The 57,671-nt window shown below is 34.8% G+C and carries 43 protein-coding genes and 1 tRNA gene (1 of these 44 running past the window's edge); 9 read left to right on the forward strand and 35 right to left on the reverse strand.

Annotated features, from left to right (window positions below; all coding sequences use genetic code 11):
• Positions 1-465 precede the first annotated feature (465 nt).
• The 6 genes from CBP76_RS01625 to CBP76_RS01650 form a co-directional block, all read right to left on the reverse strand.
• A complete protein-coding gene (locus CBP76_RS01625; protein WP_102195187.1) occupies positions 466-2,532 on the reverse strand; it encodes an LTA synthase family protein in 2,067 nt (688 codons plus the stop codon).
• Positions 2,532-3,575: a lysylphosphatidylglycerol synthase transmembrane domain-containing protein gene (locus tag CBP76_RS01630; protein ID WP_102195188.1), complete on the reverse strand. Its 1,044-nt coding sequence runs from the start codon at positions 3,573-3,575 to the stop codon at positions 2,532-2,534. The genes CBP76_RS01625 and CBP76_RS01630 overlap by 1 nt, the downstream gene beginning before the upstream one ends.
• On the reverse strand, positions 3,575-4,609 hold the full coding sequence (locus tag CBP76_RS01635) for a glycosyltransferase family 4 protein (protein ID WP_102195189.1): 1,035 nt from the start codon (positions 4,607-4,609) through the stop codon (positions 3,575-3,577). Before CBP76_RS01635 ends, CBP76_RS01630 begins: the two co-directional genes overlap by 1 nt.
• Positions 4,602-5,801, reverse strand: a complete 1,200-nt coding sequence (locus CBP76_RS01640; protein WP_102195190.1) for a glycosyltransferase family 4 protein — start codon at positions 5,799-5,801, stop codon at positions 4,602-4,604. The genes CBP76_RS01635 and CBP76_RS01640 overlap by 8 nt, the downstream gene beginning before the upstream one ends.
• A 77-nt stretch (positions 5,802-5,878) precedes the next feature.
• On the reverse strand, positions 5,879-6,373 hold the full coding sequence (locus CBP76_RS01645; protein ID WP_102195191.1) for a QueT transporter family protein: 495 nt from the start codon (positions 6,371-6,373) through the stop codon (positions 5,879-5,881).
• A 153-nt stretch (positions 6,374-6,526) separates the two neighbouring features.
• Positions 6,527-7,171, reverse strand: coding sequence for a deoxynucleoside kinase (locus tag CBP76_RS01650; RefSeq protein ID WP_102195291.1), 645 nt, complete (start codon positions 7,169-7,171; stop codon positions 6,527-6,529).
• Positions 7,172-7,427: 256 nt separating this feature from the next.
• Here CBP76_RS01650 and CBP76_RS01655 point away from each other — a divergent pair, with 256 nt between their 5' ends.
• Entirely contained in the window at positions 7,428-9,683 is a 2,256-nt protein-coding gene (locus CBP76_RS01655) for a SpaA isopeptide-forming pilin-related protein (protein WP_102195192.1), read from the forward strand.
• Positions 9,684-9,739: 56 nt separating this feature from the next.
• Here CBP76_RS01655 and CBP76_RS01660 read toward each other — a convergent pair whose 3' ends face one another.
• The 13 genes from CBP76_RS01660 to CBP76_RS01720 form a co-directional block, all read right to left on the reverse strand.
• The gene (locus CBP76_RS01660; protein ID WP_166667143.1) at positions 9,740-11,539 is read right to left on the reverse strand and encodes a DUF2207 domain-containing protein; all 1,800 of its coding nucleotides are present in this window, start codon (positions 11,537-11,539) and stop codon (positions 9,740-9,742) included.
• A 128-nt stretch (positions 11,540-11,667) separates the two neighbouring features.
• Positions 11,668-13,461 (reverse strand): DUF2207 domain-containing protein, encoded by a 1,794-nt coding sequence (locus CBP76_RS01665; protein WP_102195194.1) that lies wholly within the window; start codon positions 13,459-13,461, stop codon positions 11,668-11,670.
• A gap of 99 nt (positions 13,462-13,560) precedes the next feature.
• Positions 13,561-14,037 (reverse strand): SsrA-binding protein SmpB, encoded by a 477-nt coding sequence (gene smpB, locus CBP76_RS01670; protein WP_166667151.1) that lies wholly within the window; start codon positions 14,035-14,037, stop codon positions 13,561-13,563.
• Complete coding sequence (gene rnr / locus CBP76_RS01675; RefSeq protein WP_102195196.1) at positions 14,037-16,358, reverse strand: ribonuclease R; 2,322 nt, start codon at positions 16,356-16,358, stop codon at positions 14,037-14,039. The genes smpB and rnr overlap by 1 nt, the downstream gene beginning before the upstream one ends.
• An 8-nt stretch (positions 16,359-16,366) precedes the next feature.
• The gene (locus tag CBP76_RS01680; RefSeq protein ID WP_102195197.1) at positions 16,367-17,104 is read right to left on the reverse strand and encodes an alpha/beta hydrolase; all 738 of its coding nucleotides are present in this window, start codon (positions 17,102-17,104) and stop codon (positions 16,367-16,369) included.
• A 55-nt stretch (positions 17,105-17,159) separates the two neighbouring features.
• Entirely contained in the window at positions 17,160-17,396 is a 237-nt protein-coding gene (secG, locus tag CBP76_RS01685) for a preprotein translocase subunit SecG (protein ID WP_102195198.1), read from the reverse strand.
• A 73-nt stretch (positions 17,397-17,469) separates the two neighbouring features.
• The gene (locus CBP76_RS01690) at positions 17,470-19,005 is read right to left on the reverse strand and encodes a ClC family H(+)/Cl(-) exchange transporter (RefSeq protein ID WP_102195199.1); all 1,536 of its coding nucleotides are present in this window, start codon (positions 19,003-19,005) and stop codon (positions 17,470-17,472) included.
• Positions 19,006-19,020: 15 nt separating this feature from the next.
• Positions 19,021-20,079, reverse strand: a complete 1,059-nt coding sequence (locus CBP76_RS01695) for an oxidoreductase (RefSeq protein WP_102195200.1) — start codon at positions 20,077-20,079, stop codon at positions 19,021-19,023.
• An 82-nt stretch (positions 20,080-20,161) separates the two neighbouring features.
• Positions 20,162-21,463 carry a phosphopyruvate hydratase gene (gene eno / locus CBP76_RS01700; protein WP_102195201.1) on the reverse strand — a complete coding sequence of 434 codons (1,302 nt, stop codon included), beginning with the start codon at positions 21,461-21,463 and terminating at the stop codon, positions 20,162-20,164.
• Between the two features lie 84 nt (positions 21,464-21,547).
• Positions 21,548-22,300, reverse strand: coding sequence for a triose-phosphate isomerase (tpiA, locus tag CBP76_RS01705; protein WP_102195202.1), 753 nt, complete (start codon positions 22,298-22,300; stop codon positions 21,548-21,550).
• A 26-nt stretch (positions 22,301-22,326) separates the two neighbouring features.
• Positions 22,327-23,541 (reverse strand): phosphoglycerate kinase, encoded by a 1,215-nt coding sequence (locus tag CBP76_RS01710; protein WP_102195203.1) that lies wholly within the window; start codon positions 23,539-23,541, stop codon positions 22,327-22,329.
• Positions 23,542-23,661: 120 nt separating this feature from the next.
• On the reverse strand, positions 23,662-24,690 hold the full coding sequence (gap, locus tag CBP76_RS01715; RefSeq protein ID WP_102195204.1) for a type I glyceraldehyde-3-phosphate dehydrogenase: 1,029 nt from the start codon (positions 24,688-24,690) through the stop codon (positions 23,662-23,664).
• Between the two features lie 34 nt (positions 24,691-24,724).
• Positions 24,725-25,771, reverse strand: coding sequence for a sugar-binding transcriptional regulator (locus tag CBP76_RS01720; protein WP_102195205.1), 1,047 nt, complete (start codon positions 25,769-25,771; stop codon positions 24,725-24,727).
• A 223-nt stretch (positions 25,772-25,994) separates the two neighbouring features.
• Between CBP76_RS01720 and CBP76_RS01725 the strand changes: the two genes are divergently transcribed.
• Positions 25,995-26,066: transfer RNA gene (locus tag CBP76_RS01725), tRNA-Arg, on the forward strand.
• Between the two features lie 135 nt (positions 26,067-26,201).
• Here CBP76_RS01725 and CBP76_RS01730 read toward each other — a convergent pair.
• The 7 genes from CBP76_RS01730 to CBP76_RS01760 are packed head-to-tail and all read right to left on the reverse strand — an operon-like array spanning position 26,202 to position 32,966.
• A complete protein-coding gene (locus CBP76_RS01730) occupies positions 26,202-26,990 on the reverse strand; it encodes an alpha/beta fold hydrolase (protein ID WP_102195206.1) in 789 nt (262 codons plus the stop codon).
• Positions 26,991-27,021: 31 nt separating this feature from the next.
• Complete coding sequence (locus tag CBP76_RS01735) at positions 27,022-27,657, reverse strand: malonate decarboxylase holo-ACP synthase (RefSeq protein WP_102195207.1); 636 nt, start codon at positions 27,655-27,657, stop codon at positions 27,022-27,024.
• Positions 27,651-29,312, reverse strand: coding sequence for a biotin-independent malonate decarboxylase subunit beta (mdcD, locus tag CBP76_RS01740; protein ID WP_102195208.1), 1,662 nt, complete (start codon positions 29,310-29,312; stop codon positions 27,651-27,653). Before mdcD ends, CBP76_RS01735 begins: the two co-directional genes overlap by 7 nt.
• Entirely contained in the window at positions 29,302-29,598 is a 297-nt protein-coding gene (locus CBP76_RS01745) for a malonate decarboxylase subunit delta (RefSeq protein ID WP_102195209.1), read from the reverse strand. Before CBP76_RS01745 ends, mdcD begins: the two co-directional genes overlap by 11 nt.
• A 14-nt stretch (positions 29,599-29,612) precedes the next feature.
• Positions 29,613-30,407: a triphosphoribosyl-dephospho-CoA synthase gene (locus CBP76_RS01750; protein WP_102195210.1), complete on the reverse strand. Its 795-nt coding sequence runs from the start codon at positions 30,405-30,407 to the stop codon at positions 29,613-29,615.
• 3 nt (positions 30,408-30,410) lie between these two features.
• Entirely contained in the window at positions 30,411-32,051 is a 1,641-nt protein-coding gene (gene mdcA / locus CBP76_RS01755) for a malonate decarboxylase subunit alpha (RefSeq protein ID WP_102195211.1), read from the reverse strand.
• 3 nt (positions 32,052-32,054) lie between these two features.
• Positions 32,055-32,966: an ACP S-malonyltransferase gene (locus CBP76_RS01760; RefSeq protein WP_281258458.1), complete on the reverse strand. Its 912-nt coding sequence runs from the start codon at positions 32,964-32,966 to the stop codon at positions 32,055-32,057.
• 124 nt (positions 32,967-33,090) lie between these two features.
• Here CBP76_RS01760 and CBP76_RS01765 point away from each other — a divergent pair, with 124 nt between their 5' ends.
• From CBP76_RS01765 to CBP76_RS01785, 5 genes are all read left to right on the forward strand, one after another.
• The gene (locus CBP76_RS01765) at positions 33,091-33,966 is read left to right on the forward strand and encodes a LysR family transcriptional regulator (RefSeq protein WP_102195213.1); all 876 of its coding nucleotides are present in this window, start codon (positions 33,091-33,093) and stop codon (positions 33,964-33,966) included.
• 84 nt (positions 33,967-34,050) lie between these two features.
• A complete protein-coding gene (locus CBP76_RS01770; RefSeq protein WP_102195214.1) occupies positions 34,051-35,175 on the forward strand; it encodes an acyltransferase family protein in 1,125 nt (374 codons plus the stop codon).
• A 101-nt stretch (positions 35,176-35,276) separates the two neighbouring features.
• Positions 35,277-35,864, forward strand: a complete 588-nt coding sequence (locus tag CBP76_RS01775) for an ATP-dependent Clp protease proteolytic subunit (RefSeq protein WP_102195215.1) — start codon at positions 35,277-35,279, stop codon at positions 35,862-35,864.
• 231 nt (positions 35,865-36,095) lie between these two features.
• Complete coding sequence (locus tag CBP76_RS01780) at positions 36,096-37,490, forward strand: DHA2 family efflux MFS transporter permease subunit (RefSeq protein WP_102195216.1); 1,395 nt, start codon at positions 36,096-36,098, stop codon at positions 37,488-37,490.
• Positions 37,491-37,587: 97 nt separating this feature from the next.
• Positions 37,588-39,303, forward strand: a complete 1,716-nt coding sequence (locus CBP76_RS01785; RefSeq protein ID WP_102195217.1) for a 6-pyruvoyl-tetrahydropterin synthase-related protein — start codon at positions 37,588-37,590, stop codon at positions 39,301-39,303.
• 68 nt (positions 39,304-39,371) lie between these two features.
• Here the strand turns inward: CBP76_RS01785 and CBP76_RS01790 are convergent, their stop codons facing one another.
• The 4 genes from CBP76_RS01790 to rapZ all read right to left on the reverse strand — a co-directional run bounded on the left by CBP76_RS01790 (position 39,372) and on the right by rapZ (position 43,752).
• Entirely contained in the window at positions 39,372-40,616 is a 1,245-nt protein-coding gene (locus CBP76_RS01790; protein WP_102195218.1) for a PTS sugar transporter subunit IIC, read from the reverse strand.
• A gap of 274 nt (positions 40,617-40,890) precedes the next feature.
• Positions 40,891-41,817 (reverse strand): DNA-binding protein WhiA, encoded by a 927-nt coding sequence (gene whiA, locus CBP76_RS01795; protein ID WP_102195219.1) that lies wholly within the window; start codon positions 41,815-41,817, stop codon positions 40,891-40,893.
• Complete coding sequence (locus CBP76_RS01800; RefSeq protein WP_102195220.1) at positions 41,817-42,851, reverse strand: gluconeogenesis factor YvcK family protein; 1,035 nt, start codon at positions 42,849-42,851, stop codon at positions 41,817-41,819. Before CBP76_RS01800 ends, whiA begins: the two co-directional genes overlap by 1 nt.
• Positions 42,838-43,752, reverse strand: coding sequence for an RNase adapter RapZ (gene rapZ, locus CBP76_RS01805; RefSeq protein WP_102195221.1), 915 nt, complete (start codon positions 43,750-43,752; stop codon positions 42,838-42,840). Before rapZ ends, CBP76_RS01800 begins: the two co-directional genes overlap by 14 nt.
• A gap of 129 nt (positions 43,753-43,881) precedes the next feature.
• On the opposite strand from rapZ, the gene CBP76_RS01810 reads away from it, so the two are divergent.
• Both CBP76_RS01810 and CBP76_RS01815 read left to right on the forward strand, forming a co-directional pair.
• Entirely contained in the window at positions 43,882-45,903 is a 2,022-nt protein-coding gene (locus CBP76_RS01810) for a Na+/H+ antiporter (RefSeq protein WP_102195222.1), read from the forward strand.
• Positions 45,904-46,158: 255 nt separating this feature from the next.
• Entirely contained in the window at positions 46,159-48,513 is a 2,355-nt protein-coding gene (locus CBP76_RS01815) for a MucBP domain-containing protein (RefSeq protein ID WP_166667144.1), read from the forward strand.
• Positions 48,514-48,582: 69 nt separating this feature from the next.
• Here the strand turns inward: CBP76_RS01815 and uvrA are convergent, their stop codons facing one another.
• The 5 genes from uvrA to CBP76_RS01840 form a co-directional block, all read right to left on the reverse strand.
• Positions 48,583-51,447, reverse strand: a complete 2,865-nt coding sequence (gene uvrA, locus CBP76_RS01820; RefSeq protein WP_102195224.1) for an excinuclease ABC subunit UvrA — start codon at positions 51,445-51,447, stop codon at positions 48,583-48,585.
• A 2-nt stretch (positions 51,448-51,449) separates the two neighbouring features.
• Positions 51,450-53,459, reverse strand: a complete 2,010-nt coding sequence (gene uvrB / locus CBP76_RS01825; RefSeq protein ID WP_102195225.1) for an excinuclease ABC subunit UvrB — start codon at positions 53,457-53,459, stop codon at positions 51,450-51,452.
• A gap of 125 nt (positions 53,460-53,584) precedes the next feature.
• Positions 53,585-54,829: an MFS transporter gene (locus CBP76_RS01830; RefSeq protein ID WP_102195226.1), complete on the reverse strand. Its 1,245-nt coding sequence runs from the start codon at positions 54,827-54,829 to the stop codon at positions 53,585-53,587.
• 9 nt (positions 54,830-54,838) lie between these two features.
• Positions 54,839-56,128, reverse strand: a complete 1,290-nt coding sequence (locus tag CBP76_RS01835) for an alkaline phosphatase family protein (protein WP_102195227.1) — start codon at positions 56,126-56,128, stop codon at positions 54,839-54,841.
• Positions 56,129-56,392: 264 nt separating this feature from the next.
• Positions 56,393-57,671 carry the 3' portion of a phospho-sugar mutase gene (locus CBP76_RS01840; protein ID WP_102195228.1) on the reverse strand. The gene runs 440 nt beyond the window's last position, so the window shows 1,279 of its 1,719 coding nt (coding positions 441-1,719); its start codon lies beyond the right edge, outside the window; its stop codon occupies positions 56,393-56,395.

Consider the following 57,671-nt stretch of genomic DNA (forward strand, 5'->3'; position numbering starts at 1 on the left):
ATAGTGTTAAAACTTTGTTCAGTTTTCAAAGGTCTACCAGCTGATTAAGCGCTTACGCTCATCAGCGACTTAATTATTTTATCAAGGAGACAAGTTGATGTCAAGAACTTTTTAAAATAATTTTTCTAACAACTTATCAATAAAACAGATAAGTTGTTAGATGTCATCTCAACAGACAACTTAATTATCTTACCGAAGATGCAAGATCAAGTCAAGCATTTCTTTAAAATAATTTGGAATCAACAGCCAAGCGATAAAGCTTGAAAGCGTTGATGCCATTGCTCTGTCGCAACAACAAGATATATATTACCAATTAGCAAAGAGGTGTGCAACCCTTTTTTACAAAAAAGTTCATTTTTTTATAAAAAAGATCAATTAACATTGTCATCCTCCCTTTAAGATACTACTTTCAATGTTTATTCAGACAAAAAAAGTATCAGAAGCAGATTGCCTCTGATACTTTAATTACTTGTTAGAGCTTAATTCTGGGGCATCAGTTTGATATAGATCCACCATTGACTTGTTATCATTCTGAGCCAATAAACTAGTTCCATTCTTCTTCTGTGCTTTCTTAAGTTCTTTTAGAGCCCTTTCTTTCTTATATGAATAGTCTTTTTTATTTACAGTAGTGAAACCAGGTAATTTATGGAATCTCAAAAGATCACCATTGATAACTCGATCAGATAATGATAATTCTGTTGTAACCTTATTGGATAATTTCTCCTTCTCCGCATTTGAGATACTCTTATCCACTTTCCCGGTCTTAGTATTGTAGTATGTACTTCCGACCTTAGTTACCTTAGGTGTTACAAAATTACCGTTTCTAAATGCCACAACTTGCGAGTGTTCACTTGATAGTAAATCACTACCAAACTGAATACTATTTTTGTCACTAATACCGAGTAAGTTCAATAATGTTGGGAGAACATCAATTTCGCCACCATAAGTATGGTTAATGCCTCCCTTTAAACCATCCATATGAATCATGAATGGTACTCGCTGATACTGTGCATCATTGAAATCATTAAAGCCCTTTATTCCAGTTAATTTAGCCATAGCCTTTTTATGGTTATTAGAAATACCATAGTGATCACCATAAAGAACTACCATACTGTTCTTATCCAAACCAGTCTCTTTTAACCATGCCATAAATTCACCAATCGACTGATCCAAATAATGTGCTGTTTGAACATAACCATCAACAGTTTTATCTCCAGTATCAGTTTTTTCAATGGATTGATTCTTTTTATCTAGAGTATATGGATAATGGTTAGTTACGGTAATCAGTTTTGCATAGAATGGTTGTGGTAATTGCTCAATATACTTAGTTGAATCCTTCAAGAAAATCTTATCTTTCATACCATAACCAACGTTATAACTCTTCTTTTGCTTATAATAATTAGAACTAAAGAAGTAATCATAACCCCATGATTTATAAGCATTGTCACGGTTCCAGAAACTTGGTACATCTCCATGGAACGAAGCAGTAGTATATCCAGCCTCTTGACTTAAAATTGCAGGTGCAGCTTGGAAGGTATTAGTTGTACCATCGGTAACCATTGCTGACCCTTCTGGTAAACCAAATAGTGAATTTTCAAGCATCAGCTCGGCATCAGCAGTCTTACCCTGGCCAACTTGATTGAAGAAATTGTCAAAACTGATCGTATCATCTTCATGATAAATCTTGTTCAAGTTAGGTGTAACCTCTTCACCTTGCCACTTATAATCAATCATAAACTGTTGCAAACTTTCCAAATGAATAACAAAGACATTTTTTCCCTTTGCCACTCCAGTATATTCAACATTAGGTTGAACATAATTATTCTTCATGTATTTCTCGATTGAATCAATGTCTGAACTCTTTGCTTGCGATTTAACAGCATTAGTCTTGGTTGTTTTAACAACATCATAAATATTGAAAACATTTAGTCCCAAATATTTAACAATATAATTGTTATCAAAAGTTCTTGTTAACAATTGTGAACGATCGCTTTCTGCCAATGTAAGATTAGCACCAAACAAAAGCACCGCTAAAGAACTGATAAGCACCGGGACCTTCCAATTAAGACGTTTAACATCCATCTTAATAACATGAAATGCTAACAAGAGAATCAAAATAATAACATCGGCAAAAACCAAGAAATCAGTTGGCTTCAAAATTCCCATAATACTTTTACCAAGATTATTTGAAACCGAACCCGAGCCCTTGATCAAAACCATAGTTAAAAAGTCTGAGAACTCACGATAATACAAGATATTTGAGAATAACCAGACAGTGTCCAAGAAATCAATAATCAAAAGGAAGATATAAGACTTTCTTCCTTTCATATATAATGAAATACCAAACAAAAGCAGCATAACTGGTATCGGATTGATAATCATCAAAAAGGTTTGAATTGAACCCTTAACACCTAAATTAAACTTAGTTTCATAAGCATAAACGGTTTTAATGGTATATAAAAATACTGCTAGGAGTACGAATCCTAGCCTAGTATTTAAAAAATTGGAAATACTTTTAGTAATACGCTTCATTATTTTCGCTCCATAGATTTATTAGCAAATTGTTGTTCAATTTTTGGTTTCTTCGAAACAGCAATAATCCCTAAGAACATCCCCAAATAATACGTAATAAATCTCCATAAAAACATACCCAAAATTAGTCCTGAAGGAGAAGGTATAAATCCAGCAAATAAAGTCTTAAAACTGAATTCTGCCCCACCTGATCCACCAGGGATTGGGAAGATCGAGACAATCATTACAATCATAATATGCATGACTAAAACATCAAGAATATTAACATGATCACAATTCAATGCCAGTAATACAAAGTAGACTACGAAATAATATAAAAATAGTTGAACGATTGTTAGTAATGAAGCTTTAATAACTTTCTTCTTCTCTTGCTTCAAAACTAAACTCTCTTTGTAAAAACTATCAATACTGTTCATAGCTGACTGTAAAATTTTATCACGTTTTTCCTCTTTAAGAAAAAATAAAACCGGTTTCAAAACGATTTGTACCATTTTTTTTGTGAAATCATAATAATACATGATCATTAACAAGAAAGAAATAGTAACAACATGAATGACCATTCCAAAGACAATCAAAGTTGCTAGTCCTGAAAAATGCTTAGCAACACTATTAAAACTAACCAACATTGCAATAATGAAGTTAACTAAAACCATTGCCTGATAAATGACAAATTTCATCAATAAGACCGAACTCGCACGTCCACCATCAATCTTAGATTGCATGAGTCCCACCAGTTGAGCAGGTTGACCACCCGATGAGAAAGGAGTTATTGCATTAAACAAAGCCTGAATTAATGGAATTCGATACATTTCCCACCAACCAAACTTTCGATCTTCCTTTTTTTTCAAAAGCGTATGCAAAACCATTGCTTCTACGCCATACGACAACAATATTGACAAAAATGCTACCGCCAGCCAGAAGTAATTCATATTCTTAAAAGTTGAAACTAAAGAATTAAAATCAATATTTCTGGCTTCCCACCAAAAAATACCTATTCCTAATCCCAGCATTACAAAAAGTGCTGTTATTTGTTTTCTACTCATTATTTATCCCGTTTAGCAATTTTATATTGATCCATATAGAACTCATACCAAATCTTACTCAAATTATCTTCTGAATATTGATTGGTTGCTTCTTGCGATTTCTTTTTAAAATTATCCAAAATAGAACGATCTTGATTCGCTTTATTAATAAAAGCATTCATATCAGCAAAACCTTCTGCCCTTTGATAATATCCATCGATAATTGCACGATATAATTCCAAATCCCTTAATAACACCGGTGCACCACAACTAAAGGCTTCTAGAACAGACATTGGAAATAATTCATCATATGAAGGTAATAGGAACAAATTACAAATATTATAGTAATTTACCAAATCATTTCGATCAACAATTCCAGTAAACTTCATATTACTAGGTGCATTATCAATCATGTCCTTGTATCGGTCATATCCATCAGTGATTTTTCCAAAAGAAAATCCACCTGCCCAGATAAATTCGATATCAGGATTAGTTTGAGCCAGTTTATAAAAGTCATCTACGCCCTTACGTTCCTGAACCTGACCATCACCAAAAACAACAAACTTATCTTCAGGGATTCCCAATTTTTTACGGAAATCAGCTTTTTCCTCAGCAGTTTTCTCATAAAAATTGTCAGTCGATACGAAATTAGGAATATATTTAATTTTATTTCGATCTAATCCGTGTTTGACCAACTTATCAATAAAGGTTGGATTAACAACAACGATTTGATCCATTCGTTTATAGAAACTAATCACATATTTATAAAATACGCTCTTTGCCGGTTCAGGTAATTTAATACTACCCTCAAGAGTCTCTGGTAAGAAATGAACATAACCAATCTTACGACCACGCTTCTTGGAAAATGTGGACAAGTAAAATTGAGGATCAATCGTATGATAATGACTCAAATCGCTTTGATGATAATCGTTTATTTTCACATCAAATTCATCACTAAAATGATCCTTCAATAAATTGATCAGTTCTTTATAAGCACTACCAACACCTTGTCCTGCCACTTTATCTGCGGACGAAAACATATTAATTTTAATCATTTGAATACTCCTCTGGATCTATTGATGAATCTGACAGTTTCTCTTTAACAAAGTAATCTTCAGCATGACGATAAAAATCAAGAATCGAATTACCAAATCCATCAGACGAAATACCATATAGAACTTTTTGTCTAGCTTCACGATCATCAAAAGAATTAGGATGATCCAAATAAGTTTTAATTTTTGGTACTAATTGATCATCTTCACTGAATGTTACACCAACCGAAGGATCAGTCAACAAAGCATCCGTATAAGGAGCACTTCTTACAACAATCTTTGTTCCAGAGGCAATTGCCTCTATATAAGTTAATCCTTGAGATTCAGTATCACTTGATGATACAAAAAGATTAGCCATATGGTAATAAGGTGATATTTGATCATGTTCAATTTCACCTGTAAAAATAACATTATTACTGATGCCAAGATCCTTGCTCATTTGAACCAATTCGTCCATATCCGGACCATCACCACAGATAACTAACATGATTTTAGGATTATAATCCAATAACTCCGGCATTGACTTTAACATATGATCAATTTTTTTCTCTAAAGCAATTCGACTAAGCATCAAGATAACTGGAGTATCCTCATCAATACCAAGTTTTTCACGGACAGCCGATGCATTAACCGGTTTCGTATACTCAGATAAATCTACTCCAGTAGGGATAATCGAAATGGGTGTCTTAATTCCATAACGATCCATAGTTTCCTTAACTTGTTTACTTGGAGCAACAACCCCAGAAGCATTTTTCAAAAATAATTTAGTCATCTGTTTAACATGATATGGCTTCAATAAATGACCATTTAAAACGTAATGCAAATAATCTTCATACATTGTGTGATATGTGTGAACAAATGGAATCTTAAGTTGCTTAGCAACAAATTTACCAATCATACCAAGTGAAAACTCGGTCTGTGTATGAATAATATCCAATTTTAATTCCTTAGCTAAATCAACCGCATGAAACATTCCACGAATAGCAATTCTTCTATCAGTAAATGAGATAAAAGGTACACTAGTCAAACGAAAAATGTTTGGTTCAATCGTGTTCTTAGGGACATTAGGATCAGTTGTTGTAAAGATATAAACTGAATGTCCTTTTCTCTCTAAGTCATTTTTCAATGTCTGGATTGATGTAGCTACCCCACTAACTTGAGGGAAGTATGTATCGGTAAAAATTCCGATATTCATATAAACACATCTCCTCACAATACTTTATAAAGTAGATTATAACAAAAAAAAGAAGGAATCACTTCCTTCTTCTCTGTCTAGTTTATTAATTTACGGAAATTTTGATTTTTCATCAAGAAATAAAAAATTACAGCTCCAATAGCAACAACCACTAATTCGCCAAACCCAACCGTTATCAGATTCAACCAGAATGGCAATTTAAGCACAAAGTGTAATTCCGCTCCAACGATAATTCCGTTTACCACCGCACAGATAACTGGTACTGTCCAAAGTAAACTATTTTTTTTAGGAATTTGTGTAATGATCAAACAAGCAATCGCTGTTGCTAGTGTTCCTAACACAATATCATACATTCCAAGTTGAGCACTGAAAAGATTGGAAATAAAACATCCAATAATCAATGACCAGCTATATTTATGATCGAAAAATGGCAATAACATTAAAATCTCAGAAACTCGAAATTGAATTTGACCATAAGAAAATGCTGAAATTCCTGGAGCTATAGTAATTGCAACATAAAGTGCTGCAATTAATGCTAATTTGGTAATATCCCTTACTTTTAAATCATTCAAAATAAATCCTCCACTGTTTTAATTAAGCAGGTTAATCAGTGTAAACTGCCTTTAATAGGTTATCTTATTTTGAGTTTACTATCAAGTGAAGAAAATTTTTCAATTAAAAAATGCTAGATCTGCACCATTGCATCCTAGCATTTATATATATTCTTAGTCTAATGTTCCTCTAACGCGTAATTGTTCATCGATCAAATCCAAAACTTTTTGACGATCTTCTGGATTTTCAACAAAATCATATTTATCACCATCAATTTTCATTTTAGGACTGTAATCGTAATCATCATACCAACCATCATAACGTGCTAATAGTTGTTGATAATATTCTGGTAATGTTGGATCTTGTTCTGGCTGTTCATATGAACGACCACGCTTTTCAATACGATGAAGCATTGTATCATAAGATATATCCAAGTGAACTAGCAAATCTGGGGCCTTCTTGGCGGCAGCATATGGTAATTCTTGCATCATATTGTCTAGTAATTCATCGTAAACCTTAACCTCTTGTGGAGTGGCTCTTCCCATATCTGCATTCATATGGAAAAATAGTGAATCTTCATAGATAGAACGATCCAAAACATTATTATCTTGTACCATAGCTTTCTTGATTGATTCAAAACGTTTGTTCAAGAAGTAGATTTGTAGTAAAAATGCATACTTCTTAGGATCTTTATAAAATAATGGCAAAACGGGATTGTTATCAACCTGTTCATAGAAAGCTTCTGTTCCTAAATGTTCTGATAAAACTGTTGCCAATGAACTCTTTCCGGCACCAATTGCACCGCTCAATACGATCATCATTATTCTCCTCCATACCTCATTTAATTCTCTTAATTTGTAAAAAACAACATTTCTTATAATATCACTTCTATTCTATATATTGTATAGATTTCATTAATTTCACAAGATATAGTATTTAAATTTGATATAAACTTCCTATTAGTAGGCTTTCAAAAAGATAATTAATTTATTGATAAATTTCTCATATCTACTGTTTTAAATATAACATTATTCTATAATTAGATAGTATTCAATTATAGGAAGGGGAAATAATATGGGGAATAAATTACGCAATTTTTTGGTCACTTTTGTAGCTGCCTTCGGATTAGTAGTTTTAATGTTTTCATTTAACACTGATAATGTTAAAGCTGCCGATTATGATAGTAGCGATATGGTAACTAGTGGTGCTATTAATAATCAAGACAAAGATTATAGTTATAGTAGTGATGTCGGTCTTACTTATACGTACGATAGCAGTCACCTAAGTCCTAATAAATTGCAAAGTGGAGATACCTTGACAATTAACTTACCTGATGAGTTAGTTTTCAAGCAAAATGGGACTTTTGATATTACCAATAATGATGGAGTAGTAATTGGTACAGCTGTTGAAAGCCCAGATAAAGAATTAAAGATCACTTTTAATGATGCAGTCAATGACTTAGATCATGTTAGTGGAACCATTAACTTAGACAGTAATGTTAGGGTTGATAAAAATACTTCTGTCGGTTCACATGAGGTTGATTTTCCAACCGTAAATGGTAACCAAACTAGTACGTTGAACGTCAGACCATCTAGTAGCAGTGATATTACTAAAAAAGGTGTTTTAGGTACTGATGCCAATGGTAATGCAATTGTTACTTGGACTATTCTCGTTAACCGTAACGAGCTTAATCTAAATACTCTTACAGTTAATGATATTATGTCTGATCCTAATCTTGATGTTGATTGGGATTCTCTAGTTGTTCGTGAAGCAACCTGGAAAAACAAAGATACTGGTGTTTACAGTAAAGGTAGCGTGGTGAACAACTATACTACTAGTCAAAACTCTGATGGTAGTTTTTCACTAAACTTTGATAGTCCTGTTGGAGCACAAATGTATGCCATCAGTTTTGAGTCTAAACTAAAAGATCAAAGTCAGGCATCTGATGGAACGGTCTTCAAAAACAAAGCTAGTATGAATGCAACATTTACTGGCAATGGTGGATCAGGTGGTGAACTAAATGGCAGCGCCTCGGCTAACGTATCTGGCAACTCAAACTCTGGTAATGGTAGTGGAAATCTTTTAGGATCAGTAATTTTAACTAAAAAGGATGCCAATAATGAAACTACTCTCCTACCAGGAGCCAAATATAGTCTCTATAAAAAAGACTCTGGTTCTGATACATTAGTGGTTTCAGATTTAACAACAGATGCCAATGGTCAAATCAGTTACGATAAACTATCTGCTGGGGACTATTACTTTGTTGAAACAACTCCTCCTGATGGTTATCAAAGCAATACCAACCAAGTTCCATTCACAATAACTGGTCAAACAACTGAGGCTGTTGACGTTACTGCAATGGACGAACCTGTGGAATCAAAAGAAGGTTCAATTCTACTTGAAAAAGTTGATTCAGCAACTGGCTGGCGTTTACCTGGAGCTGTCTTCACAGTTAAAAATACTGACACTAATGAAATACATACTGTAACAACTGATCAATTAGGTTTTGGTTACTTATACAATTTACCTTATGGTAATTACGAACTAGTAGAAACTAAGGCTCCTGATGGTTATATTGCAAACAATCATAAAGTTACCTTTACTATTGGTGACGGTGACACAACTCCAGCTATCATTTCTATTTCAAATGAAAAAATTGATGGAAATGATGGAGGTGAAGAAGACGATGATGACACTTTCAATGCTTTTATGATCAAATACGATGCTGATGAGAAGGAAAAAATCGGTGTACCTGGCGCTGAATATACTTTATATACCGAAGATGGAAAACCACTTTCAGTGTATACAACCAACGAATATGGCGTTATTCAAGCTGATAATCTTAAACCTGGAACATACTATTTCTTAGAAACTAAAGCCCCAGAAGGTTATGAATTGAATCCCGATAAGCTGTACTTTACTATCACTGACAAAGATGTTAGTTTCCATGAGGAAGATGACCTAGTTACATCTGATCCTAAGAAAACAACAGGCGGTGGCTCTGGTGGCGGTACTGAAGAACCTGGTTCTGAAAAACCTGATCCTGAAGAGCCAAATACTGAAGAACCCGGTACTGACGTTGATGGTAATGAAGATAACGGTGGTGGTATTATAGTTGATCCAGAAAACCCTGGCTCAAACAATAATAGCTCTGACGGTGGAATCATCACTAACCCTATAAATCCTGGTAACTCTAACAATGGTTTATCAACTGGTAATAAAAACTCAAGTACACTTCCACAAACAGGTGAAAAATCTGGTATTATTGCAAGTTTACTTGGCTTAATCGTTCTTTTTGGAACACTCTATTTCAAGCGTCGTAACGCTTAATTTACTGTATAAAAATAGACTGAGAAAAATTCTCAGCCTATTTTTTTTATTCACTCTTAAAAGGCTCCACCAGAGCCTCCACCAAAACCGCCAGATGAACCACCAGTAAATCCACCTGAACCACCAGAAATACTAGAACTGCTGCCTGCTCCACTCGTCAATGCACTAGTAAATGATGACTGAAAACTGCTTGCTCCAGAACTAATAAAGCTATTAGCACCAAAATAAAACGGTACTATTAATGATTGATTAATTTCTTCAGTACTAAAGTTGATCTTTAAAGCTTTAATTACTTTATCAGAAACACCAAAAACAACTGCATAAGGCAGAAATTGTTCCCAGAGAATTAAATCTCCAACCTCGGCCATCTTAATATCATCAATATCTTTTAGCATCCTTTTAAAAGCCAAAATTTGATTAACTTCTTCTTCTCCCAAATCAGAATAAGGAGTAATTTTTTTCTTGGCCCCTATCCAAATCAACCAAGAAATAGATATTAATACTGCTAAGACAACTGCCGTCAACAAAACATTTCTATTAAAAATCAAAGAAATAACGAAGATAACCGCTGAAATAATAGAAATTGCGATTGCCATAAATCGAAAATCATCCACAATATCGATATTCTCTTGATCAAAATATTTCTTTCGCCCCTTAGCAGCATTCTTCGACCACTTATCAAACTCTTGATTTAATTTCTTTCGTTTAAAACTTTGTCCAGCACTTTTAATCTGACGTAAATTAACCTTTTTTCCGTCACCAATTTCTTCAATCAGATATTTAAAGAATGAATTGCTAGGTTCTTTTAAAGCAATTATTTCATAGGTAGAACCAAATTTTTCGATTTTCATTCGCCTTTTACCAACTTCAACTAATAAATCGGCTGTTAACCCCAGACTATCTGCTTTATCTGAACGATCCAATAAAATTTTAGTAAAACTAGGTAAAAATCTTGGTTCATTAAAACTATGATACAACGGCGTAGGAATAATATGTTTATTTCCACGATTCTTTAAAAATCCAACTAATCTAACTAAATAAATTATCATTAAAACTAATGCACCAAAAATCATTAACGAACGATAAATCCAAATTCTTCTTTTACGACTAGCATTAGCATTCAATACCAATTGTTTTTCTTGGTTCAAAATCTTAGATTTTTTATCTTTATTAATAACATTCGGATTATCACTAGTTACGTCAGTTGGAAATATCATATGAGTTTCAACATGATCATGAGCAGGAATGATCCCTAAAGTCATAACAACTCGAGCTTTCTTTTGATCGACCTTAGTATAACCAGATAATGGACCATGTGACCATGCTTTTAATTCAGGAATATTTCTTTGGGGTAAATTGATTGCTATTTTTACATTATGCAAGTTTTTATCCCAGCCTTGATTAATAACTAGCCAATTTAATTCAGCGGTGTCTCGATAATTAGTTACCATTCCTAATAACCGATATTTATAAACAAAAGTCAGATTATCATTTGAAGTAGTGTGATAAACTTTTAGTTTCATTAAGTTATTAGTTCTATTCACTTTGAAGGTATTATTTTGCCCTGAATCATTAGGCATCAGCTTAGTAGTCTGTTTACCTTTTTTTATGTAAACCTCTGGATCAGTTGCTCCTTTGCTACCTTTAATACTCTGATTGTAATATACTCCGTGAAAATCTCCATTAAATTGATAATCTATTTTTTGTGTTAATTCAATATCTCCGTTTTTTTGAATATCAGCTTTAATATTATATTTTTCAATCTGGTAGTTCCCACTTGCTTTAACAATTGTTGGAAACTGGAAAAATAAAAATATTCCTAAACAAATGAACATAGTTTCCAATATTTTTCTCATCATATTCTCCCCAAAACATATTAAACATAGTTTATCATACTTAAATTTCCCCTCTTAACAGCAAAACACAAATCCAATTATCATTTCTCAGTGATATTTAGATTTGTGTTTTTATCTAACTAAATTTACTAAAAGGCGCCACCAGAACCGCCACCGAAGCCTCCAGATGAACCGCCTGAAAATCCACCTGATCCTCCTGAGATACTTGATGAACCGCCAGCACCCAAAGCTCCAACAAATGACGATTGGAAACCACTGCTAGTTGAAGCAAAGAAACCACTCATACCAAAATAATATGGCAAAACTGCCGATTGTTTTATTTCATCAGCACTAAAATTAACTTTCAAAGCACGGATAACATTATCAGATATGCCGAATGCCACTGCATATGGAATAAATTGTTCCCAAAGAACTATATCTCCTACTTCGGCTAATTTAATATCATCAATATCTGTTAACATCCGTTTAAAGGCTCGAATCTGATTAACTTCAATTTCACCTTGCTCAGTATATGAGGTTATTTTCTTATTCATAATCCAATATATTACCCAAACGATCATAGCCAAAGAAAATAGTGATAACCCTGTATAAACAGTAAACCTAGCAAATAACATTTCAATAATTATCAAAATGAAAATTATAATATCGGATGCGATGGCAGCCGACCTAAAACTATCCAATATACTTATATTATGACTATCAAGATATTTATCACTGCCCTTGGCAGCATCCTCAGCCCATGTATCAAAATTCTTTTCAAGTTGAGACTCATCATCAGTCTTTTCTCTAGCCGCAGTACGGATCTGCTTTAAAGTAACTTTCTTTCCATTACCAACTTCCTCAATCAAATACTTAAAAAATTTATTAGTTGGTGGTACCAATGCCTCAATTTCGTAATTCTTCCCAACCTTTTCAATTTTCATATGTCGTTTGCCAACCTCATCCATCAGATCGGCGGTTAAAGCCTGACTATCTGCCTTAGTTGCTTTATCTAAAATGACTTTGGTCAAACTAGGCAAGAACTTAGGAACATCAAAACTATGATATAAAGGTGTGGGAATATCATGTTTATCAACTGGATCATTATGTAATTTAATGAACTTGATTAAATAAATAAGTACTATTATTGCTAAACCTAGAACTATTAAAATGCGATAAATCCATATACTCTTTTGACGACTAGCATTAGCCTCTTGCGCGTATGCTCTCTCTTGTTTTTGAATATTATGTTTATTATTCTTATTGATCTTATTAGGATTAGTAGCAACAATTGTAATTGGAAACAATAAATGCGTCTCAACAAACTTATTTGCCTGTAATTCGGAAACAGTCGCAGTAACTCGGCCATCTTTTCGATCAACTTTCGTTGAACCATCAAGTGGGCCATGTACCCAAGCCTGTAATTGAGGAACATTTTCTTGAGGTAAATTAATTGTAATTTTAACATCTTGTAAAGGATTATCCCAATTATCAATCGGACGCCAATTTAATTCAGCAGTATCCAAATAATTAGTAATTAATCCACGCAAACGATACTTATAGATAAAGGTCTCATTACCTGATTCTGTGCTGTGATAAACTTTAATTCCCATATTTTTTTTAGTTTTAGTTAGTTTAAAAGTCTCATTTTTACCAGAGTTGCTCTCTTTTAAATGATTTATTGAATATCCTGTATCAACCATAACCTGAGGTTTCGTAACATCGGCTACCTTATTCAAACTTTGATTATAGTAGACTCCTTGAAAATCTCCATCAAATTGATAATTGAGCCTTTGTGTAACATCGATATCACCGTTCTTTTGAATATTAGCCGTAATATGATAATGTTCAATCTTGAAGCTTCTAGCGGCATTAACAGTTGTCGTTTGAAAAAAAAATATAAGTCCAAAAACTATCCAGATAACTCCCCATAACTTTTTCATTTTTTTACCCCAAATATATGTGTCTTTATGTTCATTTTATCACAACAGAAATCATTTCCTATTTAATTGAGTATACAAAAAAAGCGATCATCAGAAAGATTAATACGCATTCTTTAGAACACGTTGAATCTCTCTTTCTTGATCGCGTTTTTTAATTGTTTCACGTTTATCGTATTGCTTTTTACCTTCAGCTACGCCAATTAATACTTTAGCAAAACCATGTTTCAAATAAACTTTTAAAGGTACAACTGTAATACCCTTCTCTTGAATACTTGAGGTAATCTTGCGAATTTCTTTCTTATGCAAAAGTAATTTTCGATTGCGTAATGGATCGTGATTAAAAATATTTCCTTGATCGTAAATGCTAATATTAACATTTTCCAACCAAAGTTCACCATTCCTGGCCTGTACGAAACCATCTTTGATATTCATTTTACTTGCACGAACCGACTTAATTTCAGTTCCCGTTAAAGAAATACCCGCCTCATAAGTTTCTAAAATATTATAATCATGACGAGCTTTACGATTATTAGCTACTTCATTAGGAGCTTTTGTATGATGTTTCTTCAAAAGAATCACCGTCTTTCGTATTTACCACGTCTCTTATGGTTTTTATCTCCATGATCCTTATCATTGTGGCGACCATGACCACCACGTCCACGGCCATGTTGCATTGAACGTTTCTTCTTAAATTCTGCTTCACGTTTATCGGCTTGTTCTTGTTCATCCGGTGTAAGAACACGCTCAAAATCAATTTGACGATGTTCTACATCAGCTCTGATCAATTTTACCTTAATTGGTTGACCAACTTTAAAGGTCTTACCAGTTCCACGGCCATGCATTGACATACTCTTCTCATCGTATTCATAGAAGTCATCCTTCATATTAGAAATATGAATCAAACCTTCAACCGTATTATCAAGTTGAATAAACATTCCAAAACTTGTTACTGAACTAACTACAGCGTCAAAAGTATTTCCAACTTGATCAGCCATATATTCTGTCTTCTTCAAATCATCAACTGCACGTTCTGCATTGATAGAAATTCTTTCACGACCAGAAGTGTGTTCAGCAATATCTTTTAACTTATTGCCCCACTTAGCTTGTTCATCATCTGTAAAGCCATTTTCAGCATAACTGTGAATCATGCGATGAACAGTTAAATCTGGATAACGTCTAATTGGTGATGTGAAATGGGTATAGTATTTTGCGGCCAAGCCAAAGTGACCCAATGGTTCGTCAGAATATCTAGCTTGTTGCAAACTTCTTAACAACATTATTGTAACAACTTGTTCCTCTGGAGTTCCAACAACACTCTGCAAAACATTTTGGAACATCTTTGGAGTAATTTCTTTCAAGTTACCTTTAACCTGTACACCTAAAGCAGCAGCAAATTCAAAGAAATTCTTTACCTTTTCTTCATCAGGCTTCTCATGAACACGGTACAAGAAAGGTACATGCTTGATATTATAATGTTCAGCCACTGTCTCATTAGCTGCTAACATGAATGATTCAATCATCTTTTCAGATGTTCCACGTTCTCTTAGCTTAATATCAATTGGCTTACCATTCTCATCTACAATAATTTGAGCTTCAGTTTCTTCAAAATCAATTGCACCGCGTTCATGACGCTTATTGAAAAGAATCTCATGAAGTTCTGCCATATCCTTTAGCATTGGTACAACTGGAGCATATTCTTCAGTTAATTCAGCATCATCATTCAAGATCTTATTAACATTATTATATGTCATACGATACTTAGATCTAATTACACTAGGATAAATATCATGTTTAACTACATTACCATTATGATCGATTTCCATCTCACAAGTTAATGCTAAACGGTCCTCACCAGGATTCAATGAACAAATACCATTAGACAATCTAAATGGCAACATTGGAATAACTCGATCTACTAGGTAAGTACTTGTCCCACGAGCATAAGCTTCCTCATCAAGCGGTGAACCTTCCTTAACATAGTGAGTTACATCGGCAATATCAACTTCCAAATGATAATTACCATTAGGTAGAATATCTAATCCAACGGCATCATCAAAGTCCTTTGAATCATCCCCATCAATAGTTATAACCATGTTATCAGTTAAATCTCTTCGACCAACACGATCTGAGTCTAAGACATGATCTGGGACTTTCTCAGCTTCTTTTAAAACCTCACTAGGAAATTCTGGATTAATATCATTATCAACCACGATCGACATAATGTCGACACCAGGATCATTCTTATTACCAATAACCTCTAATGCTGTACCTTCCATACTTTGGGGATGTTTAGCATCAGGATATTCATCAATCGATACTTGGACCATGTCTCCTATTTGGGGGTGTAAGCCCTTATCTGAAATAAAGATCATATAAGAAGCAATCTTTTTTTCATGACTTTGAACGTAACCATAATGTCCTGTTTTTTCAACTTGGGCATCACTATACGCATGAAACTCACCAACAGCCTTGGTCAATGAGCGCTCTTCGATTTGAATGATTTCTCCTTCAGGTCCCTTATCAATCCAAGGGTTTGAAGGCTTAGTAATCTTCACTTCAACTGTATCGCCACTAACAGCAAATAATGTATTACTCTTAGCAATAAAAGCATCAGGATCTACTTCATCATATCTAACAAAACCAAATCCTTTATCATTTCCCTTAAAGGTACCTTCCACAACTGTTTCAGGAGAAGCCATTTTGAACTCATCCTTGTTAGTTAAAGTGATTTTACTTTCACCCTCAAGAACAGCTAGTGCCTTAACAACTCGCTTAAAAGCTGAAGCACCATGCATTCTCAAAATGTCTTCAATTTGTTCAGACTTATAGCGACGATCAGGATTACTTCTGAAAACCTCTAATATATCTGCAATTAATTTATTTTCTTTATCTGGCATTTCTTTCCTCAATTATTTTCTAAAAAATTTAACACGTCACTCTGAACTTGATCATGAGCGCGGTTAATAGTCAAAACATGCCCTGCATCATATAAATGTAGCTGTGATGTTTTAACGTCCTCTGCTACAGCTTTAGCAGCATCAGGATCTACCAATTTATCACTCGTACCTTGACCAATAAAATATGGTCGTTTTATTTCAGCTAAATTTTCAGTAACCATGACGGATGACTTTTGTATCTCTGTCAACTTCCCATCTATTTTAGAATTAATCATTCTAATTTTAGAATCAATCTCAAATTCTGTTAGATCCTGTTGAATAGAATACACCTTTTTTGCATAAGTCAAAAAGGCTTGTTTGATTTGGGAAAAATTATTATTATGCAGCGGTGAACCAAACACGCCCCCTGCGTCAATTCTCGATAAATCTTCCAATGCTTTAGTAGCAAAAATTGCACCCAAAGATAATCCAAACACATAAACTTTTGTTTTCTTTTGATCTTTTAAGAACTGGATTGCCTCTTGAGTTTGCTGCCACCATACCTCAGGAGAACCTTGTTCCAAGATATCTAATGGCTCTGATGTTCCATGTCCTGCAAACATTGGTGCGTAAACAGAATAATTATTTCTCTGTAAAAACCTTCCTAACAGACGCATATCATTCGGCGTTCCTGAGAAAGAATGTAACATCAAAACTGCACTGGACCCACTATCAAAGTAGAATGGTTGAGGTTTCAATATTTTCATATTTTACTCCTTATAACAAAAAACCTCCTGAGTAAACATCAGGAGGATTAATCGCTTAGTGAGATGATAAGTATACTAGTACGATTGAAAAAACAAAAAACAATACTAGTAAAACGTAGGTAACCTTAACCATGAAGGCTTCAAAACCACGTTTCTTCTGGTTGCTGAATAGGTCCCCACCACCACCAGATAGTGCATTCAAAGCATCTTGTTGCTTTGTTGGTTGCATTAATACGGCAATGATTATCAAAATGGATACGATTATCAACAATGTTTCGATAATATTATACACCTGTAAAACCTCCGTTCATGGTGTTGAAAGCTGAAATCACTTCTAAAACAATACCATAAAATTAGTCAAATTTCTAGTCAATTCCATCAATCAAATCTTTTAGCTTTCGAAAAACTTTGGCTCGTTGACCAGCATTGACCATACATATCAAACGATCGCCTGCTTTGATCAAAGTATCTCCTCTAGGTATTAATTGACGTTCACCACGATATATTGCCACAACTAAAATTTCTTTAGGAAACGGTATATCACGAATATATTTTCCATCAATTGAACTTCCTTCATAAATAGGCAACTCTAAACGATCATTAAATTTACTGACACGATTTAAAAAATCTGAATTAATATTCAGACGCTCTTTAAGAGCCTCATAGATTGGTGCCCCATTTAACAAATCAACAACAATGTATGCGACTAATGATAATACTGCTAGTGGCATCAAATGTTTGAGTGACCCAACCATCTCCGTAACTAATATAATTGCGGTGAAAGGTGCTTTACCAATACAAGCAAAATACCCTGCCATAGCAAATATAATTAAATTGCTCTCAAAATTTATTGGTAGTAAACCTAATTGATTCATTACAATCGCGTAAATAGCACCTATAATCGCACCTAGATTTAAAATTGGTAAAAAGATTCCTCCAGGTAGACCCGAACCATACGACATCATCGAAAAAACGAATCGTAAAATAAATAAACCTAACATCAATAACAAACTAATTTTATATTGAGCCAAATTGACAATGATTTCATTACCACCACCAATAAACTGGGGAAACATCATCCCCAAAGGAATGATCATCAGCAATGGAATAATTCCCTGAATATAACGTGGTAAACGGGTCAAATTATATATTGAAGGCATAGATAGAGTTGCAATTTGATACAAACGTCCCATCAAGCCAAGAATTATACCTAAAACAATCAAATGCCAATAATATTTAACTGGCAAACTATATCGATATGGAACTTGTAGAACTGGCTGCAAACCAAAAATATACAATGCAATTAGATTAGCACTAACTGAACTAGCCAACGCAGTTATCCAAACCAAGGGGGAAAAATTATGATAAACCTCCTCTAAAACAAACATTGCTCCGGCTATTGGTGCACTAAAAGCAGCTGATAGTCCAGCCGCTGCTCCACTGGCTATTAAAACTCGTTGATTAACTCCCTTATTATCATGGGTCAACTCACCGACACCTTGTCCAACTGCCGCTCCCAATTGAATCGATGGTCCCTCTCGACCAAGAAATAATCCTGGCCCAATACTCATAATTCCTCCGACAAATTTACGCCAAAGAATCGACCACCAATTCATTTGCATTTCTCCACCTAATTGCGCTTCGACCTGTGGAATACCAGACCCTGAAATATTAGGTTCTTTCTTTAAAAGATAGCCAACAAATATAGCCACAATAATCATTAATAAAATTAATCCCACTACTAACAAAATATTAGAACGAGCCGCAATATAAAGTCCCTGAAATATTTTTAATGAATGGGCGATTGACCAGCGAAACATACTGACAATAATTCCAGAAACAATTCCTACTAGAACGCCCTCTAAAGTTAATCTTAATTTCTCATTATCCGTAAATGACATCTTACTCCCCTAATATTACAAATCCAATTTAGGTACATCATAAATTGATGGCGATGGTCGGTAAAAACCTGCCTCCAATAACTCCATATCAGTCAATATTTCTTTGTCTTTAACTAACCTTGCTTGATGATTTACCAAAGTCTGATACACAGAATCGTAATACAAACCATAATCTCCTAATGGGGTCTTAATTTGTTTTTCGACCCAATCTCCATTAGCGTTACGATATTTAGCTATCCCATAATACATTGGACTATCTTCTCCAAAGTTTGCTGTTCCTGGCATAATGCCGGCCTTTAAATCATTTTCTTGTTGGTCAGCACCATACTTGATGAATGATCCATTCATTCCGTGAACAATAAAACGAGGATATTCCTTAGCAACATCAGTACTTACTTTGATCTTTACTTTCATTTTAGTACCATAGTGTAAATCAACATCAAAATAATTATCAACAGCATCAGAGACTTCAGTGTTACGAATATCATAAACCATTTTCGTTGGCCTTCCAAAGATTGCAATCATTCGATCCATTAAATGAATTCCCAATCCGTAGAATTCACCTTGTTCTTTTGTACCCTTGCTAGTAACAGTATTAGGACGATAATAATCAATATGTGACTCAACCTCAACAATATCTCCTAAAAATCCCTGATCGATAACTTGCTTGGCTGCTAAATAGTCGCCGTCAAAACGACGATTTTGATAAGGCATTACTAAAACATGATTTTCTTTTCCTAATTGAATTAATTCCTTTGCATGATCTAACGTATCAACAAAAGGCTTTTCCACAATAACCGATTTTTGGGATTTAATAACTTGTTTAGCCAAATCATAATGGGTTTTAGCTGGCGTACAAATCGTTACCAAATCAATATCCTGATCATTCAAAATATCACTCAGATCGTTAGTGAAATTCACTCCCATGTCAAGATATGGTTTCGCCAATTCTTCGTTGACTGCTCTTCGCGTATAAATAGTTTTCACCTGAAAATTATCTCTAACATTAAGATAGGGCAAATGATAACGATTAGCTGATTTTCCAAATCCAATAAATGCAATTTTTAAGGTCATCCTTAATTCCTCCAACAGTTGATACTATTATTGTACAAAAAAAACAGCCCTAAGGCTGTTTTAATTAATTACTTATTCGTAATTATTTGTTCAAGTTATAGAAACTCTTGATACCCTTGTATTCTGATTGGTCGCCAAGTTGATCTTCGATTCTCATCAATTGGTTATACTTAGCAATACGGTCTGTACGACTCATTGAACCAGTCTTGATTTGACCTGCGTTTGTAGCAACAACAAGGTCAGCAATTGTTGTATCTTCTGTTTCACCTGAACGATGTGAAACAACAGCTGTAAAGCCAGCTTCTTTAGCCATTTCGATAGCTTCAAATGTTTCTGTAAGTGTACCGATTTGGTTAAGCTTGATAAGGATTGAGTTTGAAACTCCCATTTCAATACCCTTCTTCAAGTAGTCTGTGTTTGTAACGAACAAGTCATCACCAACAAGTTGTACTTTCTTACCAAGTTTAGCAGTAACTTTTTGCCAGTCTTCCCATTCGTTTTCATCGATAGGATCTTCGATTGTAACAACTGGGTACTTTTCAACGATACCATCAAGTAAGTCGATAAATTCGTCTGCTGAAAGAACAGCACCATTTTCGCCTTCACCCTTTAGTTCGTACTTCTTAGTATCAGCATTGTAGAATTCTGATGAAGCACAGTCAAAACCAATAGCAACATCTTCACCAGGTTTGTAACCAGCTTTTTCAATAGCTTCAACCAAAATCTTGAAAGGAGCTTCGTTGTTTTCAAGGTCAGGAGCAAAACCACCTTCATCACCAACAGCTGTGTTCAAGCCACGGCCTTCAAGAACCTTCTTAAGTGATTGGAAAGTTTCTGAACCCATACGTACAGCTTCACGCATTGACTTTGCACCAACAGGCAAGATCATGAATTCTTGGAAATCAACGTTGTTGTCAGCATGCTTACCACCATTGATAACGTTCATCATAGGTGTTGGCAATACATGAGCATTAGGACCACCAAGATATTCGTACAATGGAAGACCTAATTCATCAGCAGCAGCACGTGCAGCAGCAAGTGATACACCAAGAATAGCGTTAGCACCCAAAGTACCTTTGTTAGGTGTACCGTCAAGGTCGATCATTGCTTGGTCAATAGCACGTTGGTCAGTAACATCCATGCCAATAACCTTTTTAGCAATCTTGTCGTTTACGTTAGCAACGGCTTTAAGAACACCCTTACCACCAAAACGTGATTTGTCGCCATCACGCAACTCAACAGCTTCGTGTTCACCAGTTGAAGCACCTGAAGGAACAAGTGCGCGGCCGAAGCCACCTAGTTCAGTATATAGTTCAACTTCAACGGTTGGGTTACCACGTGAATCAAGAACTTCACGGCCTAAAATATCAGTAATTACAGACATATTTTAAAAATCTCCTTTATGATTTTAATACAAACTAATTTTAACCTTTTTACTACTTAAAATAAATAACTTCTATGAAAGTTATTATTTATTAAAGTTAGTCAAAGCGATAAATGATTCTGGATCCATTGATGCACCACCAACAAGTCCACCATCAATATCTTCTTTAGCCATTAATTCTTTAACGTTAGCAGGTTTTACAGAACCACCGTAAAGGATACGTACCTTATCAGCAGTATCTGCATCATACAAACTAGCAATCTTTTCACGGATTACATGAACCATTTCTTGTGCTTGATCAGCAGTAGCAGTTTTACCAGTACCGATAGCCCAGATTGGTTCGTAAGCAATAACAGACTTAGCTAAGTCAGCAGCAGAAATACCTTTAACAGCATTTTCAATTTGACCTGTTACCCAGTCTTCAGCTTTGCCAGCTTCACGTTGTTCTAGAGTTTCACCACAACAAATGATTGGCAATAGATTGTTCTTCAAGATAGCAAGAGCTTTCTTGTTGATGTCTTCATCAGTTTCACCGAAGTATTGTCTTCTTTCTGAGTGACCAATGATTACATAATCAATACCCATTTCTGAAAGTGCTTTAGGACTTGTTTCGCCAGTAAATGCACCAGCATCTTCAAAGTATGAGTTTTCAGCAGCTGTCTTTAGAGGTGTACCTTCTGCACCAGCAACAAGTGTTGTTAGATCAATAGCAGGGGCACCAATAATAGCTTCTACGCCAGATTCTGGCAACTTACCTTTGATTCCGTCTAAAAATTCTTGGGTTTCCTTAGGATTCTTGTTCATCTTCCAGTTACCCGCAATAATAGGTGTACGCATAAATTAATTCTCCTCGTGAAAAATAATTATTTATCTGAAATTGAATCGATACCAGGTAATACTTTACCTTCTAGATATTCTAGAGAAGCACCACCACCAGTTGAGATGTGTGTTAGCTTATCAGCAATACCAAGACTCTTAGCAGCAGCAGTTGAGTCACCACCACCTACGATAGTAATAGCATCTGTTAATTCACCCATAGCACGTCCAACTTCTAATGTACCTTCAGCAAATTTGCTCATTTCAAAGGCACCCATTGGTCCATTCCATACAACAGTCTTTGCACCAGCTAATTTGCTTTGGAACAATTTAACTGTCTTAGGTCCGATATCAAGAGCCATTTCGTCATCAGGGATATCAACACCATCAGTAGTTGTTGCTTCAGCATCATTTGAGAATTCTTTAGCAACAATATGGTCTACAGGAAGAACAAGTTTGTCGCCAGCTTTTTGAAGGAGGTCTTTAGCTAGTTCAACTTTGTCAGCTTCGAATAGTGACTTACCAATCTTGTGTCCTTGGGCAGCTAAGAATGTATAAGCCATACCACCACCGATTAAGATGTGATCTGATTTTGGAATTAAGTTTTCAATAACACCAATCTTATCTGAAACCTTTGCACCACCAAGAATTGTTACAAATGGATGTACAGGATTGTCAACAGCGTTACCTAAGAATTTGATTTCCTTTTCCATTAAGAAACCAGCAGCGACTGGTTTACCAGCAGCTTTCATAGCTGTTGAAATACCAACGTTTGAAGCATGGCTTCTGTGGGCTGTACCGAAAGCATCGTTGATAAATACGTCACCAAGTGATGCCCAGTATTCGCCAAGCTTAGGATCGTTCTTGCTTTCGCGTTTGCCAAAGTCGTTGTCAATATCTTGGAAACGAGTGTTTTCCATCAATAGGATTTCACCGTCTTTAAGATTGTTAACAGCATCTTCAAGTTCTTTACCTTCGTTAGTTGGTACAAACTTAACAGGCATACCGCTTAATTCTTCAAGTTTAGCAGCAACTGGTTTTAATGATAAAGCTTTCTTGTCTTCGTCACTCTTAATACGACCCAAGTGAGATAGCAAGATAACCTTTCCACCATGTTCTGAAACATATTTGATTGTTGGGATTGCACCAACGATACGGTTTGTATCGCCGACAACACCGTCTTTAATAGGAACGTTGAAATCAACACGCATTAAGACTTTTTTGCCTTTTACGTCAACGTCAGAAACAATAAGTTTAGCCATTGTAAATAAATCCTCCAATATTTTCCTTAAAAAAAGGCGGAAGGAGTTATCCTCCCTCCGCCAATTTAAATCACACTAAATTAGGTTTTATCTTAAATTAATTACTAGTTAAATTAAAAATTAGTTTAAGCTAGCAAATTTTTCAAGTGTACGAACCATTTGTGCAGTAAATCCTGATTCGTTATCATACCAAGCAACAGTCTTTACAACTTGAGCGGCACCTGAACCAACAATTTGTGTTTGTGTTGGGTCAAAGATTGAACCAAATGGTGTACCAATAACGTCTGATGATACGATTTGGTCATCGTTGTAACCGAATGAAGGGTTGTTTTCTGTATACTTCTTAACAGCAGCGTTTACTTCGTCAACTGTAACTTCTTTGTCAAGAGTTGCAACTAATTCTGTAACTGAACCTGTAATAACAGGTACACGTTGTGCATGTCCATCAAGCTTACCCTTCAATGCAGGAACAACTAGACCTAGAGCCTTAGCAGCACCAGTTGAATGAGGGATGATGTTTGCAGCAGCAGCACGTGCAGCACGAACATTACCTTTACGTTCTGGACCATCTTGAAGTTTTTGAGTAGCTGTGTAAGCATGGATAGTTGTCATTGTACCAGCTTTAATACCGAATTCTTCGTTTACGGCATTTGCTAGAGGTGCAAGACAGTTTGTTGTACATGAACCAGCTGAAGCGATCTTAACGTCGTTTGTTAGGATGTCATCGTTAACACCGTAAACAACTGTAGGCATGTCACCTGATGGAGCTGAGATCAATACACGTTTTGCACCGGCATCAATATGAGCTTGTGCTTTTTCTGTTGATGTGTAGAAACCAGTACATTCAAGAACGATATCAACACCGTCGTTAGCAACCCATTTAAGGTCTGCAGCGTTCATTTCAGCATATACAGGGATCTTCTTACCGTCAACAACGATAGCTGCATCTTCAGCAGTGATCTTGTCAATTTCGAAGTTACCATGAGCAGTATCATACTTCAATAAGTGAGCAAGCATAGCAGGTGAAGTTAAATCGTTAATTGCAACAACTTCCAAATCTGTCTTGCCAGCTGCTTGAAGTGCAGCGATACGGCGGAATGCCAAACGACCGATACGGCCAAATCCATTAATACCAACTTTTGTAGTCATACAAAAATTCCTCCTTCAGGAAATCAAAAAAATATTATTTTAAAGGGTTATCCCTTAAAATCAACTTTGAGGCACCTTCATCAGTAATTAATATTGTATGATGAGGTGCATTTTTCATATATGATTGAATTGCTCTGGCCTTACTTTGACCACCCGCAATTGCAATCACATATTTTATTTTATCAAGGTCCCGGACATGAAGTCCAATCCTGGGTACCTTATAAACAAGTTTACCACTTTGATCAAAGAAATCACCAAAAGCTTCTGAAACAGCCTTACCATCATCAACAACTTGTTGTTCATGTTTTGAAAGATTTCTTCGGTCTGCCATAACACTTGCAGTTCCAATGCTGTGAATCACAGCACTACTCCTATATATTAAATCAAGAACCGACTTAATAGAAGACTCTTTTTGCAAAGATTCAAAACTTTTTTCACTAATGTCTTCTGGGAGATATAATGCACGGTACTGGCCTTGTGTTTTTAAAGCCATTTCTGCACAAACACTATTTGCCTGAATTGAAACTGATTCACCTACTCCACCACGAGCTGGCAAAAATACCAACTGGCGATTCTTGGATAAATCGGGCGAAAGGTTTCTGGCAACTTGTGCCAAGGTACTACCACCAGTAACCGAAATCATCGATTGGCCACTTGGTAATATCGAACCTAAGAGTTGATTAAGCCTACGACCAAAAGAGTCGATTACCCGATATTGCTTATCAGCATTCCCTGGTAAAACGATACAACGACTAATTCCAAGCTTTTCGCTCAATTTTTTCTCTAAAAGAGCTGTCCCTTGATAATCAGCCAACACTTCGGTCAATCTTACTACTGCAGCATTTCCTGTCCTAGTTAAAGACATTCCAGACTTTGATGAATCAATTAAACCTTGTTTTCTCAACAAATCGGTTTCCGTTCTCAATCCACGTTCAGTAATATTAAGATCATCAGCTAATACTCTGCGCCCAACAGGCTCCATTAATGAGATACTCTGAAGTATTTTAAATCGCTTTTCCAGAGTCTTAATGAAGTCTGGGGCAACTAAATCCAGCAATTCTAAATCTTCATTATTAGTCATTTGATATACTCCATGGGACTAAAGTCGTCCCTGTATGTCTGTTTACGACCCATGTACTCAAAAAATAAAAGCCCAGATGAATAATTCTCATCTCTTAAGCACAACTGTAATTATAAACTCTCTTGTGAAAATTACAAGTGATATACTTACAAAATGTCTAATTCTTTTATTTTTTTTGGCAATTTACTTTTACCCCTTATATGCGATAGAATGAAATAGCAAGGCGCTGTTAGTGTAATGGATCGCACGCAGGATTCCGGTTCCTGAAATACGGGTTCGACTCCCGTATAGCGCATTTTTTGTTTCACAAACTATCAGTTATCGTTGTTGATAAATCAACATTTTAAATTTCATTAGGTAATTAACAGAATATTATTACAAAAAAAGAAGATAATAATTCGGGTTTTTCATCCGATTATTATCTTCTTTTTTACTTTTTTAAATTTCTAAAGATAAAATGACGAAGAGTCTGGTTAAATTCATCTGGAACCTCGGCCATGATATCGTGTCCACAATTTTCTAAACAATACTGTTTAATAAAACTATTCTGTCCAGCTAATTTCTTAGCAAAATTGCAGTTAAAGTATGGGCTTTGCTTGGCAACTACCAAGTCTATCGGGATTTGAGTTTTTAGGAGTACTTTTCGCCAATCCTTTTGAGCATGATCCAATAATAATGGCAAATTAGATATTCTATTAAATGGATATTTGGTTTTGGCCTCATTTAAATCAAAGACTATTCTATTATCTAAACCATTGACCGTCTCATGTGCCTTATCAGGTTCAGATAATTTCTTTTTTAAATTATTAGCATTAAGATTTTCGAATCCATATTTCCAATTTGAATCATTTAGCATTTTGGGTGACTGATCAATTGCCATTAACGCCTTAATATTTTGATAACGACTCAAGTAATCATAACAAATACTAGCTCCCATAGAATGTCCAACCAAAATAGGTTTATCCAAATACAAATAATTAATCAATTCTGATAAATCATCCGTTAAACGATCCATTTGTAGTCCCTTATCAGTTCTCTGCGAATGTCCATGATTTCGATGGTCATAGGTAATTACTTGACAGTTCATTTCAGTTAGGTAATCAACCTGCAATCTCCAAATCTCTTGATAACCTCCAAATCCTTCTACTAATACAACCGGTTGTCCTTGACCATACTTATGATAATCCAACTCAACTTTATCATTTGTTAAGAATTTCATTCTATACTCCTATATAAAAAAGGGTGGAAACTTATCTTTCCACCCTATTCGAATCTATCCAAGGATCATGAACTAAAATTGGTTCTTTTAAAGTTTTCACCATTATCGTTGAACGACTATTAGCATATTCCTCTAATGAAAAGCCATTGTTTCCTTGGATAACCTGCAAATCGGCATGTACACCAAACATATTCAATTTTTTTAGTAAGGCTTGCGCACTGCTTTTACTAATAGGCTTTTCAACTTTCCAGATAAGATCTAGATCACTGGTAACCTTGGCAGTATTAGTTCTTGTAGCCAATTCAAAACCTACACTCCCACTGATACCCCAATTGTATCCTGATAGGATCTTAGAAATACCTGGTAAAGCAGACATTGCTGGTAATTTCTTTCTTTCAGCCCCCAAATCAACCCATGAGCCCTCTCTCACTAGTTGATATGGCGTAATAACTTTTTGAATGGCTGAGGTACTCACATATGTGGCAAATCTTTGCTCTCTTTTAATCCCTCTTATGCCAACCGGAATCCATCCTTCCACAAATGGACTTCGTCTAACTACAACCGTTAAAGACTTTGGAAATATTTCTTGAACCCACTTTGGCTGATCATTATTAATCAATTCCATAGGAGAACTAATTTGTATTAAATCATGTGTTTCTATTACCATTGTTCATCAACTAATTGACGCACTTGCAAAGTTGCTTTGCGACCACTGGTTTTAGCAATGGGAGTCTCATAGCGGAAATGTAAATTAGCAGGTTGGTCAACAGTACTTTGAATAGCTTCATCAATAATATTATTGATCTTTTCGACGTTTTCTGATGTTGCTTCCCAAGAACCGATTCCTTTAACTAATTTATACAAAGCACCCAGTTTTTCGTAATTATCAATATCATATGCCATAGCCGGAACATGCTTTGTTGCTTCTTCTAATTCAGCAATTGTACGTTGCGTAATACGAGCTGCACTGGCCTTTGACATAGCTTGAATAGTAATTGATGTATCATCAAGCGCAATTAAACGATTCGATTGTAAACCATGTGCTAAGAACCCTCCTGATACAGCATCCCCAGGAATAAAGGCGATGACTGGATGACCTGCCTGTCTAGCTTTGGCATATGCTGCTGCACTAGAACCAAGAGCCACATGAATCCCAATCAATTCTTCTTGATAACCATAGGCTTGACTAGGTACATCAACAACTAAAATAATTGGACGCTTATTTGTTTTATCTTTGTCTTCAGCAACAATCTTATTGACAATACTTGCCACCGCAAAGCCCTCTTGTAGACCAACTTCACCATTTCTAACTCTTGGATAAGCATTATCCGCATCTGGCACAATAGCAATGTATTCTTTACCATTCTTTTGAGCATGCAATACTGTTGGAACTGAACTAGTAGCTTTTTCTATTCCAGTTAATTTTTCAAACCAGAGACGACCGCGGCTCTTAGTACCCTCCTTAGAACCTGAAACCGCTTCGGTTATTTCATGTTTAGTAGTCTCAACGGTTCCATATAACTTGTCATAAGACGATATATCTAACTTCTTGGATAAATCTAATTTATCCAAAAGACTTAGATAGAAATCAGCATTCTCTGTTCGATGGGCATCTTTTTTAGTTTCTATTTCCTTAATAACGGCCGCTTTAATTTCGTCAACTGTATCATCAACAACCTCATCAACTATACCTGTTTTTGCTCTTTGTTTAGTGCCTAAGGTGTTCCAAATCAAATTCTTGTCACTTGAATCAAACTCTCTAACGCCTGCTTCTTGTTCGATAACCTCAGGACCATTCAAACCAATTCTAGCCTTGTTTGTTGTAATTAAATAAGAAAGAATTGAGGCAGTAATTGACATCCCACCAAATGAACCAACACGTCCGGGAATAAGTCCAATAACTGGGACATACTTTTTCAAAGCAATTACTACATTTTGAATTTCAGAAATTGATAGTAATCCATAATTAGCTTCCTGTAGACGGACACCACCAGTATCTAAAATAATAATTGGATAGATAGTTTTACCATTTTGGTTATCGGCTAAAGCCTTCTCTAAGGCTGCTACAACTTTAGCACCACTGACTTCACCAATACCGCCGCCTTGAAATTTTCCTTCGATTGAAACTACTAAAACATTTTTTTGTGAGATTGTTCCTTTCATCAAAACAATTCCATCATCACTTTCTGGAACAATATTTTGAGGTTCCAAATGTGGTGAGATCATATTATCAAGTGGTCCCACTAATTCTCTAGCGGAATCAGCATCTAATAATGAAAGAGCACGTTCACGTGCATGCAATTCAACAAAGCTATTTTTCATCTTCCAGTTCCTCCAATGCTTGAGTTAAACGAAGATTAACAACGCCCGGAGTTGAACCAAAGTCGTTGATCTCAATATTTGCTTGAATAGGATATCTATCAAAAAATCGTTTCAAGACATTCTCCCAAACCTCTTTAAATCCATCACTACCAGTTATGATATTAACTTCTGTTTGTTTATCTGTTGGTCTAAGAATAACTTCAAGATCACCAGATGCAACAACGCCTACATGAACTGGTTTAGAAATTGCATCTTTTGTGTCGAAATTAAAATGTAGTTTTTCCATTTCTGTCTCCATTTCTAATTCAATTGTTTTAAAAAATAACTTGCGGCAAATAAATCAGCACAACCACCAGGAGAAATATTATATTCTCTTGTAAAATTTTGTAATTTAATAAATTCTGGATTATCAATTACCTTCACCGAATTGGTTACAATTTTGGAGGATAATTTTTGAAAGTCATATAAAGTCTGTAAATTACTACGATACACAATGTTTGTATCGTTAACATTGGCATATAAAATTAATAGCCGTCTTAGCCAAGTATCAAAATCATCCTTTTGTGGTTGATAAGCCATGGCCAATGAAATATTAGGAAAACCATTTTGTGCCTCACCTTTAGCTCCATTTATAGAATATTTTTGATGAGTCACCATTCCATGTGTCAATTGACCATCAGGAACAAACTTATCCGGTAATCTCGATAGCCTTTTAGCTCCCAATAAAATTGTTTCCATATCTAATGTTTGCTGACTACTGATAACACTGATTAATAATCCTAAACTCCAAATAGCTCCCTTATGAGTATTAATACCATCGGTGGCCTTAAACATATCTTGTTCAGTTAAACGGCCAATATGACCAATCATTTCACGCAATTCTAAATCAATTGGATGATGATAAGATATTCTTGCCATATCCTCAAAACCATTCAATAAACTATCGGCTGACTTATAAAATAATTCAATATCCATATCGCTATGTGAGCCATTAGAAACTGCATCAACTAATCCAGGTTTAGGTGAAAAACTCACTTCCCACTTCAATGCCTTAATGCCCTGCTGAGCTAATTGCAAAAATTTTGTTTCAATCATTAATTATGACCAACTTCTGAATTTTGCAGGTGGATTATATAATCCATCTGACCATTTAACTAAGTCATCCATATTTTGAGCAGCCAATAATGAACGTTTGGCTTCACTACGATGAACGCCCAAATCTTCTGGCAATGCAACAATCCCTCTAGCACGAAGATCAGCTAATTGTTTAGAATCACTTCTCAAACCAACAGGAGTTACGCCCGCAATCGCTTCAATTGCTGCTTTTCTTTCAGCCATACTATCAGTCTTATAAAGATAGGCAATTCCCTCTTCAGTCACAATATGCGTTGTATCTTCGCTGTATATCATAATTGGTACATTGGCTAACTTAGCTTCCTTTTGAACCTCTTCGGCATCCAAATGATCAACAAACACTGGCTTTTTATTTGATCCAAATGTTTCAACCATTTGTACAACTAATTTTTGTCCTTTACCAAGTGGATCATCATCAGGACGAAGGCTTTGCCAAGCTGGTGTTGAATGACGGCGACCAGTTGGATTACTTCCCATATTAGGTGCACCACCAAAGCCTGAAAGACGACCATTGGTTACAGTTGATGAATTTCCATATTGATCGATCTGCAGGGTTGAACCAACAAACATGTCAAGTGCATATTGACCAGCCATTTGGCCAAAAGCACGGTTAGAACGCATTGTTCCATCTTTCCCAACAAAGAAAATATCCGGACGATGAGCAATATAGTTTTCCATGCCGACTTCTCCACCAAAACTGTGGATTGTTTTGACCCAACCGCTCTCAATTGCTGGAATCAAAGTTGGCGTTGGATTAACTTCCCAATTAGGAACGATCTTTCCTTTAAGACCTAATTGTTCTCCATAAGTTGGCAACAACAATTCAATTGCTGCTGTATTAAAGCCAACCCCATGATTAACAGTTTGAACATTATGTTTTTCATAGATACCACGAATTGCCATCATACCCATCAAAATTTGTAATTCTGTAACATTTTGAGGATCACGAGTGAATAACGGCTCAAGTTGATAAGGTTCATCAGCAGGTACAACTACATCGACCCAATCTCCTGGAATATCAACTCTAGGAACTTTATCAACTATTTCGTTTGCTTGAACAATGACAATTCCATCCTTAAAAGCTGCTGACTCCACAATAACTGGAGTCTCTTCAGTATTAGCACCAGTATAAAGATTTCCATCATGATCAACTTTATCTGCTGCTACTAGGACAACATTAGGAATCAAGTCAACATATAGACGTGCGTACAATTCCAAATAAGTATGAATATCGCCAACTTGCATTGTTCCATCGGCAATCATTTGAGAAATTCTTGTACTCTGTGGACCAGCAAATGAAAAGTCTAATTTCTTTGCAATTCCAGTTTCAAAAATATCCAAATGCTCAGGACGGGAAACACTTGACATGATCATATGTAAATCATGTACTTTTTCAGGATCAACTGAAGCTAACGTTTGCGAAAGAAAACTTGCTTGTTTTTGATTATCTCCTTCCAAAACGACTCGGTCGCCCGAATTAATAACACTTTCTAATAATTCTTTAGCATTTTCTGTTTTAACGAACTTACCATCTAAGATAGATGAAATACTTGCTAATTTAGCAGTTTTTGCATCACGATTTTGAGTCCAACTTCTTTTAGCCATCGATTATCCTCTTTTCCATTTGTTTAACAAAAATTCAATATCATCCAGATTCATATTATTCATAGTAATGGTTCTAAAATCTGAAAATTTACTTTTAACTAATCTAGTGAAAGTCTGACCTGGTTGTAATTCTAATGACGTATCAATTCCCATTTCCTTGGCTACATCCATCATTGTGTCCCAATAAACTGGATGAACTAAATTATTAATCATGTCATATTTGATACCAGCGGATTTTCTGACTGCGTGACCATTGTAATTAGCTAAATATATGCAGTTGGGATCGTTTATCAAAACATCAGCCAACGCTTTCTCTAACACATCTGCTACTGATTGCATCAATGGGGAGTGCGATGGAACTGGTACCTTTAATAAAACTGCTTTTTGAGCACCATTACTTTTTGCCAAATCCAAAACTTTATTTATTCCTACAATAGATCCTGAGATAACTGTTTGTAATTCAGAATTCTGATTTGAGGTAAAAACGGGCTGAGTTTCTTCATTAATCTTTTTAACTAAGGTATTAACTTCTCTTCTAGTTAAGCCGACAATTGCTCCCATGCCATAACCTGTTGGATATGATTCTTGCATTTTTTCAGAACGTAAATAAACTATTTTAATTGCATCATCCTCGTCAATTGAACCACTAGCGACACCAGCAGCAAAGATTCCTAACGAATGACCTGCCACAGCATCAGGCTTAAAGCCCCTTTGTTTTAACTGACGAATATTAAATAACTGTAAAATTAGGATTCCCAATTGAATCTGAACTGAATCTTGATACGCTTTATCATTATCAGTTAATTCAATCCCAGTTAGATCTTTAACTTTTTGAAATAATTCAGCAGGAACGTCTTTTAACATTCGGCTTTTTTGACCACCCTGACCGGGAAAAATCCATAAAGTTTTAATAATTAATCACCCCCATCAAAATCCTTTCCATTGATCTCACGGACTTAGTATAAGAAACCTTTCATAACATGTATAATATATAAAAGTCATAATACTTAACCATTTGGTTATATAAGAGGTGAAGAATATGAATATCAATCAATTAAAATACTTCGTAGTTGTTGCTAATCAAGAAAGTATTACAAAGGCATCAAATATCCTTTATGTATCCCAGCCTGCTGTTAGCAAAATGATTAAACAATTAGAGGATGAATTGAATACTAAACTTTTCGATCGTACTGGCCGAACTTTGAAATTAAATCGAGCCGGAAAACTATTTTATAGTTATGTCAACGACAGTCTTGAAGAATTGGATCGTGGTATTAATGCTATCAAGGGTGGCCCTGATAAAACTGAACAACCAATTTCTATTCTGATGGAGGTTGCATCACCTTTTATTCCGACAATCGTTACCAATATTAAAGAAAAATTCCCTAATGTTAGGCTGACTATTGCACAACATAACGTTAGGGAAACTGACTTCAAACAATTTGATTTTATCATCACTACACATCCTTTACAGGGATTGACTAATGTTCCTGTTTTAAAGGAGGAAATCTTTGTTGGTTGGAACATTAACTACGGTTATAGCAAACAATTCATTGATCCTGAAGACTTAAGAGGTGAAAAATTAATTGGATTATCTAAAACAAATCCACTTCGAATTACAATTGATAAATATTTTGATAAAAGAGATATTACCTTAGATTACATGTACGAAGCCGATGATCCGGCTACTATTCGTGGTTTAATTGAAGCAGGTGTTGGATTAAGTTTTATACCTTCAGTAACCTGGCAAACTATCCAACAAAAAGTTCAATTAGCACGTCTTACACCAACCCCATTACAAAGAACTATTTATCTTAGTTCCCCTTACAAAAATCTTAACGGTATTCAAAGAGAAATTAGTAACGAACTAATTTTGATATTCTTAAAATTTCAAAAATCTGAATTAAAAATTTAGTTGCTTTTTATTTTGGATGAGCATATATTGACCATAAGCGTTTCCTTTTGTTGATCTCACAATCTTTCAAAAGGAGATTATCAAATGAATAGAAAAACAGACATTACAAGTCCAGCTGATATAGGTGACTATATGAAGGTTTTTGCTTGTACTGCCGTTATGATGCAGACCGTGCTTAGTTTAGTTTTATCGACCAATCCTAGTTTTAATTATCAAACTCCTATTGGGATTATTTATAACCTAGTAAAATTCACTGCTCCAGCCTTTATTTTTGGTATTTTATATACAACGACTAGAACAACGAATCAAAACACATGGAGTGACTATGGTGGATATATGCGTAAACAGTGGTCTGCTCTTTTTGTACCCACAATCTGGTGGACTCTGGCTTATCTATTAATTTTTCCAAATGTCCAACAAGTTAACAAATTTAATGATCTAAGCTCATTTTGTTGGCATTTTATTAATGGTAATGCTGCGCCGCATTTGTGGTACAACACAATGATGCTGCAATTTATTATCCTCATGCCATTCTTTTGGGCCTTAGCACACCGGATCAAGGGTAATTTTAACCGTGCAATTATTATAATTGCTTTAACTGTTATTATATTCGGGGCCTGGCTTTACTTATACGATACCCAAGTTTTTCATGGCTCACATGAACAGAGCTGGTACTTATTAGATAGAATCTTCATCAGTTTTGTAATCTATGGAATTTTTGGTGTTTTAGCTTGGATGTTTCGTGATAAATTTGAAACCTTTATTAAAAAAGCACTTCCATTTTTAATAGTTATTTTTTTAGCTGTTTTTTATTGGACCAATAAGGAACTTTTCGGTTACGGATATCCTGTTAAATTGATTAATGCCCCCTACTATAAACCTTCAATGACAATTTATGCCTTAACAGTTATTTTCTTAATAGCTGCTCTAGCAATTCATCACATTAATAATAATTCCAGTGCCTTACCAATATTTCATTTTTTGGCTACTTATGCTTATCGAGCTTATTTGTCTAATGTTTTCTGGTTACAAATTATTTGGCGGTTAGGTGGTAAAAATCTATCAGCTATCAATCCTATTCTAGCCCTTATTATTTGCTATCTTTTAACTTGGGTATTATCATTTGCTTCTGCATATAGTTTTCATATTATCTGGTCAAAAACAAAATCTTTATTTAAAGATTCACATGTTAGAGAACCAATTGAATAAATATTTTTATTTTTAAGCTTTGTTTGTTGACCCCATACTGATATTATGCTAAATTAGCACTGTGCTATTAAGAGTGCTAATTAAAAACAGGAGGCATTTTAATGTTAGTTCCTACAGTTGTTGAACAAAGTTCTCGTGGCGAACGTGCCTACGATATTTACTCAAGATTATTAAAAGATAGAATCATCATGTTATCTGGTGAGGTTAATAGCCAAATGGCTAATACAGTCATCGCCGAATTGTTATTCCTTGATGCTCAAGATTCAGATAAGGATATTTCCATGTATATCAACTCCCCTGGTGGCTCAGTTACTGATGGATTAGCTATCATGGATACAATGAATTTCGTTAAGTCTGATGTTCAAACAATCGCTACAGGTATGGCTGCTTCAATGGCCAGTGTACTTTTGTCATCAGGTACTAAGGGCAAACGTTTTGCTTTACCTAATTCAACCGTCCTAATTCACCAACCACTTGGTGGTGCTCAAGGTCAACAAACAGAAATTGAAATCGCTGCTCGTGAAATTTTGAAGACCAGAGAAAGATTGAACCATATTTTGGCTGATAATTCAGGTCAAACATTCGAAAAACTTCAAAAGGATACTGATCGTGATAACTACATGACCGCTCAAGAAGCTAAGGATTATGGTTTGATTGACGAAATCATGACAAATAAAGGTGACAAGTAAATAGCGGAAAGTACGCTTGGCTTGAACGAATTAAAATAGAAGCTAGTAATCGTCCATTGATTACTAGCTTTTTTTATTTGGTAAAATTTATCTATACTTATATTACTTTGGACTTTATTGAAGACAATAGGTACTTTGAAAGCGCTATATATCAAGCAATACGGTAGACACCTTTCTGATTTTAGGCTATCCTTAAATTGTTATTAGACTAAACAAAAGAAGGGATATTTTATGAATAAAGGTGAAATTCAAAATAGCTTAGTTCGTAAGTTATTTATCATAACCTTACTTTCAGGAACATTTACAATGTCGATTAGTCAGTCTTCTCTTTCAACTGCTTATCCTACATTGATGCGATTCTTTGGCGTTACCGCACCAACAATTCAATGGCTGACAACTGGATTTATGCTAATAATGTGTATAATGATGCCAATTAGTCCTTGGCTACTAAACAACTTTTCATTTAAGAAAATCTTTTTAAGTGTAGTAGCAATATTTGCTATTGGAACTCTTGTTATTATCATTGCTCCTAATTTTCCATTAGCTATGTTTGGAAGAGCGCTTGAAGCAATCGGTGTAGGAATATTATTTCCTTCATTCCAATCCGTTTTAATGACCATCACTCCCGAACAAAATCGTGGTGCTACCATGGGATATGCTGGTCTGGTGATGGGATCGGCTTTAGCTTCCGGACCTATAATTTCTGGTATTGTTTTAAATTTTGTTCAGTGGCAAGGATTATTTGTGATCTTCTTAATCATTATGATTATTATCTTTATCAGTGGTTCGATAAACATCAAAGACGTTATGCCACGAAACAAGACTACTTTAGATCTTATCTCAACTATTTATCTTTTAGGATTAATTGGATTATTATATGTTGTAAATCAAGCCGGTGCTACTAGAAGTTTTGGTGGTAATCTAATTATTCTCTTAATTATTAGTATTATTTTTACGTTTTTATTTATCCATCGTCAATTAACAAAAAAGCAGCCTTTACTAGATTTAAAAGTAATGAAAAATTTCAACTTCGACTTAGCGGTCTTATTAACCGGCTTTTCATATATCTCATTGATTGTTGTAACAATTATTTACCCACTCTACTATCAAAACATTCTACATTCATCAATTTTAATTTCCGGATTAGCTTTAGTCCCTCCAGCTATAGTTTTAAGTATTTTAAATCCTTTGACGGGTAAATTAGCCGACAGAATTGGCTTTAAATCAACACTGCTAATCGGAATGACAATGATAGTTATTGGCTGGTTCTTATTATTCATTATTCACGCTAAACTATCGATCTGGCCAATGATTTTAATTGCTACTCTAATTGAAGGAGGCAATGCCTTCGTGATGATGCCAGCAACGACACTAGGTGGAAATTCTTTATCTGAAGAATTGATTCCCCATGGTACAGCGATTATTACCACAGTTCGTCAACTTCTGGGTTCTCTAGGAGTTAGCTTAGCAACTTTAATTTTAGTAACCACCAATCAAAATCATCATTTGCCTGCTAACAGTGGTTTAATTGGTTATCAAAGAGTTTTTGGGTTCTTTTTCCTTATGGCAATTATTGGTTTATTATTTGCTCTATTAATTAAAAATAATAAAAAAGTTCCTCAATAAAATTTATTAGAAGCCTATTGCTTTGATAGGCTTTTTTTGTTGCCCTTAAATGACGTATAATTAAATTCTGAGCTATCTATCATATAGGGGTGAAACTTTGAACTCAAAAGAAAAATCTAAAATCATAAATATATTATCAATAACTTTGTTCTTCTTAATGTTACTGATCTGGACCCTATGGCAATTTCATTTTAATTATATGGTTTCAATGTATGATACATTTTTTCATACTCAACGTATCTATGAAATTCGTTTAGCATTTTTACAACACACACTTCCTAGTTGGGTCAACTTCAATACCTTTTTCAACACTGGTCAGGCCATTAATGGTATGTATCCTGATTTCACCTTATGGCCTTTAGTCCTTATTACCAATTTTTTAACGCCAATTCATCAAATAATTGCTATTCGTTCGTTGGTCTTTGGATTAACATTTATCGTTTCATTTTTATCATTAAACAAACGTTTTGATACTCAAAATGCTATTCTAGCTGCTACTATCTTTACATTATCAGGTTCGGCTATCAAAGATTTAACTAATGAAATGCAAACTGGTTCAGCTATCGTCATGATTTTTGCTTTCCCACTTTTATTCACATTTAAAGAGGCCGTTGAAAGTAAAAAAATTGATTATAAATTAATTATCAAAACAGCTTTATTGATGACCATTGTAATTAATTCTCATCTACTTAGTGCAGTTGTTATAGCTATGGTTACTGGAATCTTTCTAATTATTGAAACAATCTTAAAAAAGAATTATTCCGCTTGGATCAATCTTTTAGGTGCGGCACTTTTGACAGTAATTCTTTGTTTACCTGTTATTTATCGAATTTTAAAAATATCTAAATCGGGTCTCTTAGCTCCATTTGGAAAAGGAACTGTCGTCAGTGATTCCCTGTTTGCTCTTTTTAGTACTACCACTTGGAACGGAAAATCAACAATTTCTATTGCTTCAATTATTCTGTTATTGATTGCAATAATTGGATTCAATAAATCAAAATTAAGGCAATTAATTCCTTGGCTTTCTATCGAATTAGTTTTGATACTTTTTTGTACTAATATTGTACCTTGGAATTTACTAGAACATTTGCCTATCTTAAATACCTTTCAAGTCGCTAATTGGCGGTTTGCACCATTTTTGGGAATGATTCCTTTAATTTTAATATTAGTTAATTTCAATCAAAAATATACCCGGATAATTCTTTTATCAATGGTCGTAATATCTTATTTAATGGCAATTAGAACCGCCTACGTTGCTCAATATAAATTTAAAGTTACCCCACAATTGGTTACCGCAACTACCACTGAACAGGTGCCTATGAATGCCACGGTTAAATTAACTTCATCAGGTATCAACAGCAATAAGTTAGCTCGTACATTAATACCTGATTATGCTCCAAATAGTGTACCTTTAGAAAAAAATACCAATGGTGCCAGTCTTGATTCTCAATTGATCTACTTAATTTCTAATCACCTAGCAACTACAAAACAACGTGATATTGCTTTGAGTCATCAAAGTAATATTAATAGCGTTACTTTCAAAGCGAAAAATGTTCCCAAAGGAAGTATTTCGCTTCCTGTATTTGGTTATAGAACTTTAATTTATCACATATATCTAAATAATCATCGTATTAAAGGAACCTTGAATCCTTATGGTTTTATTACTGTTTATTCCAAAAAAGATTTAAAAAATGCTACTTATAAGGTAGAGCAAGTACAACCTAAACTTTATCGTCCTTTAATTTTGATTTCATTTATACTTTATGTCAGTCTTTTAGGGATACTTATTGCACCGATTTTCAAGAAAAAATAGTATAAGAATAAAGCTATATCGACTTAAATTCAGTCAATATAGCTTTATTTTTATACACATTTTATTAATTAATCTGTAGTTTGGTTTTTTGATTCATCAACAAGCATTTGCTTCTCGGCGACTTTAAAGAATGGATAATACATTGCACCTGCAAGCACTAATTCAACAGCTGACCAAACTGCAGCACGCCAATCCCAACCAGTTGCCATTAATGGACCAATAATCGGAGGCATTGTCCATGGAACCATAGCAACAGGAGCATTCATCAAACCCAAGCTAATTAGTACATAACTGCCAGTTGCAAGAATCAATGGAATAACAATAAAAGGAATCATTGTTAAAGGATTCATAACAATCGGAAAACCAAAAATAACTGGTTCATTAATTTCGAATAAGGCTCCTGGAAAAGCGACCCGTCCAAGGTCACGATAAGTTTTGCTCTTCGAAAATAACATTAAAATAACTAATGTGATTGTTGCACCTGTACCACCAACGTTGACCATCAAACTAGAGAAACCAGCCGCAGTTGCATATGGTAATGGTTGATGATGTGCAAATGCGGTAGCATTAGCAGCTAAAAATTGTAGAAAAATCGGATCGGCAATACCTTCCAAAGTCATATCTCCATGAATACCACAAACCCATAATAAACTCACAAGAAATGTATAAACTAAGATTCCTGGAAGAGTGTTCATAGCAAATAATAATGGATGGAAAATAGCTTGAATGACTTGATTAATATCAATATGTAACGGCATTCTGATAAACCAAAATAATAATAGGATTACAAATCCTGGCAAAAGTGAAACAAATGAGTTAGACACGGCTGCTGGAACACCATCTGGTAATTTAATAACAATATTCTTCTTAATAAAGAAATTAAAAATAGTAACAGAAATCATTGCCGTAATAATTGCAGTAAACAAACCTGAAGATGAAAAATTATCTGTATCTAATTTAAACTTATCATTAAAAGATACGATTACAAAGGCCATTGTTGATAACCCTGAACCAGAAATAGGGTCGATCTCTAATTCCTTAGATAATTGATACCCAATACCAATTGCAGCAAGTAAAGAAATGATTCCAAACGAACCATTAACGGCTACCCCTATCATATCCATATATGGTTTGATTAAATTTGTCCACGCCTTAATAGGAATATTCCCCAAAATAAGAAAAATGCTACCACTGATAATTGCTGGTAAAGTTAATACCAGGCCATTACGAATAGATACTAAATATTTATTATTACCCACCTTGGACATAGGTGGCATAATAGTATTTTGAAGCCAATCCATGAATTTATTCATGAATTACTCCCCCCTCTCTTTGCCGTTAGTTTATCTAACGACAACTAAAAGTATATTCCAGGAAGCGCTTTCTAACAATAGGTATATACCATTTTTACTAAATAATTGACATTCTGTCAAAATATCTAGCAAAATACGAAAGGACCATAATAACGTATAAACAAATAACTCATTATCTAAATTTAGAATCTGCGTTTTTTTCCGCTTAAACTAAAAAACCCCAGCAATCAAAGTACGATTACTAGGGGGAGTTAATGCTAGAAAGATTAATTTGTTAAGCTTCAGCTAATTGATTTAACTTTCTTAAACGATGATTAATACCTGATTTAGAAATAGGACCACTGGGAACCATATCACCAAGTTCCTTCAATGAAACCTCGGGATTCTCTAAACGTAACACTGCAATTTCACGTAATTTATCTGGCAATGAATCTAAGCCAACGGTCGCCTGTAAATGCTTAATATTTTCAATTTGTCGTTCTGCGGCAGCAACTGTTTTATTGATATTAGCATTCTCACAGTTAACCAAACGATTAACTGAATTACGCATATCACGAACAATTCTGATATCCTCAAATTTTAACATTGAATTTGTTGCACCGATCAATTGTAAAAAGTCAGCAATTTTTTCGGCTTCTTTCAAATAAACAATATATCCATTACGTCGTTTAGTCGTTCGGGCATTCAAATGAAAATAATTCATCATCTTAGCAATGCCCTCATTATGAGTTTCATACAATGAATAAATCTCCAAATGATACCTTGATGTTTCAGGGTTATTAACACTTCCAGTGGCTAAAAAGGCGCCACGAAGGTATGAGCGCATTCGTTGATCCTCATTTAAAACCTCTTCAGGAACATCAGTATTGATCGACAAACCCGACTCATCTAAAATATCCAAATCAGTCAAAACTTTATTAGTATCATATTTCAAACGAACTAAATATTGATTATTCTTTTTCAACTTCATCTTTTTACGCACAAGTAATTCTGACTCTATACCATACTTTTGCTTAATCAAAGAAAAAATTCTTCTGGCAATGGCAGCATTCTCAGTCTGTGCGGTTAAGACAAAATGATGATTTTGTAAACTCAATGATCCATTCATTCTTAACAGAGCCGATAACTCAACTCGAGCATGTTCTGGATGGACGACAAGTTTTGTGAGTTCTTGTTTAACCTCACTTGCATAAGAAACCACTAACGCCTCACCTCATTTTTTCTATTACCTGATTGCAGTGATAAATTAATTATCTCTTTAGCAACCTTTTCCCCATCATGGAATGCTCCCTTATCATGCAATGATAAAAAGTCATCTTGAACAACCTTACATCCCATTTTGCGTAAGCTTTCAAAATCAGTATCAACCTGATTAACATATTCATCATATTTTTTATGATCCATATAACCATCGGGAACTTTACGAGTGTTAACCAAAACGGTATCAATAAAATTACCGCCCAAATGCTCATTTAATACTTTAACGTGATCAGCATCAGTGAAACCTTCAGTTTCACCAATTTGTGTCATAATATTACAAATATAGACTACCTCGGCTGACGTTTGCTTAACCGCCTCACCAATATCTTTAATCATTAAATTAGGCAAAATGCTGGTAAATAAACTACCAGGTCCTAATACAACAACATCGGCTTGCATAATTGATGCAATAACTGAAATAACTGACTTTGGTTCCTTTTCAGGTTCATCTGAGTTAGTAACCCAAACTCTTTTGACATGCTTACCAGAATGGGTAATTTCATGTTCTCCAGATAGAGTAGTTCCATCAGTAAATTCAGCGTTCAAAGTCAATTTTGTATTGCTAGCTGGATAAACTTGGCCATCGACATGCATCATTGTAGATAATTCTTGAACCGCATCGAAAATATTAGGTGACATTTCAGTCAAGGCAGCAATGATTAGATTTCCAATCGCATGACCAGAGAAGAAATCATCGTTAGTTTTAAAACGATATTGAAAAACATCTAAATCCACTTTTGGCAAATCAGATAATGATGCTAAAACATTTCGAATATCCCCAGGAGGGACAACGTTAATATAATCACGAATGACACCAGATGATCCCCCATCATCAGCCACAGTAACAATTGCTGTGATATTAGCATCCATATTTCTTAAACTATTTAATACTACCGGTAAACCAGTACCCCCACCTATAACTACAACTCTTGGACGACGCCCCTTAACAACACGAACTATCCTATTTGTTGCCATGTTCGATTACCTTCTTTTGAGATTTTTCCATGTCACGGTGAGTAACATCTACATAATATTTCTTTTTCAAATCTGTACCTAAACGTTGTGCAATAGCTACCGAACGATGTTGACCACCAGTGCAGCCAATTGCTATTGTTAAACTGGTTTTTCCTTCCTTTTCATATCCAGGAATGATATCTTTTAACAAGTCATAAAATTTATCATAAAAATTCTTAGTTTCAGAATCATCCATGACGTAATCATAGACGGGTTTATCCATACCAGTTTGGGTTTTTAACTCTTTAATATAAAATGGATTTCTTAAGAATCTAACATCCATAACAATATCGGCATCAATTGGCAAGCCATACTTAAATCCAAAAGACATTACCTCAATATGAAAGGTAGGTACTGCACTACTTTCTTGAAAATTATCAAAAATCTCTTCTCGTAATTGTCGCGGAGTTAGATCAGTAGTATCAATTTCAACTGATGCTCTACCTCTTATTTCGGAAAGCAATTCTCTTTCTTTTTGAATTCCATCTAACAATCGACCTTCCATAGCAAGTGGATGGCTACGACGAGTCTCTTTATAGCGAGAAACCAATTCTTCATCAGAAGCATTTAAGAAGAGTATCTTCATATCAACTTTTTGACTCTTCTCTTGTTCATCCTCATCGACTTTTGAAAGCATAGAGAAAATCTCATCATAAAATGATCTTGATCTAATATCCACAACTAAAGCTACTTTATTTATTGTACCTGACTCATGGACTAGCTCCCAAAACTTAGGAAGTAAGTTGGGTGGCATATTATCAATACAGAAATATCCTAAATCTTCAAAGGATCGCATTGCAACAGTCTTACCAGCTCCACTCATCCCAGTAACAATAACCAAATTAAGCACATCTTTTGCCATACCGCACCTCGCATTCGATTATAAGCATAACATAACGGGCCGGGCGTGTCACTTAGGCATAGATAAATATTTAAATTATTTTTTATCATAAATTTGTATTAAAATTAAATTAATCAGGGGGGATCTCTTATGGACACTGTCTTTTTAGTACTCTTATTAATAGCGGCCGTCATTATTGCCAATATTTTTTCTTGGAAATTTGACAAAATTCCGGTTGCATTCATTCAAATTGCAGCAGGTTTAGTTTTATCGTTACTACCAATCTACAATCATTTTGAACTTGAACCAGAAATATTTTTATTGGTTATCATCTCTGTGCTGATGTTTAACGACGGACAGCACACCAGTTTATCCAGATTAACGCATCAATTTGGAACCACATTTTCTTTATCTGTTGAATTAGCAATTATTTCTATCTTGGTAGTCGGATTTATTACACATTTAATTATCCCAAGTATGCCATTAGCACTGGCCTTTGCTCTGGGAGCTATAATCACGCCTACAGATGCTGTTGCGGTCAGTTCAATTACCAGTAATATGTTAGTGCCGACCAATGTTATGAGCACTTTGGAAAACGAATCTCTCTTTAATGATGCATCTGGTATCGTCGCTTTAAATCTTGCCATTGCTGCTGCTATAACAGGACAGTTTTCACTCTTAAATAGTATCGGAAACTTCGTCTATGTTTTCTTTGGAGGAATTATTTTGGGTGGTATTTTAGGAGCATTTATAGTGGGAATTCGTTTGAAATTAATCAATATGCACGTTGACACTCCTTCTGTAATGGTTCCATTTACTATATTGACTCCATTTGTTGTTTATTTAATTGCTGAAGCTGCTGGCGTTTCTGGAATTCTGGCCGTTGTTGTAACTGGATTAATTCATGGTATTCAACAAAATCGTTTACGTTTAACAAGTTCTCGTTTACAAATAGTTATGAATAGTACCTGGCAGGTTATTTCTAGTATCCTAAACGGAATTGTCTTTGTACTCCTGGGATTATCTTTACCAAGCGTAATTATTAATTTGCATAAACATGACACTAGTTCTGTTTTTATCCTTTTGGGAGTTGGGGTGGTTCTATACGTTATTATGACTGCCTTAAGATACTTTTGGACAAACTGGGATTTTGCTCGTATCAGAGCTTGGGACAAAAAAGAAAAGCACGCTAATAGTATTGTTATTGCGTACAGTGGTGTGCATGGAACCATTACCTTAGCAATGGCCTTCTCGTTACCTTTAACCCTCAATGGTCAACCTTTCCCTTATCGAAATGATATTATCTTTGTGGCGGCTATTGTTATCTTAATTAGTCTTTTAGTTCCTACAATTGCTTTACCCTTCCTATTACCACATCAAGTTAATAAATTTACTGAAGAAGAATTAACAGCAGCTAAGGGACAAATGGTCGATGAAGCCATTTCTTCCATTCAAACACGACATAGTAATTCAATCAGTGCCAGCCAAGTAATCAATATTTTGGACGGTCAAAGAACCGTTGCTGGTAACATTGATAAGACAAAATTAAATATTATTTTTGATAATTGTTTTGAGTTAGAACAACAAACTATTAATGATATGCTTCAAAATAATGAAATTTCTGATTTGAATGCTGATCTTTATATGCGCGTTTCACGCAGGACTATTATTCAATATCAGCAAAGTAACTGGCAAAGATTTGTACTATTCCTAAAATTCAATCTAAGTAAGGTTTCTTTTAGTAAAAAGGCCCGAAAACAAAGAAAGATTTTTCATCAAATGGCCCGCCAAAAACCGGATAATCGTCAAGAAATGCTGAAACGTAACAAAGAAATGTGGCAACAGATGGCAATAACTGAAAAGAAACCATATGAAAAAATCACAAGTTATCTAAATCAAAGTTTAATTAATGATGGTAAAAACAATCGTGAAATAAGCATTGTAAGACGTGCATACGACGAGCGTCACCGTCGATTAACCAGCAGTTTTAATAGTCGTGATGATTTTGAAGCCGATCAAAATGAATTATTGATTGAGGCTTTTCAACAAGAAAATACCTACATTCAATCCAAAATTGCTTCAAAAGAATTTAGTTCTGAATTAGGTAGCGCATTATATGAACAAATCTCTACCGATCAATTGGTATATTTACAATCTTTAAATGAAGAGTAAGAATACAAAATATAGGACCATATCAAACAGAAATCATGTTGTTTGATATGGTCCTATATTTATTCCATAGAGAGATTAGAAATCTGACAATTTCTTTTAATACAATTGGTATATATAAATTATTAAATTTATAAAAACTGTTATTTTGCCTATTAAACAAGTGTTTCCAATTATATGAGCCCTAATAAAATATTTTTGGTATATATATTTTTACGTATTAATATAAAGCCAAAAATAAAAAAGAAGGTTCTAAAAATGTCATTAAATAAAAAATATTTATATTTTGGAGCATCATTATTTTCAGCTATTCTTCTAATTCCTCTAGATACACAAATTGCAAAAGCTGAAACAACAACTACTAATAACACAGATAAAACAATGTCCTCAAATTCTTCCACAGTACCTACACCACAACAGACGACCGATCCTATTTCTGACCCAAACAACGCTAAACCGATGCCAACAACCACTCAACCAGCTCCCACTAATACCATGACAACGCCTGATAATAATCCGGCCCCCTCGAGTACTCCCAAAGTTCCCATATCACAATCTTTAACTTCTGCGGCTCAAATCAAACCAATACCGCAAGTCACTCAAGTTATAAGTTCTGCTGATTCATCCCAACAAACAACTAGCAGCACAGGAACAATCAATAATATTCCAGATAATACAATTATTAACTTTACCGATCCACTGTTAGGTGCGGTAGTTAAAAAGCAACTAAATATGCAACCAAATGACAATCTTACCGCTGGCTCTTTAAAATCATTTACCGGAAATATTTTTAATGCCAACGAACAAATGTATCTAACCGGACAGACACAAACCTCCTTAAGCGATCAACAAGTCACTCCTATCGAAAGTCTTAACGGTATGCAATATTTACAATTGTTACCTACCAAAACCAATGTAATGTTCCAAGCCAAACTAGCCTCTGATCCTAAATCTGATCCAAGTCTAACACCCTTGAATAATCTAAAATTCTCTGCACTTGATATTGTTGGAAATTTCAGTAATCCTAATGCCAAACAAATAGATACTAGTCAAATATCTAAATTAAACGTTTTGAATTCATCAGAAGTATCATTGAATGGTGACCAATCTGTCTCTTATGGTTCAGGCATTACAAACCAACAATTGAAAGAGATTAGTCCCTGGCTAATTAACTACGTCAAGAATGTCGTTAATAACACAGCTAATAAAAATACGATTCAATTAAGTAATAGTTCAATTACCGATTTCTCATCATTAAAGGGCTTAGAAAATGGCAACAAGGTTAACATTATTGCTGATACCCCGGTTCACATTGATCAAACTCCAATTTATGCGATCAATAATCAACCCATTGCCTTTACTGCTAAACCAGTCTTAGGCATAGATGGTGATGATTTAGCAAACGGATATCATTTTTCCAACACAGTTTCTCAACAATACTTAACTGAAGATGACTTAACAAATTTAGGAAATGATAAATATATTTTGGAACATCCTGCACCCAATGCCCAAGTACTGGCCTATGGCTACCTTGGCTTTGGATATAGCAGTAATCCTAATAATTATGTTAATAAAAATTATGGTAATGCTACTCTGCAATATTACATTTTAAATGGTCAACCACTTATCTGGCAGGATCATCCTAATATTACTGTTAATTACTTAAATAGTGACAACAAGCCTTTATCTGTTAACGAAAAAGCACCTCAATTGATTAATGGTAACAACATCGGTGATCCTTATGATTTAACTAATATTAGTCAAATAAAGGGCTATAAACTTATTACACCTGAATTATTAAAAGGAAACTACACTCAAGATCCTCAAATAATTAATCTAATTTATACTGAAAACCCAATAAGTAATCATTCATCATCAACCAATACTTCTACCCAATATATTCCTGTCTATGATGATAACGGTAATCCTATTAATAACACTTATGTAAATGTTGAAAATGAAATTATCAGAGCTTCAATTAGAAAGAATAATCAAACACTCTATCAAATCACTACTGGTCAATGGGTACTTGCTAACGACTTCTACGCTCAAAAACAAGTTACTAAAGACTTTAGAACTTTTGATAAAAATACTAAGCTAATTGATTCTCAGGGTAACATTCTTAGTACAACTATAGCTCCAAATAGTGAATGGAAAGTTCTAAAAATTATAGAAATTAACGGAAAAAAATACTATGAAGTTGCCCCTAATGAATTTATTCTCTTCTCAGATGCTATCGAATTTATACCATTAGATGACATTGGTCATGTACACTTAAATGATTTAAATAAACTTTACAATTCTAAAGGAAAACTCCTTAATTCTGAGTTGAGATCTGGTAGCGAATGGTTAACCGACGGATTTGCTATTATCAATGGACAAAAAATGTATCGTGTTGCAAACGATGAATGGGTCAATGCGTCAGAACTTTATCTCTATCAACCAACCAAAACAGTTTTTCATACTACTAAAATAACTAAACTTTTTGATCACAATGGAAGATTGCTAAATAACTACTTAAAGTCTCAAACCAATTGGAAAGTTGATCAAATTGTTAAGATTGGTGCTTCTACCTATTATCGTGTTGCTACTGATGAATTCATTTTGATCTGAGAACAAAAATAATTATTAAAAAACGGTCTATCCAAAGTATTCATGGATAGACCGTTTTTTGTAGATTAATTAATTCTGTTCTTTATTTTCCGCATCATTAGTTCTCTTAGTATCTCGTTCTAACACTGGTTTCAAATATTGACCAGTATAACTATCTTTTAATTCAGCAATTTTTTCAGGTGTGCCAGTACCAACGATCGTACCCCCACCTTCACCGCCTTCTGGTCCTAAATCAATCAACCAATCAGCAGATTTAACCACATCCAAGTTATGCTCAATTACGAGAACCGTATTTCCCTCATCAACTAGACGTTGTAAGACCTCTAACAAACGTTTAATGTCATCAGTATGCAGTCCAGTTGTTGGTTCATCTAAAATATAAAAGTTTTTACCGTTGGATTTTTTGTATAGCTCAGAAGCTAATTTCATTCTTTGAGCTTCACCACCAGATAATTGTGTGGCTGATTGTCCCAATGAAACATATCCTAAACCTACATCAACAATAGTTTGTAACTTTCGTTTGATCTTTGGAATATTATTAAAGAAATCCAAGGCCTCTTTAACCTTCATATCCAAAACTTGAGCAATATTCTTTCCTTTATAGGTAACCTCTAAAGTTTCAGAATTATAGCGTGTTCCATGACAAACCTCACAAGGAACGTACACATCCGGCAAAAAATTCATTTCAATTTTAATAATACCATCACCGTGACAGTTCTCACAGCGACCGCCTTTAACATTAAAGGAGAATCTTCCCTTTTTATAACCACGTAATTTGGCCTCATTAGTTTGAGCGAATAGATCACGCACATCATCAAAAACACCAGTATACGTTGCCGGATTACTTCTTGGAGTTCGTCCAATTGGGCTTTGATCAATTGCAATCATTTTTTCTAAATTTTCATAGCCGATGATTTTCTTATATTTACCAGGCTTCTCAGAATTGTGATTCATCTTTTGAGCCAAAGCACGCTTCAAAATTATATTAACCAAAGTAGATTTCCCAGACCCAGAAACTCCTGTAACCACAATGAATTTTCCAAGCGGAAATTTCACTTTTAGGTTCTTCAAATTATTCTCAGCTGCTCCAGTTATTTCAACAAATTCACCATTACCTTCACGACGTCTCAGTGGAACTGGGACAAATTTCTTTCCCGCTAAATATTGCCCAGTTAATGATTTAGAGTTCTTCTCGACCTCTTCTGGAGTACCAGCAGCGACTATCCTTCCACCAGCTTCACCTGCTCCAGGCCCAACATCAATTAAATAATCGGCTGCTCTCATTGTATCTTCATCATGCTCAACAACAATCAACGTATTACCTAAATCACGCATCTTCTTTAATGAACTAATTAGTCGATCGTTATCACGCTGGTGCAATCCAATTGAAGGCTCATCTAAAATATACATAACTCCAGATAAATTAGAACCAATCTGAGTAGCCAAACGAATACGTTGTGCCTCACCACCAGAAAGTGTTCCCGCCGATCTAGACAATGACAAATATTCCAAACCAACGTTAATCAAAAAGCTAAGGCGATCCTTAACCTCTTTTAAAATGGGTTTAGAAATCACAGTATCTTGTTCACCAAAAGTAACCTGCTTGAAAAATGGTAATTCATCTTTAATCGACATTTCAGATACATCAGCAATATCTTTTCCATCAATCTTTACAGCTAAAGCCTGACGATTCAATCTCTTACCATGACAAACAGGACATTTCAATTCTGTCATATATTTACGCATAACCTCACGCGTAAAATCACTATTTGTTTCCTTATATCGGCGGTTAATATTAGGAATAACGCCTTCAAATGGAACATCCACATCACGTACACTACCAAAATCATTTTCATAGTGAAAATGGAAAGTTTTGCCATTTGAACCATTTAAAACAATATCTTTATCTTTTTCAGACAATTCTTCAAATGGCGTATCCATATCTATCTTAAATTCTTTAGCAGCTTGAGACAGCATCTCTGGATAATATTGAGAACTGATTGGATTCCAAGGAGCAATTGCCCCTTGAGTTAAAGTTTTACTCTGATCAGGAATAACTAGATCCAAATCGACTTCCAGTTTCATCCCTAATCCATCACAGTTATCACAAGCACCAAATGGAGCATTGAAGGAAAACAAACGTGGTTCTAATTCGCCAACAGTAAATCCACAAAGTGGACAAGCATTTTTTTCAGAAAAAACCATCATATCTTGTCCAATTACATCGACATTCATATAACCATCAGATAATCGCAAAGCAGCTTCAACAGAATCAAATAATCTCGATTTAATGTGATCATTAATCACGATTCTATCAACTACCACATCAATATCATGTTTTTTATTCTTATCTAACTCAATGTCTTCACCAACGTCTCTGGTTTCACCATCGACTCTAATTCTGACATATCCTTGTTTCTTAATCTGATCCAAGGCCTTCTTGTGCTGTCCTCTTTTTGCTCTGACTACTGGAGAAAGAACTTGTAACTTCGTACCATCATCCAATTTTAAAATAGCATCAACCATTTGTTGGGCTGATTGACTGGTTATTCTTGTTCCATCATTAGGACAAATTGGTGTTCCAACACGTGCCCATAATAAACGTAAATAATCATTAATTTCCGTAACCGTACCTACAGTAGAACGAGGATTCTTCGAAGTTGTTTTTTGATCAATCGAAATTGCAGGACTTAAGCCATCTATTGAATCAACATCCGGTTTATCCATCTGTCCCAAAAATTGACGCGCATAAGAAGACAGACTTTCAACATATCTTCTCTGTCCTTCTGCATAAAGCGTATCAAACGCTAAAGAACTCTTTCCTGATCCTGATAGACCAGTCATGACTACTAATTTATCACGCGGAATTGTTACATCCACGTTCTTTAAATTATGAGCACGTGCGCCATGAATAATAATCTTATCATTTAACATATTTATTTAATTTCCGCCTTTAATTCCAAAATCGTATCACGCAAGTTAGCAGCAGCTTCAAAATCGAGTTTTTTAGCAGCGGCTTCCATTTGTTCATTTAAATTAGCAAGAAGCTCTTCGCGTTCCTTCTTACTCATATCCTTAAAGTCAATATCATCATTGATTTTTTCAGTTTCAGAAGAGCTATTATCGACCTTTTGGAACATTGAAATAGCATCCCTAATTGGTTTTACAATCGTCTTAGGAGTAACTCCATGTTCTTCATTAAATTTCATCTGTAACTTACGACGACGTGCAGTTGCATCAATTGCACCCTTCATCGAATCTGTTACTGAATCAGCGTACATAATAACTTTACCATTCTCGTTACGCGATGCACGACCAATAATCTGAACTAAAGAACGCTCAGCTCTCAAAAATCCTTCCTTATCAGCATCAAGAATTGCAATTAATGATACTTCAGGGACATCAATTCCTTCACGCAATAAATTAATACCAATTAATACATCAAATTTACCTAAACGTAAATCACGAATGATTTTGGTTCTTTCCAAGGTTTTAATATCACTGTGTAAATAACGAACCTTTATTCCTAAATCCTTAAAATAATCAGTTAAATCTTCAGCCATTTTTTTAGTCAAAGTCGTTACAAAGACCCGTTCATGTTTTTCAATTCGTTCATTTATTTCACCAACCAAATCATCAATTTGCCCCATAATTGGACGTACTTCAATTACTGGATCAAGCAACCCCGTTGGACGAATAATTTGTTCCGCTTTGTGATCCGTCCTTTCTAATTCATAAGGACCTGGAGTAGCAGAAACATATAAAATTCGATTAACATGCTTTTCAAATTCATCTAATTTTAAAGGACGATTATCTAAAGCACTTGGCAAACGAAATCCATAATCAACTAACTGTTGCTTTCTAGCACGATCGCCATTATACATTCCTCTAATTTGTGGCATTGTAACATGTGATTCATCAATCATAATATTAAAATCCTTAGGAAAGAAATCTAGCAGAGTAAATGGTGGCTCACCTTCTGCTCTTCCTTCCATATGACGCGAATAATTCTCAATACCTGAGGTATAACCCATTTCACGCATCATTTCGATATCATATTCAGTTCTTTGTTTAATTCGTTGTGCTTCGAGTAATTTTCCTTCTTTAGTAAATTTATCGACCTGCACGTCCATTTCCTTTTTGATCCGATCCAAAGCATCTTCCATCTTTGAATCACTGATCATAAAATGAGTTGCCGGAAAAATACCAATATGATCCATTGAACCTTTAACCTCACCAGTTAAAGCATCCATTTCAATAATTCGATCAATCTCATCACCAAAAAACTCCACACGAATAGCATTATCATCACGTGAAGCTGGAAAAATATCCACTACATCACCGCGAACTCTAAATCTCCCACGCTGAAAATCAATATCATTTCTTTCAAATTGATTATCAACCAATTCTTCTAATAAAGTATCACGAGCCATTTCTTGTCCAACTCGTAATGAAATAATACTATCTGCATATTCTCTAGGATCACCTAAACCAAATATACATGATACCGATGCCACAACTATTACATCATTTCTTTCCAAAAGTGAACTAGTCGCTGAGTGGCGTAACTTATCAATTTCATCATTAATACTTGAATCTTTTTCTATATAAGTATCACTTGAGGGAACATATGCTTCTGGTTGATAGTAATCATAATAACTAACAAAGTATTCCACAGCATTATTGGGAAAAAATTCTTTAAATTCTCCATATAGTTGACCTGCTAAAGTCTTATTATGAGAAATAATCAAAGTCGGTTTGTTCAAGTTTTTAATTACATTAGCCATGGTAAAAGTTTTACCAGTACCAGTTGCACCTTCAAGAATTACCTCTTTGTCACCAGCCTGAAAATCTTTGGTGATTTTATCAATTGCTTGTGCCTGGTCACCGGCAGGATCATATTTTGAGACCAAGTCAAATTTATTATCATCAATTCTATCTATCACAGAACCATTTACCCCCTCTTTAAGCTAAAAAATACATCTAACTCTTAGGTGAATTAGATGTAACAAGTTCCAACTTTTTTACGCTGGTTCTATATTAACATAGCGAACATATTTTCGCCATATATTTACTTATCAGTTGTTAGTCGAGGCAACATCAAGAAAATTGTTAATCCGACTAAGAATAAGATACTTAATGATGCCGCCCCAATTGTTGATTTTCCTGTTATCTGGGTCACAATACCTACTAAAACAGGACCTATAACCGCAGAAAACTTCCCTAAAATATTATAGAACCCAAAGAATTCACTTCCTGATTCTTTAGGAATTAATTTTCCAAAGTAAGACCGACTCAGAGCTTGAATACCACCCTGACTAGTTCCTACTAATACAGCCAATATCCAAAAATCTATTGTCGTTTTAAGTTTTAAAGCATACAAACATATTCCAAAATAAAGAATAATTGCTAATAAAATTCCCTTTCGAGAAGAAAACTTATTAGCTATCCAACCATACAAAATCGAAAACGGAAAAGCTATCAATTGAACTACCAACAAAACGATCATTAATGTAGTTGTCGTAATCCCCATGTCCATACCAATCGAGGTTGCCATTGTAAAAATTGTATCTACCCCATCAATATAAAAGAAATAAGCCACTAAAAACCAAGCTGCAGCTTTATATTTTCTTAGATGAGTAATAGTCTCAAAAACACGTTTGAAACTGGAGATGACTGGATGAGGATTCTCTGGTAATGAATAAACCTGTTGAACATTTTTGAGTAATGGGATAAAAAATATTACCCACCAAATAGCTGCCAACAAAAAACTCCAACGGGCAACACCGTAACTAGACAACATTCCAAAACCACTAGTCAATTGTAATATTAAAAATAAAATAAAGGCCATAACACCACCTAAATAACCATAGGCATAACCATTTGAAGACAAGGAATCCATCTTGTCATTATCTGCAACATCTGTCAAAAAACTATCATAAAATAAATTTCCAGCTGAATAACCAATTATTGACAGGATATACACAAACAATAATAGTTGCCATTGGCTAGGCGGCACTGCTGCTAATCCAAAGGTCATAATAATTCCTAAAAATGAAAAACTACTTAGTAGTCTTTTTTTATGATGTGGATAATCTGCTAAAGCACCTAATACTGGCGCCAAGATTGACACGATTAAAGTTCCGAAGCTATTTGCATATCCCCAAAAGGCTGTCGCATTGGCTTGAGTTACACCTGCATTCTGAGCTACAGATTTGAAATAAACTGGTAATACAGCCGTTGTTACAATAATTCCATAGCCTGAGTTGGCCCAATCATAAAAAATCCAACTCCATTGTTTTTTATTAAATCCCATAAATTCCCTCTATTCTAAGAAAACACCATCAATAGACTCACCTGCAATTGGTTCCGGGAATTTTAACCCTAATAATTTGGCAAAAGTCGGCGCTTCATCAACTAAATTTGCTTCTTCAATAGCATGTCCTTGTTTTACCATAGGACCATTAAAAATAATTGTTGTTTTATAATCTGGTTTTTCAGGATCATACCCATGCACACCCTGATAACGATCAGCATTTCCCATCATCTCTGGTTGTACCTTTTCAACGACATTACGATCACTTTCATCAGTAAAATAATATCCCGATTTGGCCTCAACCATCAGAGTACATTTCGGATCAGCACCTCTGGCAATGGCTTCTTGTTGGGAATAAATCCTTTCCACACCTTCAACACCAGCCAATAGGTCTTTTAATCTTTCTAACTGATCAAAATTCTTAGTATAAATATAGGTACAACCGTCACAAGTTTTAGCCATAACCGACCATTTGGAGCCAATTGTCTGATCTGGTTTAGCAACCAACCATCCCCGTTTAGCAAACAAAGTATTCAAATGAATCATTTTATCGACATTAATTTGATAATGATCCCCCAAGATAACAAAATTAGTGTCATCGAAGGTTCCAGCTTCCTTTGTTGCTTGAATAACTTGTGATACGTGATTATCTAACCGATGTAATGCGGCCATAGCTTCATCTGATCGAACACCATAACGATGACGCATACTATCCATATCCACTAAATGAAGCAAAGTCAAATTAGGTTTTTTATTTTTGATTGTATCGACCGCACAAGCTGTAATGAAATCATCCAATTGGGGCTGTTTGATGCCATTACGTAATTTTCCATATTTTTTATTCATTTCTAAAATAAATAGCGGTGAACTAGCCTTTAGAGATACCAAAACTTGATTAGTCCAAATTCGATTAGGAAAAATTTCGGCCAGATTGTAATTAATTTTACTTCCTGCCGTAACTGGCCATAAAAAGGCTGCAGTCGTTAAATTTTGTTTTCTTGCTAAATCATATAACGTTGGTGACTTAACATCCCTTTGATACCAAAACCAATCCGGTGACCGTCTTTGAGGTTGAATTTTAGTATTATTAATAATTCCATGAACATTAGGATATTGTCCTGTAACAATTGTTGTGTGTGAAGGATAAGTTAAAGTTGGATAAATCCCTTTAATCTTTTTTACCCATGTACCACCCTTAACAAGTTTATTCAGTGTTGGCAATTCAGATTGATGTTCATTAATATCTCTATATCCTAGAGAATCTAACGAGATAATGACTAAATGTTGATTAATAGACAAATTATTTTCCCCTTTTTCACAAACTACATGAAAATATTATATCGCAGTTGAAGAAGCTTGGTAATGAAACAAAAAATGTCTGAGACAAAAATTAAGAATTATATTAATTCACAACTTATTCTCCAAATAAATAGAGTTCAGGACAAAATATGACTTTTCCGCTCAAAACAAATGAGACCTAGTAATCAAAACACGATTACTAGGTCTCATTTAACTTAATGTTTGAAGGCTGAACATGTTTTGTCCCGCTTTCATACTATTCTATTATTCCCAGCCTTCAACTACTGAAGAGAATTCAGCCAATTTATTAATTGAGTTTTCCTCAGTATCAGCTTTAACGCCAATATAGAACTTAATCTTTGGTTCAGTTCCTGATGGTCTTGCAGCAATCCAAGTTCCATCTTCCAAAACGTATTTCAAAACATTAGCCTTAGGTAATCCTGTTGTCTTAGTTTCTGTCGAGGTAATATCTGTATCGTTTAAATAATCAATTGATTCAACGACCTTAACACCATTAACTTCAGAAATACCTTCATCACGTAGTGTTTTCATAATTTGGGCCATCTTCTCTTTACCAGAAATTCCTTCAAATGTCTTAGAAATCGTCTTTTCATGATAGTATCCAAATTCTTTATAAAGATCCTCTAGAGCGTTATAGATTGTCTTATCTTCTGATTCGTAATATGCGGCAGCCTCTGCTAATAACAAAGTTGATTGCATTGCATCCTTATCACGAACAAATGGTTTTACAAGATAACCATAACTTTCTTCAAAACCAAAAAGAAATTCATTACTACCTGTTTCTTCAAATTGTTCAATTTTTTCAGCGATATATTTGAATCCTGTTAAAACATCGAACATCTTAACATCATATTTATCAGCAATTGCTGTAGCCAATTCGGAGGAAACAATTGACTTAACAACTGCCCCGTTTGCTGGTAAAGCATTCAAGTTCTTCTTAGCCTGTAATAAATAGTTCAAAAGAACTGATGCAATCTGATTACCAGTCATTAGTTTATAAGAACCATCTGGTTGTCTAACCGCTGCACCCAATCTATCAGCATCAGGATCAGTTGCAATTAGAATGTTAGCACCAATTTTTTTACCACGTTCAATCGCCAAATCAAAAGTTTGAGAAAACTCCGGATTTGGAAATGGCGTTGTAGAGAACTCTGGGTCCAGAATGGCTTGCTCAGTTACCATATTAAAATTCTTAAATCCTAATTTTTGGAAAATTCTTGGAGCAATCATTTTGCCGGTTCCATGTAATGGTGAATAGACAAACTTCATCTTATCACCAATATCTTGAATCAACTTAGGATCAACGATAACTGTTTCTAGATTCTTCATATAATCTAAATCAACATCTTCACCAATTAAAGTCAAAAGTTTTTCTGCACGTAACTGTTGTACTGTCTTTACTTTAATGGCAAAAAGATCACTTGCTTTACGAGCAAAGCTAGTAATATTATCTGATTCAGTAGGTGGCATTTGACCACCATCAGGTCCATAAATTTTAAAACCATTGTATTGTTTAGGATTG

The sequence above is a fragment of the Companilactobacillus nuruki genome (assembly GCF_002872255.1).
Classification (GTDB): Bacteria; Bacillota; Bacilli; order Lactobacillales; family Lactobacillaceae; genus Companilactobacillus; species Companilactobacillus nuruki.

What these genes read in the sequence shown, in the direction of transcription:
- gap (WP_102195204.1), bottom strand. Translation starts at nt 24,690, where the DNA reads ATGACTACAAAAGTTGGTATTAATGGATTTGGCCGTATCGGTCGTTTG.
- CBP76_RS01690 (WP_102195199.1), bottom strand. Translation starts at nt 19,005, where the DNA reads ATGTCATTTACGGATAATGAGAAATTAAGATTAACTTTAGAGGGCGTT.
- CBP76_RS01695 (WP_102195200.1), bottom strand. Translation starts at nt 20,079, where the DNA reads ATGACCTTAAAAATTGCATTTATTGGATTTGGAAAATCAGCTAATCGT.
- CBP76_RS01815 (WP_166667144.1), top strand. Translation starts at nt 46,159, where the DNA reads ATGTCATTAAATAAAAAATATTTATATTTTGGAGCATCATTATTTTCA.
- CBP76_RS01775 (WP_102195215.1), top strand. Translation starts at nt 35,277, where the DNA reads ATGTTAGTTCCTACAGTTGTTGAACAAAGTTCTCGTGGCGAACGTGCC.
- CBP76_RS01765 (WP_102195213.1), top strand. Translation starts at nt 33,091, where the DNA reads ATGAATATCAATCAATTAAAATACTTCGTAGTTGTTGCTAATCAAGAA.
- CBP76_RS01745 (WP_102195209.1), bottom strand. Translation starts at nt 29,598, where the DNA reads ATGGAAAAACTACATTTTAATTTCGACACAAAAGATGCAATTTCTAAA.
- eno (WP_102195201.1), bottom strand. Translation starts at nt 21,463, where the DNA reads ATGTCTGTAATTACTGATATTTTAGGCCGTGAAGTTCTTGATTCACGT.
- CBP76_RS01650 (WP_102195291.1), bottom strand. Translation starts at nt 7,171, where the DNA reads ATGATCGTATTGAGCGGTGCAATTGGTGCCGGAAAGAGTTCATTGGCA.
- CBP76_RS01830 (WP_102195226.1), bottom strand. Translation starts at nt 54,829, where the DNA reads ATGGGATTTAATAAAAAACAATGGAGTTGGATTTTTTATGATTGGGCC.
- CBP76_RS01655 (WP_102195192.1), top strand. Translation starts at nt 7,428, where the DNA reads ATGGGGAATAAATTACGCAATTTTTTGGTCACTTTTGTAGCTGCCTTC.
- CBP76_RS01660 (WP_166667143.1), bottom strand. Translation starts at nt 11,539, where the DNA reads ATGAGAAAAATATTGGAAACTATGTTCATTTGTTTAGGAATATTTTTA.
- CBP76_RS01640 (WP_102195190.1), bottom strand. Translation starts at nt 5,801, where the DNA reads ATGAATATCGGAATTTTTACCGATACATACTTCCCTCAAGTTAGTGGG.
- CBP76_RS01730 (WP_102195206.1), bottom strand. Translation starts at nt 26,990, where the DNA reads ATGAAATTCTTAACAAATGATAAAGTTGAGTTGGATTATCATAAGTAT.
- CBP76_RS01800 (WP_102195220.1), bottom strand. Translation starts at nt 42,851, where the DNA reads ATGGCAACAAATAGGATAGTTCGTGTTGTTAAGGGGCGTCGTCCAAGA.
- CBP76_RS01750 (WP_102195210.1), bottom strand. Translation starts at nt 30,407, where the DNA reads ATGATTGAAACAAAATTTTTGCAATTAGCTCAGCAGGGCATTAAGGCA.
- CBP76_RS01630 (WP_102195188.1), bottom strand. Translation starts at nt 3,575, where the DNA reads ATGAGTAGAAAACAAATAACAGCACTTTTTGTAATGCTGGGATTAGGA.
- CBP76_RS01770 (WP_102195214.1), top strand. Translation starts at nt 34,051, where the DNA reads ATGAATAGAAAAACAGACATTACAAGTCCAGCTGATATAGGTGACTAT.
- CBP76_RS01780 (WP_102195216.1), top strand. Translation starts at nt 36,096, where the DNA reads ATGAATAAAGGTGAAATTCAAAATAGCTTAGTTCGTAAGTTATTTATC.
- rnr (WP_102195196.1), bottom strand. Translation starts at nt 16,358, where the DNA reads ATGCCAGATAAAGAAAATAAATTAATTGCAGATATATTAGAGGTTTTC.
- CBP76_RS01720 (WP_102195205.1), bottom strand. Translation starts at nt 25,771, where the DNA reads ATGACTAATAATGAAGATTTAGAATTGCTGGATTTAGTTGCCCCAGAC.
- CBP76_RS01680 (WP_102195197.1), bottom strand. Translation starts at nt 17,104, where the DNA reads ATGAAAATATTGAAACCTCAACCATTCTACTTTGATAGTGGGTCCAGT.
- mdcD (WP_102195208.1), bottom strand. Translation starts at nt 29,312, where the DNA reads ATGAAAAATAGCTTTGTTGAATTGCATGCACGTGAACGTGCTCTTTCA.
- rapZ (WP_102195221.1), bottom strand. Translation starts at nt 43,752, where the DNA reads ATGGCAAAAGATGTGCTTAATTTGGTTATTGTTACTGGGATGAGTGGA.
- CBP76_RS01810 (WP_102195222.1), top strand. Translation starts at nt 43,882, where the DNA reads ATGGACACTGTCTTTTTAGTACTCTTATTAATAGCGGCCGTCATTATT.
- tpiA (WP_102195202.1), bottom strand. Translation starts at nt 22,300, where the DNA reads ATGCGTACACCTATTATTGCGGGTAACTGGAAGATGAACAAGAATCCT.
- CBP76_RS01710 (WP_102195203.1), bottom strand. Translation starts at nt 23,541, where the DNA reads ATGGCTAAACTTATTGTTTCTGACGTTGACGTAAAAGGCAAAAAAGTC.
- CBP76_RS01665 (WP_102195194.1), bottom strand. Translation starts at nt 13,461, where the DNA reads ATGAAAAAGTTATGGGGAGTTATCTGGATAGTTTTTGGACTTATATTT.
- CBP76_RS01625 (WP_102195187.1), bottom strand. Translation starts at nt 2,532, where the DNA reads ATGAAGCGTATTACTAAAAGTATTTCCAATTTTTTAAATACTAGGCTA.
- mdcA (WP_102195211.1), bottom strand. Translation starts at nt 32,051, where the DNA reads ATGGCTAAAAGAAGTTGGACTCAAAATCGTGATGCAAAAACTGCTAAA.
- CBP76_RS01735 (WP_102195207.1), bottom strand. Translation starts at nt 27,657, where the DNA reads ATGGTAATAGAAACACATGATTTAATACAAATTAGTTCTCCTATGGAA.
- uvrA (WP_102195224.1), bottom strand. Translation starts at nt 51,447, where the DNA reads ATGTTAAATGATAAGATTATTATTCATGGCGCACGTGCTCATAATTTA.
- CBP76_RS01635 (WP_102195189.1), bottom strand. Translation starts at nt 4,609, where the DNA reads ATGATTAAAATTAATATGTTTTCGTCCGCAGATAAAGTGGCAGGACAA.
- CBP76_RS01790 (WP_102195218.1), bottom strand. Translation starts at nt 40,616, where the DNA reads ATGAATAAATTCATGGATTGGCTTCAAAATACTATTATGCCACCTATG.